General features: G+C 68.5%; 53 protein-coding genes and 1 pseudogene (1 of these 54 only partly in view). 31 read left to right on the top strand and 23 right to left on the bottom strand.

The window, feature by feature from the left end; translation table 11 throughout:
* The 4 genes from ppdK to HLH34_RS04155 form a co-directional block, all read left to right on the top strand.
* A protein-coding gene (gene ppdK / locus HLH34_RS04170) for a pyruvate, phosphate dikinase (protein ID WP_183118359.1) crosses the window boundary here: on the top strand, positions 1 to 700 show its 3' portion. 1,991 nt of this gene lie to the left of the window's left edge; the window shows 700 of its 2,691 coding nt (coding positions 1,992-2,691); its start codon lies off the left edge, out of view; it ends in the stop codon at positions 698 to 700.
* Positions 701 to 782: 82 nt separating this feature from the next.
* Positions 783 to 1,625, top strand: coding sequence for a pyruvate, water dikinase regulatory protein (locus HLH34_RS04165; protein ID WP_183118358.1), 843 nt, complete (start codon positions 783 to 785; stop codon positions 1,623 to 1,625).
* Positions 1,626 to 1,721: 96 nt separating this feature from the next.
* Positions 1,722 to 2,363 (top strand): hypothetical protein, encoded by a 642-nt coding sequence (locus HLH34_RS04160; protein ID WP_183118357.1) that lies wholly within the window; start codon positions 1,722 to 1,724, stop codon positions 2,361 to 2,363.
* 140 nt (positions 2,364 to 2,503) lie between these two features.
* Positions 2,504 to 2,857 (top strand): hypothetical protein, encoded by a 354-nt coding sequence (locus HLH34_RS04155; RefSeq protein WP_183118642.1) that lies wholly within the window; start codon positions 2,504 to 2,506, stop codon positions 2,855 to 2,857.
* Between the two features lie 140 nt (positions 2,858 to 2,997).
* Here the strand turns inward: HLH34_RS04155 and hemH are convergent, their stop codons facing one another.
* The 3 genes from hemH to mutY all read right to left on the bottom strand — a co-directional run bounded on the left by hemH (position 2,998) and on the right by mutY (position 5,543).
* On the bottom strand, positions 2,998 to 4,035 hold the full coding sequence (gene hemH, locus HLH34_RS04150) for a ferrochelatase (RefSeq protein WP_183118356.1): 1,038 nt from the start codon (positions 4,033 to 4,035) through the stop codon (positions 2,998 to 3,000).
* A gap of 103 nt (positions 4,036 to 4,138) precedes the next feature.
* The gene (locus HLH34_RS04145) at positions 4,139 to 4,279 is read right to left on the bottom strand and encodes a hypothetical protein (protein ID WP_183118693.1); all 141 of its coding nucleotides are present in this window, start codon (positions 4,277 to 4,279) and stop codon (positions 4,139 to 4,141) included.
* A 178-nt stretch (positions 4,280 to 4,457) separates the two neighbouring features.
* Entirely contained in the window at positions 4,458 to 5,543 is a 1,086-nt protein-coding gene (mutY, locus tag HLH34_RS04140) for an A/G-specific adenine glycosylase (protein ID WP_264784421.1), read from the bottom strand.
* A gap of 9 nt (positions 5,544 to 5,552) precedes the next feature.
* Between mutY and HLH34_RS19330 the strand changes: the two genes are divergently transcribed.
* Complete coding sequence (locus tag HLH34_RS19330; protein ID WP_244959631.1) at positions 5,553 to 6,050, top strand: DUF721 domain-containing protein; 498 nt, start codon at positions 5,553 to 5,555, stop codon at positions 6,048 to 6,050.
* 192 nt (positions 6,051 to 6,242) lie between these two features.
* Entirely contained in the window at positions 6,243 to 6,617 is a 375-nt protein-coding gene (locus tag HLH34_RS04130; RefSeq protein WP_183118353.1) for a hypothetical protein, read from the top strand.
* Between the two features lie 106 nt (positions 6,618 to 6,723).
* Here HLH34_RS04130 and HLH34_RS04125 read toward each other — a convergent pair whose 3' ends face one another.
* Genes HLH34_RS04125 through HLH34_RS04115 form a run of 3 tightly spaced genes read right to left on the bottom strand, consistent with a single transcriptional unit; the run spans position 6,724 to position 8,430 of the window.
* Positions 6,724 to 7,359, bottom strand: coding sequence for a phosphoribosylanthranilate isomerase (locus HLH34_RS04125; protein WP_183118352.1), 636 nt, complete (start codon positions 7,357 to 7,359; stop codon positions 6,724 to 6,726).
* Between the two features lie 7 nt (positions 7,360 to 7,366).
* Entirely contained in the window at positions 7,367 to 8,089 is a 723-nt protein-coding gene (gene pyrF / locus HLH34_RS04120) for an orotidine-5'-phosphate decarboxylase (RefSeq protein WP_183118351.1), read from the bottom strand.
* A complete protein-coding gene (locus HLH34_RS04115; protein ID WP_183118350.1) occupies positions 8,086 to 8,430 on the bottom strand; it encodes a lipopolysaccharide assembly protein LapA domain-containing protein in 345 nt (114 codons plus the stop codon). Before HLH34_RS04115 ends, pyrF begins: the two co-directional genes overlap by 4 nt.
* Positions 8,431 to 8,580: 150 nt before the next feature.
* Here HLH34_RS04115 and HLH34_RS04110 point away from each other — a divergent pair, with 150 nt between their 5' ends.
* Positions 8,581 to 8,871, top strand: coding sequence for a hypothetical protein (locus tag HLH34_RS04110; RefSeq protein ID WP_182940544.1), 291 nt, complete (start codon positions 8,581 to 8,583; stop codon positions 8,869 to 8,871).
* 48 nt (positions 8,872 to 8,919) lie between these two features.
* On the opposite strand, the gene HLH34_RS04105 is transcribed toward HLH34_RS04110, so the two are convergent.
* From HLH34_RS04105 to folD, 3 genes are all read right to left on the bottom strand, one after another.
* Positions 8,920 to 10,962 carry a M1 family metallopeptidase gene (locus HLH34_RS04105; RefSeq protein WP_183118349.1) on the bottom strand — a complete coding sequence of 681 codons (2,043 nt, stop codon included), beginning with the start codon at positions 10,960 to 10,962 and terminating at the stop codon, positions 8,920 to 8,922.
* A 158-nt stretch (positions 10,963 to 11,120) separates the two neighbouring features.
* Positions 11,121 to 11,864 carry a methylenetetrahydrofolate reductase gene (locus HLH34_RS04100; RefSeq protein WP_183118348.1) on the bottom strand — a complete coding sequence of 248 codons (744 nt, stop codon included), beginning with the start codon at positions 11,862 to 11,864 and terminating at the stop codon, positions 11,121 to 11,123.
* Positions 11,861 to 12,775, bottom strand: a complete 915-nt coding sequence (folD, locus tag HLH34_RS04095; RefSeq protein ID WP_183118347.1) for a bifunctional methylenetetrahydrofolate dehydrogenase/methenyltetrahydrofolate cyclohydrolase FolD — start codon at positions 12,773 to 12,775, stop codon at positions 11,861 to 11,863. Before folD ends, HLH34_RS04100 begins: the two co-directional genes overlap by 4 nt.
* Before the next feature lie 19 nt (positions 12,776 to 12,794).
* On the opposite strand from folD, the gene HLH34_RS04090 reads away from it, so the two are divergent.
* Positions 12,795 to 13,868, top strand: a complete 1,074-nt coding sequence (locus tag HLH34_RS04090) for a threonine aldolase family protein (RefSeq protein WP_244959629.1) — start codon at positions 12,795 to 12,797, stop codon at positions 13,866 to 13,868.
* A 144-nt stretch (positions 13,869 to 14,012) separates the two neighbouring features.
* Here the strand turns inward: HLH34_RS04090 and HLH34_RS04085 are convergent, their stop codons facing one another.
* From HLH34_RS04085 to acnA, 4 genes are all read right to left on the bottom strand, one after another.
* A complete protein-coding gene (locus HLH34_RS04085; RefSeq protein ID WP_183118345.1) occupies positions 14,013 to 14,906 on the bottom strand; it encodes a LysR family transcriptional regulator in 894 nt (297 codons plus the stop codon).
* 124 nt (positions 14,907 to 15,030) lie between these two features.
* On the bottom strand, positions 15,031 to 16,524 hold the full coding sequence (locus tag HLH34_RS04080; protein ID WP_183118344.1) for an ABC transporter substrate-binding protein/permease: 1,494 nt from the start codon (positions 16,522 to 16,524) through the stop codon (positions 15,031 to 15,033).
* Positions 16,525 to 16,706: 182 nt separating this feature from the next.
* A complete protein-coding gene (locus tag HLH34_RS04075; protein WP_183118343.1) occupies positions 16,707 to 17,450 on the bottom strand; it encodes an amino acid ABC transporter ATP-binding protein in 744 nt (247 codons plus the stop codon).
* A gap of 76 nt (positions 17,451 to 17,526) precedes the next feature.
* The gene (acnA, locus tag HLH34_RS04070) at positions 17,527 to 20,220 is read right to left on the bottom strand and encodes an aconitate hydratase AcnA (protein ID WP_183118342.1); all 2,694 of its coding nucleotides are present in this window, start codon (positions 20,218 to 20,220) and stop codon (positions 17,527 to 17,529) included.
* A 219-nt stretch (positions 20,221 to 20,439) separates the two neighbouring features.
* Between acnA and ccmA the strand changes: the two genes are divergently transcribed.
* Entirely contained in the window at positions 20,440 to 21,123 is a 684-nt protein-coding gene (ccmA, locus tag HLH34_RS04065) for a heme ABC exporter ATP-binding protein CcmA (protein ID WP_456305549.1), read from the top strand.
* On the top strand, positions 21,120 to 21,800 hold the full coding sequence (ccmB, locus tag HLH34_RS04060; RefSeq protein WP_183118340.1) for a heme exporter protein CcmB: 681 nt from the start codon (positions 21,120 to 21,122) through the stop codon (positions 21,798 to 21,800). Before ccmA ends, ccmB begins: the two co-directional genes overlap by 4 nt.
* Before the next feature lie 107 nt (positions 21,801 to 21,907).
* Here the strand turns inward: ccmB and HLH34_RS04055 are convergent, their stop codons facing one another.
* Positions 21,908 to 22,258, bottom strand: coding sequence for a copper resistance CopC family protein (locus HLH34_RS04055; RefSeq protein WP_183118339.1), 351 nt, complete (start codon positions 22,256 to 22,258; stop codon positions 21,908 to 21,910).
* A gap of 37 nt (positions 22,259 to 22,295) precedes the next feature.
* Complete coding sequence (locus HLH34_RS04050) at positions 22,296 to 23,426, bottom strand: type III PLP-dependent enzyme (protein WP_183118338.1); 1,131 nt, start codon at positions 23,424 to 23,426, stop codon at positions 22,296 to 22,298.
* Between the two features lie 333 nt (positions 23,427 to 23,759).
* Between HLH34_RS04050 and HLH34_RS04045 the strand changes: the two genes are divergently transcribed.
* Positions 23,760 to 24,752 carry a YihY/virulence factor BrkB family protein gene (locus HLH34_RS04045; RefSeq protein ID WP_244959627.1) on the top strand — a complete coding sequence of 331 codons (993 nt, stop codon included), beginning with the start codon at positions 23,760 to 23,762 and terminating at the stop codon, positions 24,750 to 24,752.
* Between the two features lie 14 nt (positions 24,753 to 24,766).
* Here HLH34_RS04045 and HLH34_RS04040 read toward each other — a convergent pair whose 3' ends face one another.
* Positions 24,767 to 25,435 carry a septal ring lytic transglycosylase RlpA family protein gene (locus HLH34_RS04040; RefSeq protein WP_264784148.1) on the bottom strand — a complete coding sequence of 223 codons (669 nt, stop codon included), beginning with the start codon at positions 25,433 to 25,435 and terminating at the stop codon, positions 24,767 to 24,769.
* A gap of 328 nt (positions 25,436 to 25,763) precedes the next feature.
* Between HLH34_RS04040 and aroQ the strand changes: the two genes are divergently transcribed.
* From aroQ to accC, 3 genes are read left to right on the top strand one after another with little or no spacing between them, the layout of a single operon-like run.
* A complete protein-coding gene (aroQ, locus tag HLH34_RS04035; protein ID WP_183118336.1) occupies positions 25,764 to 26,219 on the top strand; it encodes a type II 3-dehydroquinate dehydratase in 456 nt (151 codons plus the stop codon).
* Complete coding sequence (locus HLH34_RS04030) at positions 26,216 to 26,665, top strand: acetyl-CoA carboxylase biotin carboxyl carrier protein (RefSeq protein WP_183118335.1); 450 nt, start codon at positions 26,216 to 26,218, stop codon at positions 26,663 to 26,665. The genes aroQ and HLH34_RS04030 overlap by 4 nt, the downstream gene beginning before the upstream one ends.
* Positions 26,665 to 28,008: an acetyl-CoA carboxylase biotin carboxylase subunit gene (accC, locus tag HLH34_RS04025; RefSeq protein ID WP_183118334.1), complete on the top strand. Its 1,344-nt coding sequence runs from the start codon at positions 26,665 to 26,667 to the stop codon at positions 28,006 to 28,008. The genes HLH34_RS04030 and accC overlap by 1 nt, the downstream gene beginning before the upstream one ends.
* A 149-nt stretch (positions 28,009 to 28,157) precedes the next feature.
* Here accC and HLH34_RS04020 read toward each other — a convergent pair whose 3' ends face one another.
* From HLH34_RS04020 to HLH34_RS04010, 3 genes are read right to left on the bottom strand one after another with little or no spacing between them, the layout of a single operon-like run.
* Positions 28,158 to 29,168, bottom strand: a complete 1,011-nt coding sequence (locus HLH34_RS04020) for a hypothetical protein (RefSeq protein WP_183118333.1) — start codon at positions 29,166 to 29,168, stop codon at positions 28,158 to 28,160.
* Positions 29,169 to 29,203: 35 nt separating this feature from the next.
* A complete protein-coding gene (locus HLH34_RS04015) occupies positions 29,204 to 30,472 on the bottom strand; it encodes an AAA family ATPase (protein WP_183118332.1) in 1,269 nt (422 codons plus the stop codon).
* Positions 30,469 to 31,062 (bottom strand): hypothetical protein, encoded by a 594-nt coding sequence (locus HLH34_RS04010; RefSeq protein WP_183118331.1) that lies wholly within the window; start codon positions 31,060 to 31,062, stop codon positions 30,469 to 30,471. Before HLH34_RS04010 ends, HLH34_RS04015 begins: the two co-directional genes overlap by 4 nt.
* Before the next feature lie 200 nt (positions 31,063 to 31,262).
* Between HLH34_RS04010 and rimP the strand changes: the two genes are divergently transcribed.
* From rimP to HLH34_RS19790, 6 genes are all read left to right on the top strand, one after another.
* On the top strand, positions 31,263 to 31,871 hold the full coding sequence (rimP, locus tag HLH34_RS04005) for a ribosome maturation factor RimP (RefSeq protein WP_240162140.1): 609 nt from the start codon (positions 31,263 to 31,265) through the stop codon (positions 31,869 to 31,871).
* Positions 31,872 to 31,889: 18 nt separating this feature from the next.
* Complete coding sequence (nusA, locus tag HLH34_RS04000) at positions 31,890 to 33,437, top strand: transcription termination factor NusA (RefSeq protein WP_183118330.1); 1,548 nt, start codon at positions 31,890 to 31,892, stop codon at positions 33,435 to 33,437.
* 37 nt (positions 33,438 to 33,474) lie between these two features.
* The gene (locus tag HLH34_RS03995; RefSeq protein ID WP_244959625.1) at positions 33,475 to 34,137 is read left to right on the top strand and encodes an RNA-binding protein; all 663 of its coding nucleotides are present in this window, start codon (positions 33,475 to 33,477) and stop codon (positions 34,135 to 34,137) included.
* A gap of 12 nt (positions 34,138 to 34,149) precedes the next feature.
* On the top strand, positions 34,150 to 36,861 hold the full coding sequence (gene infB, locus HLH34_RS03990) for a translation initiation factor IF-2 (protein ID WP_183118329.1): 2,712 nt from the start codon (positions 34,150 to 34,152) through the stop codon (positions 36,859 to 36,861).
* Positions 36,858 to 37,295: a 30S ribosome-binding factor RbfA gene (gene rbfA / locus HLH34_RS03985; RefSeq protein ID WP_182940619.1), complete on the top strand. Its 438-nt coding sequence runs from the start codon at positions 36,858 to 36,860 to the stop codon at positions 37,293 to 37,295. The genes infB and rbfA overlap by 4 nt, the downstream gene beginning before the upstream one ends.
* A 323-nt stretch (positions 37,296 to 37,618) precedes the next feature.
* Positions 37,619 to 38,122: an SDR family NAD(P)-dependent oxidoreductase gene (locus tag HLH34_RS19790; protein ID WP_183118328.1), complete on the top strand. Its 504-nt coding sequence runs from the start codon at positions 37,619 to 37,621 to the stop codon at positions 38,120 to 38,122.
* Between the two features lie 393 nt (positions 38,123 to 38,515).
* On the opposite strand, the gene HLH34_RS03975 is transcribed toward HLH34_RS19790, so the two are convergent.
* Positions 38,516 to 39,532, bottom strand: a complete 1,017-nt coding sequence (locus HLH34_RS03975; protein ID WP_183118327.1) for an MlaD family protein — start codon at positions 39,530 to 39,532, stop codon at positions 38,516 to 38,518.
* A gap of 156 nt (positions 39,533 to 39,688) precedes the next feature.
* Between HLH34_RS03975 and truB the strand changes: the two genes are divergently transcribed.
* From truB to HLH34_RS03955, 4 genes are all read left to right on the top strand, one after another.
* On the top strand, positions 39,689 to 40,609 hold the full coding sequence (gene truB, locus HLH34_RS03970) for a tRNA pseudouridine(55) synthase TruB (protein ID WP_183118326.1): 921 nt from the start codon (positions 39,689 to 39,691) through the stop codon (positions 40,607 to 40,609).
* 23 nt (positions 40,610 to 40,632) lie between these two features.
* Positions 40,633 to 40,902 carry a 30S ribosomal protein S15 gene (gene rpsO / locus HLH34_RS03965; RefSeq protein WP_182959165.1) on the top strand — a complete coding sequence of 90 codons (270 nt, stop codon included), beginning with the start codon at positions 40,633 to 40,635 and terminating at the stop codon, positions 40,900 to 40,902.
* Between the two features lie 320 nt (positions 40,903 to 41,222).
* Entirely contained in the window at positions 41,223 to 43,364 is a 2,142-nt protein-coding gene (pnp, locus tag HLH34_RS03960) for a polyribonucleotide nucleotidyltransferase (RefSeq protein WP_183118325.1), read from the top strand.
* A 126-nt stretch (positions 43,365 to 43,490) separates the two neighbouring features.
* On the top strand, positions 43,491 to 44,909 hold the full coding sequence (locus HLH34_RS03955; RefSeq protein WP_183118324.1) for an NAD(P)H-dependent flavin oxidoreductase: 1,419 nt from the start codon (positions 43,491 to 43,493) through the stop codon (positions 44,907 to 44,909).
* A gap of 91 nt (positions 44,910 to 45,000) precedes the next feature.
* On the opposite strand, the gene HLH34_RS03950 is transcribed toward HLH34_RS03955, so the two are convergent.
* A complete protein-coding gene (locus HLH34_RS03950) occupies positions 45,001 to 45,930 on the bottom strand; it encodes a cupin domain-containing protein (RefSeq protein WP_183118323.1) in 930 nt (309 codons plus the stop codon).
* Positions 45,931 to 46,038: 108 nt separating this feature from the next.
* Between HLH34_RS03950 and HLH34_RS03945 the strand changes: the two genes are divergently transcribed.
* Positions 46,039 to 47,022: a LysR family transcriptional regulator gene (locus tag HLH34_RS03945; RefSeq protein WP_244959623.1), complete on the top strand. Its 984-nt coding sequence runs from the start codon at positions 46,039 to 46,041 to the stop codon at positions 47,020 to 47,022.
* 10 nt (positions 47,023 to 47,032) lie between these two features.
* On the opposite strand, the gene rdgB is transcribed toward HLH34_RS03945, so the two are convergent.
* Together rdgB and rph are read right to left on the bottom strand one after the other, a co-directional pair.
* Positions 47,033 to 47,656, bottom strand: coding sequence for an RdgB/HAM1 family non-canonical purine NTP pyrophosphatase (gene rdgB / locus HLH34_RS03940; protein ID WP_183118322.1), 624 nt, complete (start codon positions 47,654 to 47,656; stop codon positions 47,033 to 47,035).
* Complete coding sequence (gene rph / locus HLH34_RS03935; protein WP_183118321.1) at positions 47,653 to 48,402, bottom strand: ribonuclease PH; 750 nt, start codon at positions 48,400 to 48,402, stop codon at positions 47,653 to 47,655. Before rph ends, rdgB begins: the two co-directional genes overlap by 4 nt.
* 179 nt (positions 48,403 to 48,581) lie before the next feature.
* Between rph and hrcA the strand changes: the two genes are divergently transcribed.
* The 6 genes and pseudogenes from hrcA to HLH34_RS19130 form a co-directional block, all read left to right on the top strand.
* A complete protein-coding gene (gene hrcA / locus HLH34_RS03930; protein WP_183118638.1) occupies positions 48,582 to 49,649 on the top strand; it encodes a heat-inducible transcriptional repressor HrcA in 1,068 nt (355 codons plus the stop codon).
* Positions 49,650 to 49,736: 87 nt separating this feature from the next.
* Complete coding sequence (locus HLH34_RS03925) at positions 49,737 to 50,627, top strand: aldo/keto reductase (RefSeq protein WP_183118320.1); 891 nt, start codon at positions 49,737 to 49,739, stop codon at positions 50,625 to 50,627.
* Between the two features lie 207 nt (positions 50,628 to 50,834).
* A complete protein-coding gene (locus HLH34_RS03920) occupies positions 50,835 to 53,492 on the top strand; it encodes a penicillin-binding protein 1A (protein WP_408871310.1) in 2,658 nt (885 codons plus the stop codon).
* 43 nt (positions 53,493 to 53,535) lie between these two features.
* Positions 53,536 to 54,667 (top strand): peptide chain release factor 2 gene (gene prfB / locus HLH34_RS03915; protein ID WP_183118318.1). Its coding sequence is split into 2 segments (ribosomal slippage): positions 53,536 to 53,604 and positions 53,606 to 54,667, totalling 1,131 coding nucleotides; the frame shifts between segments, so codons are not numbered across the junction.
* 587 nt (positions 54,668 to 55,254) lie between these two features.
* Positions 55,255 to 55,914: an energy transducer TonB gene (locus HLH34_RS03910; protein ID WP_183118317.1), complete on the top strand. Its 660-nt coding sequence runs from the start codon at positions 55,255 to 55,257 to the stop codon at positions 55,912 to 55,914.
* A 90-nt stretch (positions 55,915 to 56,004) separates the two neighbouring features.
* Positions 56,005 to 56,220, top strand: a pseudogene (locus tag HLH34_RS19130) (MotA/TolQ/ExbB proton channel family protein); the annotation flags it as partial.

The raw sequence follows: 56,220 nt of genomic DNA, 5'->3' as shown, positions 1-56,220 counted from the left end.
GCTGTCGGAATCCAACCCGATGCTGGGCCATCGCGGCTGCCGCCTGGGCCTGACCTATCCGCAACTGTACGCCATGCAGGCCCGCGCGATCATCGAGGCCGCGATTGCGGTTTCGGGCGAGAGCGGACAGCAGGTGGTGCCGGAGATCATGATCCCGCTGGTGGGCATGGAGACCGAACTGCGCCGTGCCCGCGCGAATGTCGAGGCCGTGGCGGCGGAAGTCGTGGCGGCGGCCGGCGTCGCGCTGGAGTACAGCATCGGCACCATGATCGAACTGCCGCGCGCGGCGCTGACGGCCGACCGGATCGCGCAGGACGCGGATTTCTTCTCGTTCGGCACCAACGACCTGACGCAGACCACGTTCGGTCTGTCGCGCGACGACGCGGGCACGTTCATGCCGTTCTATCTGGAACATGACCTGATCCCGCGCGACCCGTTCATCTCCATCGACCAGGAAGGCGTGGGCCAGCTTGTCGCGATGGGGGTCGAGAAGGGACGCCGCACGAAGCCGGGCCTGAAGCTGGGCGTGTGCGGCGAGCACGGGGGCGATCCGGCCTCGATCGGGTTCTTCGAATCGGTCGGGCTGGATTACGTGTCCTGTTCGCCGTTCCGGGTGCCGATCGCGCGCCTGGCGGCGGCACAGGCCGCCCTGGCCCGCCGGGACGAGCAGAAGCGTCCGCTGCCCGCCGACAGCCGCTGACGACTGGCCGGCCGGGTGTGTGCGCGCACACCCGGCCATGCCGATCATGTCCGCCCCCATGGGGCGCCGGGGCCATATACGCATGCCATCGCACCATATCGTGCTGCATCTGGCGTCGGACGCGACGGGGCAGACGCTGGATTCCCTCGTCCGTGCCTCGGTCGCGCAGTTCAGCCATGCCGACGTCACCTACCATCGCTGGAACCTGCTGCGGACGCGCTCGCAATTGCGGCGCGCGCTCGAAGGCATCGCACAGGATCCGGGGCCGGTCCTGTCGTCGGTGGTCGATCCCCGGCTGCGGCACGAACTGACGGTCGGGTGCGGACATATCGGCGTCCGGCTGATCAACGTGCTGGACCCTGTCACCAACGTCCTGCAGGACGAACTGGGCGAAGCCGCCATCGCCCGGCCGGGCGGCCAGTACGTGATGGACGATGCCTATTTCCGCCGCATCGACGCCATGCATTTCGTGCTGGCCCATGATGACGGGCAGGAAATGGGCGGCCTGTCGCACGCCGACGTGGTGCTGGTGGGGGTGTCGCGCGCGTCCAAGACCCCGACCTCGTTCTACCTGGCCAATTGCGGCGTCAAGGCGGCCAACGTGCCGCTGATCCCCAACCTGCCGCTGCCAGGCGAGCTGGAGCATCTGTCCCGGCCGGTGGTCGGGTTGACCATAGATCCCGACGTGCTGATCGGTATCCGGCGGCACAGGCTGGATGTGATGGCCGACCGGCGGATGGATCTGGTGATGCGCAACAACCCGTATGTCGACCCCGAGCAGGTCGAGGAGGAAGTCCGCTGGGCGCGGCGCGTGTGCGCCCGGCATGGCTGGCCCCTGGTGGATGTCAGCCAGCGTTCGATCGAGGAAACGTCGGCTGCCGTCATGGAAGTGATAGCCCAGTGGGAAGAACGCCACCGGCCCTGACGCCCGATATCGCCGCGTTACATATCGATACCGGCGCAACCTGAATCGGGCCACATGACCACCTATATAAAAGGACATGGAAAGGGAGGCGCGGTCATGCGGCGATTTCTGGTTCTGGGGGCGGCAGCCCTGATGCTCGGGACGACGGCCGGAGGTCAGATCGCCTGGGCGCAACATGGCGGCGGCGGCGGTCATGGTGGCGGTGGTGGTGGTGGCTGGCACGGTGGTGGCGGCGGCGGCTGGCACGGTGGCGGCGGTGGCTGGCACGGCGGTGGTGGCGGCGGTTGGCACGGCGGTGGTGGCGGCTGGCACGGTGGCGGTGGCTGGGGCTGGCGTGGCGGTGGGTGGCGCGGCGGCGGCTGGGGCTACCGGCCCTATTATGGCGGCTGGGGATGGGGCGGCTATCCGTATTACGGCGGCTATTATGGCGGCTGGGGCTGGCCGCTGGCCTTCGGCGCGGTCCTGGGCGTGGCGGCCGGCGCGGCGGCATCCTCTTACGGGTCGTACTATGACGGATATGACGATGGATATGACGGCAGCGCGGGCTACCCGCCCGGCTATTATCCCTATTACCCCGGCACGGCGGCCTCCGCCGCCTACCCGCAGCAGCCGTATCAGCCATATCAGCAGCCCTATGCCGCCCCGCCGCCGCAGGGGGCGCCGATGCAGTCGCCCGTCGTCACCTGCAGCAAGGGGCTGGTCTTCAATCGCCTGACCGAGAGTTGCGACCGGCCGTGACGCGATGCGCATCCCTTGACCCGAGGCCGGGCTTGGGGATGCCACAGCCGTGACATATTATGTTACATGATGCATGTCCGGGGCATGGAACGGGCGGTTCCGTTCCGATGTCCGGCAATCGAAATTGGATACGAGAGATGATGAGTTTGCGGAAATGCGTCGCGCCCGCTCTGATGGCCGCCGGCCTGCTGGCGGCGGGCATGGCCACCGACGCGCGGGCCGAACCCGGCGGTTGCCTGAAATACGGTGCGGTCGGCGCGGTCGGTGGGCATCTGGCCCATCATGGCGTTATGGGGGCCGCCGGGGGGTGCGTCGCGGGCATGTATACCCGCCACGAATACCGCAAGGGCCTCCGCGCGAAGGCCGCGCTGTATGACAAGGAACATCCCGCCGACCCGCATATGAGCCTGGCGGAACGGTACCGGAACCGCAAGACGGACGAGCAGAAGGCCACGCTGTATGACGCCGAGCATCCGCCCGCCCCGGGACATTGAGGACGCCTCATCGGCAAGCATCAGGGCGCTGCCCTGAAACCCGCCAAAGGGCCTCGCCCTTTGGAAACCCGGTCGTTGATCCATGATCGGGGTCCAGGGCCTCAGGCCCTGGTGGGTTCGGGCGACGCCCGATTTTTCCTTCAGGCGGGGTCCAGCCACCCCGCCAGTTCCCGCCGCGCCAGGGCTTCCAGCAGGTCGATCGCGGCCGGGGCCCCGTTCAGGCAGGGGATCAGCGCGAAATCGGTTCCGCCGGCGGCGATGAATTCGGCGCGCACCTCGTTGCCGATCTCGTCCAGCGTTTCGATGCAGTCGGCCATGAAGCCCGGCATGATGACCGCGACACGGGTGACGCCCTGCGCGGGCAACGCCCGCACCAGCGGCGCGGTATAGGGTTCCAGCCAGCGCGCGGGGCCGAAGCGCGACTGATAGGTCAGCGGCATGGTCGCCTCGTCCATGTCCAGCGCCCGGCGCAGGGCGGCGATCGTGCGCTCGCAATCCTGGGGATAATGATCGCCACGGGCGACGTAATCGCGGGGCAGCCCGTGGAACGAGGCCACGATCCGCTGCGGCGCGAAGGGCAGGTCCGCCAGCGTCTCGCGCACCGAACGGGCCAGGGCGTCGATATAAAGCGGATGGTCGGGGAAGGGCGGCACGGTCCGGATGGCCGGCTGGTTGCGCAGCCGCATCAGTGCGCGAAACGCCTGGTCGTTGGCGGTGGCCGTGGTGGTGGCGCTGTATTGGGGATAGAGCGGCAGCAGCAGGATCCGGTCACAGCCACGGCGCAGCAGCCGGTCGATTCCCGACAGGATGGCCGGGTTGCCGTATCGCATGGCCCATTCCACCGCCACGCCGTCGGCGGCCAGCCGTTCGGCCAGCCCTTCGGCCTGCGCGCGGGTGTGGGTGCGCAACGGGCTTTCGTCGCGCTGGGCATGCCAGATGCGGCGGTAGGCGGCCCCCGTCCTGCGTGGACGCAGGGTCAGGATGGGGCCTTGCAGGATGGGCTGCCAGATGGCGGGGCTGGCTTCGATGATACGGCGGTCGGACAGGAACTCCGACAGGTACCGCCGGATGGCCTGATAGCCGGTTCCGTCCGGGGTGCCGAGATTGGTCAGCAATACGCCGATGCGTGACGGGCCGGGCGTGGCGGGCGCGTCGGGACGGATGGTCAGGAAGCTCATCGGGTCATTCTGCTACAGGATGACACGGTTCCTGGCAAAATGCCCTCATCGCGACTGATGTCCGCCGGCGGTGAAAGAGGTGGGAACCTGTACCGGCGCCGCGTCAGCGACGATTGCGTACCCGCACGGGTACCGGGCGGGGCGTGGGCTGGGCGCGCCACGCCTGGATCGCCGCACAGCCCATCAGCACGGACACGCACACCAGCGGCAGGGATGACGACAGAAAGGCGGAAATGGCGGTCATCGTGCTCTCCATCCCGATCGGGGCGGTCCTCGAAGGCTTGCGCGGCGGCGGAACAGCGCCGCGAAATCGGTGGTCCGGACCGCACATTCCAGTGAACCGTGCGGGTTTATGCCCCGTCAACGAAAAAATGACGGGAACCAGCGACGCATCCCCGACATGGGAACGGCGCTGCGATTCGTCAAGTTTCGCCGGCTTCCCCGCTGCGTGCAATCTGCAGGCATTTGCGCATCAGCGACGGCAGGGCCAGCCCGTCCAGTTCGTGTTCGCCGCAGACCAGTCCGCCCCGGGCGGCGATGCTGTTGGGAAAGCGGTCGATGCGCGCCGCGTACACATCCACATGCAAGGTGAAATGGGTGAAGACATGCGTCACCCGCCCCATGGACTTCCACGCCGACAGCCCGCGCGTGGGGGCCAGCGGAACATGAGAGAAAGCGTCGGCCATGGTCCATGCCTCGGCCCGCCAGGCGGTGCCGGGCAGTTCCAGCATGCCGCCCAGCAGCCCGCGTTCCGGCCGGCGGCGCAGCAGGACGTTTCCCGCGGCGTCGACCAGATGGAAATGTGCCCCGTGGCGAACCGGCTTCGCGGCCTTCGGCGCCTTGGCCGGCAGGCTGGCGGCGATGCCCAGCCGCGCCCCGGCGCAGGCCGCCTGCCAGGGGCACAGCACGCAGGCCGGGGATTTCGGGGTGCAGATCCCCGCCCCCAGATCGAACAGCGCCTGCGCGAAGTCGGACGGCCTGGCCCGGGCCTCGGCCGCGTCGCCCAATGTCGCGGCCTGCAGGGCGATGGCCTTGCGCGCGGCGGGCAGCGGGTCGGTCAGGGCGAACAGGCGGGTGGTCACGCGTTCGACATTGCCATCGACCGGCACGACCGGATGGCCGAAGGCGATGGCGGCGATGGCGGCCGCGGTATAGGGCCCGATCCCGGGCAGGGCCAGCAGCCCCGCCATGTCGCGGGGGAAGCCGCCGGCGCGGTCCACTGCCTGGGCGCAGGTATGCAGGTTGCGCGCCCGCGCGTAATAGCCCAGGCCCGCCCACGCGGCCATCACATCGTCCTGCCTGGCGCGCGCCAGGTCGGCCACGGTGGGAAACCGGTCGAGAAAACGATGGAAATATGGGATGACGGCCGCCACGGTCGTCTGCTGCAGCATGATCTCGCTGAGCCAGACGTGATAGGGATCGGCGGTTCGGCCGGGCAGGGCCCGCCAGGGCAGCGTCCGCCGGTGGCGGTCGTACCAGCGCAGCAGGTCGACGGGTAAAGGAGGCACGGTCCGCTTATGACGAAGGAACCGACGAACGGCAAGCGGGCACGCCCCGCCGCCCCGCCGCCCGAGCCCGCGCGCGCCTGGTCGATGCGCAGCCTGGGCGCGCTGATCCCCAACGTCGCCCGCCCCGCCTTCCGCAAGCAATCGCCGGCGGCGGCGCAGATCATCGCGGACTGGGCCGACATCGTGGGGCCCGAGCTTGCGCGCGCCACCGTGCCGCGCCGCCTGTCGGCGGGGGTGCTGACCCTGGGCTGTGCCGGGCCGGTGGCGATGGAATTGCAGCATCTGGCGCCCGCCCTGATCGGACGGATCAACCGGGCCTGCGGCCATGACGCCGTGCGGTCGCTGAAGCTGGTCCAGGATCTGGTACCCCGCCCCGCTCCGGCGGCCCCGCCCCCACGGCAGGCCCCGCCGCCGCCGGTCGCCATTCCCGACATGCCCGAGGGACCGCTGAAGGACGCGCTGGCGGCGCTGGGTGCGCGCGTGCGCGAACGCTCCGGACGGCGGTGACGACAGGATTGGCAGAGAAACATGACGATCGGGCCCTGCCATAAAAAGGCCGGGATCGCGGCGCTTCCTGCCTCCGGTATTGACGGGGCGTGGATGGCATAATCCCGCGAATGTGCGCGGCACGCCGGTTTCCCGGACCGCCCGTCCCGCCGAAGAAGAGAGAACGGTTTCTTGCTGAAAGGGAGCATTCCGATGCGCAAGATGGCTTTCCTGCTGGCCCTGTCGCTGGGCGTCGCCGGCACGCTGTCATCGACATCCGCCATGGCATGGGGCGGACGTGGCGGTTGGGGCGGTGGCGGCGGATGGCGCGGCGGCGGTGGCTGGGGCTGGCACGGTGGTGGCTGGCGTGGCGGCTGGCGCGGTCCCGGATGGGGCTGGGGCGGCTTCGGCGTCGGCATGCTGGCCGGGGCGGCGGCCGGCGCGGTGGTGGCAGCGCCGTACTATGGCGGATATCGCTATCGCTATCCGGTTTACGGTTATCCGGCTTATCCCGCTTATCCGGCGTATCCGGCCTATTCGTACCCGGCGTATGGCGCCCCTTATCCGGGCTATTATCCGGGCTGGTAAAAAGGAAAGGCCGGGCTCTGCCCGCACCCGGCAAGGGCCGCGGCCCTTGCATCCCATTCGTTTATAAAGTCCTGGGTTTTCAAAGGGCAAAGCCCTTGCCTTCGCATCACCCGTCCTGTCGGGCGGCGCGAATGAACCGTGCGATCAGCGCCGGGTCCTTGCGGCCCGGCGCGCTTTCAACGCCCGACGACACGTCGACTGCGGGCGCACCGCTCCGAGCGATGGCATCGGCCACATTGTCGGGGGTCAGCCCCCCGGCCAGGATCCATGGCGCGGGCGCGACCCAGCCGCGCGTCATCGTCCAGTCGATGGCATGGGCATTGCCGCCCGGCCGGTCCGAACCCGCGGGCGGGCGGGATTCGATCACCAGCCCGTCCAGGGATGTTTCGACCGGCAGGTCCTCTGGCGTCGCCACACCGTGGGCGTGCCAGACCGGCAGGCCGAACCGGTCGCGGACGGCGCGCGCGCGGGCCTGCGGGGCGTAGATCTGCAATCCGTCCAGTTCGGTCGCATCCAGCACGGCGGCGATGGCGTCGTCATCCGGCGCCACGAACAGGCCGATGCGCCGGGGACCGCCGGCAGGCAGGCGCGCGATCAGCGCCGCTGCCTGCGCGGGCGTGACATGGCGGGGCGAACGCGCGAAGAACACGAATCCGACCCAATCGGCACCATGCGCCACGGCGGCCTCCAGCCCGGCCGGTTCGGTCAGGCCGCAGATCTTGACGCCGATGGGCCGCTCCATCGGGCGGTCAGCCGGCAAGTTCCGCCGCGATGGCGGCGGCGGCGGCGGCCGGGTCGGCGGCGGTGGTGATGGGACGGCCGACCACGATCCAGTCGGCACCGGCGCGGCTGGCCTGGGCGGGGGTCATGATCCGCTTCTGGTCGCCGGCGGCGGCCCCGGCGGGCCGGATGCCCGGCACCACCAGCACCGGCCGGTCGCCCAGCCGGTCGCGCAGCGGCGCGATTTCATGCGACGAGCACACCAGCCCGTCGGCCCCGGCCGCCATTGCCAGCGCCCCCAACCGCACAACCTGCCCGCGCGGGGTGTCGGACACCCCGGTTTCGTGCAATGCCTCGGCGTCCATGCTGGTCAGCACCGTGACCGCCAGCAGGATGGGCCGCGCGTCCACGGGAAAGGCGTCATCCACCGCCGCGCGCGCCGCCGCGATCATCGCGTGCCCGCCGGAGGCGTGGATCGTCAGCATCGCCGGCCGCGTCGCCGCCAGGCTGCCGATCGCCGAGGCGACGGTGTTGGGAATGTCGTGCAGCTTCAGGTCCAGGAACAGCGGCCGGTCGCCCGCGACCTCCCGCACCGCGTCCAGCCCACGGGCATAGGTGAATTCCAGCCCCAGCTTCACGGCATCGGCCCCGGGCCTGCCATCACTGGCCGCCGTCCGGGTGCGCCAGGCGCGGGCCTGCGCCGCGTCCTTGGTGTCCAGCGCCACGATCAGGCGCGTGCGCCGCGCGGTCATCGCGGCAGCACCTCGGGATAGGACCCCGCCGGAGGGACGGGCGCCGGGGTGGCGGGGGGATTGAAGGTTTCGGCCTGCTGGCGGCGCAGTTCGGCGATCTGCTCCTCCAGCGTGCGGATCTGCTGTTCGGCGCGGCGGGCGCGGCCGCGCTGGCGCAATTCGGCGAACCACAGCGACAGCGCGCCCAGTGCGAAGAAGAACGCCGCGACGATCAGGGTCAGCACGCCGACCGACGATTTCCAGCCCCAGTCCAGGAACCACATCTGGATCGGATCCTGGTTGCAGGCGCTGAAGACGATCAGCGCCAGCAGGAAGGGGATGGTGATGAGAAGACGCAACATGCCTTGCCTCCTACAGTTCCGCACGGCCGGCGGCAAGAAAATCGGCCCCGCGCCTGGCGCCGGGCCGCCCGCCCCGTCCGGCGCAGATGGGTCTTGATTCCCGATGGACCGGCGTGGTCTCGTGACGTCAGCCCGAGGCGGAGTTTGCCCTTGAGTGAAATCATCGCGTTTCGCGGTACCGCGCGCAAGGACGACACGCTGTGGGCGGTCATCGCCTCGGCCGGTCGGACCATGCGGATCGCCGATGTCTATCCCGCCCGCGCCGCCGCGATGGCCGACCGGGACTGGCGCGAGCAGCAGGTCCGGGCCTACGCGCAGTTCCTGCGCCAGACCCGCCAGCCGGCGCCACGCTACAGTGTCGCCCCCATCCGCCGCGCCGACCTGCCCCGGGCCTGGCGGCCGTTGCCGGCGCTGGGGTTCCTGCGCGGGCAGTTCATCTAGCGTCCACCCGGTCCGAGGGCTTTGCCCTCCGGACCGGTGCGCGGTGCCTCAATGTCCCGTCGCGGGCGGCGGTGGCGGGGCCGTCAGGGTCAGCACATTGTCCGTCCGGTTCAGGTCGGGGATCTCGTGGTCCGGGTCCAGCGTCACCGTCTGCGGCGTGCGGGTGGTGGGGATGGTCAGTTCGATCTCGTTGCGCAGCTGCCAGGTCTCGGTCGGGATGACCAGGCGCGAGGTCGTGCCGTCGGTGTAGGTCAGCATCAGCGTCACCGGCAGCGGCAGCCAGCCCTTGTTGTCGACGGTGACCAGAACGCCGCGCGCCGCGCCGTCGCCCGTCGTCGTCGCGGATTTCACCGCATAGTCCGGGCCCCAGTTGTTGAAATACCAGCCGCGCCAGAACCAGGACAGATCCTCGCCGCCCTCGCTGTCCATCAGGCGGAAGAAGTCGGACGGCGTGGGGTGGCGATAGGCCCACAGCGCGATATAGCGGCGGAAGGCGCGGTCGAAGCGTTCCGGCCCCAGGATCTGCTCGCGCAGCAGCATCAGGCCGTAGGCGCCCTTGAAGTAGGTCACGGGGTGGCGATAGCGTTCCGGCACCAGGTCGGACGGCGTCATCAGCCGGGGCGCGGTCGGGTCGCGCAGGACCGACAGGATGTCTTCCGCCGGCTTGCCGGTGGCGGGGGCGAATTCCGCATCGCGCTTGGGCGCGAATTCGCCATTGTTGAAATGCTGGGACGCATAGGCGTCGATGAAGGTGTTGAAGCCTTCGTCCATGAAGGCGTTGCGGCGTTCGTTGGAGCCCACGATCATCGGGAACCAGTCGTGCCCCAGTTCGTGCGTCGTGATCCAGAACAGCTCGGGGTCCTTGTCATGCATCCCGTCGAAGACGATGCCGGGATATTCCATGCCCGCGCCATGGCCGCCCAGGTTGATCGCGTTGGGCCACGGGTACGGGTACCATTGGTGCGAGAAATACTCGATCGCGTGCTTCACGTAGGCGGTGGAACGGTCCCACTGATGCGGGCCCGCGCCCTCGACCAGATAGGCCGACATCGCCAGGCGCGGCGTCGCGGCGCGGCCCCCTTCCGCCGGCAGCGGCGGCAGGTCCAGCCGCGCCGCGTCCCACAGGAATGCGGGCGACGCGGCGAAGGCGACGTCGCGCGTGTTGTTCATGCGGAAATGCCAGGTCTTGGTCCCGCTCTGCGCCAGATGGCTCTTGGGGTCGGCGATATCGGCCTCGGTGCGGATCATCACCCGTTCGTCGCTCTTCGCCGCCTGGGCCAGGCGGTCGCGCTCGGTCTGGGTCAGGACCTCGGCCGGGTTCACCAGCGCGCCCGACCCCACCACGGTGAAATTCCACGGCACGGTGATGCTGTAATCGATGTCGCCATAATCCAGGAAGAATTCCTGGCCCAGATACGGCGCGGTATCCCAGCCGCGCAGGTCGTCATAGACGGCCATGCGCGGATACCATTGCGCGACCTCGTAGACATCGCCGTTGCGGCTGGCGGTGACGGCGGTGCGGCCGCCCCATTCGCCGGGGATCGTGTAATGCCAGACGATCTTGACCCGAATCTTGCCGCCCTTGCCGTCCAGCGGGCTCGGCAGGGGCAGTTGCATCCGCGTGTCCGAGATCACAGGCGTCACCGCGACGCTCTTGCCGTCCTGCTCGACCGATACGCTCTCGATCGCCTCGCCATCGGTGTGCTTGGCGTGGCGCTGGGGGTTGGCGAAGCCGCCGCGCGAGCCGTCGCGATAGATGTTCTGGTCAAGCTGGACCCACAACACGTCCAGCGCATCGGGGCTGTTGTTGACATAGGTAATGGTCTCGGACCCCGACAGCAGGCGGTTGGTGGGGTCGATGGCCGCCTTGATCTCGTAATCCGCGCTGTTCTGCCAATAGGCCGGGCCGGGCACGCCCGAACCCGACCGGTAGGATCCGGATGCATGCGGATAGGCCAGCGGGGCGAAGATCCGCGCCGGGTCGGGCGGCGGCGACGCGGGCAGCGCCGGGGCCGATGCCGTGTCGGCGCCCGCATCGGCGGCGCCGGCAGGCACGGCCCCCGCGCCGCAGGCCAGTATCGCGGCCAGCATCGCCCCGCCGGTCCGAAGGAAACGGCCAGCGGCGGGACGGCACGGATGCAGGCGAGAGTTCGGCAAGATCATGACCTTTCCGGAGGAGTCAGAGGACCGACGCTAACGGAATTGCCGGACGGACGTAACCCACCCAAAGGGGGGCGGGGCTCTTGCCTTCAGGCGATTCCGTCCTGGATCGGGGCCAGATAGCGCGACAGCTTCACGCGCAGGGGCATCAGATAGACATGCCCGCTCTGGGCGCGGACGGTGCGGATCGCATCGCAGGCGAAGGCGACATTGGCCTCGATCGTCGGGGCGAAATCGCGGGGGAAGACCACGTGATTGGTCGTTTCCCAATACGAGCGCGATTTCGGGCCGATGACCGGCGACAGGCCCCAGAAGACGGTCTCGCCCGCCAGCCAGCCCATGCAGACATCCAGCGTCCGGCGGTCGAACACCGGCTGGGTGAAGAAGCCCATGGCCCCGGCGTCCTTCTTGCGCGCCACGGCCTCCAGTTCGCGGTACGGGGCGCGGCGATAGGGGTCGAAGGCCGCATAGACCGCCAGATGCGGGGCCTCGCGCCGATAGCGGCGGATGACGCTCTCGCTGGAATTGGGGAAGGTGCGGCGGCTGATGTCGGCGGGCGGGTCGCCGCGCACCACCAGAATCTCGCGCAGATCGTCCTGATCCAGGCCGGGCAGCGGGCCGTCGGGGTCGATGTCGATAGCGCGGACATGTGGCACCACACGCGGCATCAGGGGATGCAGCAGCGGCACAGTGTCCCAGCTGCGCAGCGGAAAGCGCATCAGGTCCGGGACGTTGAGGGTGTCGGCGGCGGGGAAGCAGTCCCGGACCTCGGCCGCGTCGCGCAGCAGCGTGTCCGCGTCGCGGGGGATCAGTTCGACCGAGATCCGCGTCATGCGCCGCCCACGATCCGCCGCGCGGCGGCCAGCGTGTTGTTCAGCAGGCAGGCGATCGTCATCGGGCCGACACCGCCGGGCACCGGGGTGATGCGGCCGGCGCGGGTCACGGCCTCGTCGAACGCCACGTCGCCGACCAGGCGCGTCTTGCCGTTGGGCAGGGACACGCGGGTGATACCGACGTCGATGACCGTGGCCCCCGGCTTGATCCAGTCGCCGCGCACCAGGCCCCGGCACCCCGTCGCCACCACCAGGATATCCGCTTGCCGCGCCAGGGCTGCGGGGTCGCGGGTGTCGATATGCGCGATGGTGACGGTGCAGCCTTCACCCAGCAGCAATTGCGCCATCGGCCGGCCGACCAGATTCGACGCGCCGATGACCATCGCATGCAGCCCGCGCAGGTCGCCCAGTTCGGATTTCAGCAGCATCAGGCAGCCCAGCGGCGTGCACGGCACGATTCCCGGCTGCCCCAGCGCCAGCCTCCCGGCATTGACCTGGCCCAGCCCGTCGACGTCCTTGTCCGGGTGAATGGCATTCGTCACCGCCACCGGGTCCAGCCCTTCGGGCAACGGCAGTTGCACCAGGATGCCGTGGATTTCGGGATCGGCGTTCAGCCGCACGATCAACGCCTGCAATTCGGCCTGCGATGTGGTGTCCGGCAGCATGTGCATGAACGAGCGCATGCCCGCGCGATGGGTCTGCAGCGCCTTGTTGCGGACATAGACCTCGCTGGCCGGGTCGTTGCCCACCAGCACCACCGCCAGGCCCGGCGTCACGCCATGGAGGTCATGGAACGAACGGACGTCCTGTGCGATCGTCCGGGTCAGGTTCGCCGCGAACGCCTTGCCGTCGATCAGGCGCGCGGACGGATTGCGGACGGGCGCGGTTTCGGCGGAAGCTGGGTCGGTCATGAACGCTCCGGACACTGGCTTGACGAGGGACGACATCGTGAAAGAGCAGATACGCAAGAATTTCAGCAGCGACAATGTCGTTCCCGCCTGCCCCGCCGTCATGGCCGCACTGATGGAGGCGAACGCGGACGCCGCCCCCGCCTATGGCGCCGATGCGTGGACCGCGCGCCTGCAGGACGCGGCGTCGGACCTGTTCGAACGCCGGGTGCGGATCTTCCCCGTCGCGACCGGCACCGCGGCGAACGCACTGGCGCTGGCGGCCACGACCCCGGCCTTCGGCGCCGTCCTGTGCGACGAGAGCGCCCATATCATGCAGTCGGAATGCGGCGCGCCGGATTTCTATACCGGCGGCGCGCGCCTGGTGCCCATCCCGTCCGAGGACGGGCGGATGACGGCCGAGGCCCTGGCCTACACGCTGGACCGCCTGCCGGTGGACGACACGCAGCAGAACCTGCCCGCGACCCTGAGCCTGACGCAGGCCAGCGAATGGGGCACGGTCTACCGCCCCGCCACCATCGCCGATCTGGCCGCGCGGGCCCGCGGCCGGGGGATGGCGGTGCATATGGACGGCGCGCGGCTGGCCAACGCCATCGCGCATCTGGGCTGCACCCCGGCCGAGGCGACATGGAAGGCCGGGGTGGACGTGCTGGCGCTGGGCGCCACCAAGAACGGCGCGATGGCGGCCGAGGCCGTGGTGTTCTTCGATCCGGCGCGGGCCGAGCATTTCGCCCGTCGCCGCAAGCGCGGGGGCCATGACTGGTCGAAGCAGCGGTTCCTGAGCGCGCAGTTGCTGGCCTATCTGCACGACGATCTGTGGCTGCACAACGCGCGGCAGGCCAACGCGATGGCGCAGCGCCTGGCGGGCGGGCTGTTCCGCCATCCGGGCGCGCGGCTGCTGTACGAAACGCAGGCCAACGAGATCTTCGTGCTGCTGCCCGGCCCGGCGGTCACGCACCTGCGGGCGGCGGGGTTCGCATTCCGGGACTGGCGCGCGCCGCTGGGGCTGAACGGTACGGTGGTGCGGCTGGTTACCAGCTATTATACGCGCATCGAGGACGTCGATGCGCTTCTGGCGGCGCTGGCGGCCGCCTGATGAATCGGAGGGGCGGCGTGATGGCCTCGGGGAAACCTTTCAGGCCGAGCATGCCCTTCGTCCCGGATCGCGTCGAAGAACACGAACGGATAGCACCTATCCAGTGGACGCCCTTGCCGGGTTCGGGCGGAGCCCGACCCTCCCTTACCCCTGGCGCAGGACGTCCGAGATATCGATCAGGAAATCCAGCACGGTGCGGGTACGCAACGGCAGGGTGCGCGGGCCGGTATGCACGGCATAGAACGGCAGGTCGGGGACCGACCATTCGGGGAACAGATGCACCAGATGGCCGGCCGCGATTTCCTCGCGCACCTGGAAGGAGGGCAGCAGGCCGATGCCCAGGCCGGCGACGACGGCGTTGAGCACGGCCTCGCTGCTGTTGGCGCGGAAGGGGCCGCTGGCGGCGACCACGCTTTCCTCGTTATTGCCTTCGAAATGCCAATCGTGGCGGGTGCCGCCATAAGTATAGGCGATGCAGGGATGGGCCAGCAGGTCGCGCGGATGTTCCGGCGTGCCGCGCCGCGCCAGGTAATCGCCCGACGCCACTGCGATGCGCTTGACCGTGCCCAGCCGGCGGGCGATCAGCGACCCCTCGGCGATTTCGCCGACGCGCACCGCCAGGTCCAGCCCTTCCTCGACCAGATCGCCGAAGCCGTCGCGCATGATGAGTTCGACCGACAGGTCCGGATGCTTGTCCAGCAGTTCGCCCAGCCGGCCCGTCATGTACAGGCCGAACGCCGTGGTCACGCCCAGCCGCACCAGGCCCGAGACCGAGGCCCGCCGACGGCCCAGCGCGGTTTCGGCGGTTTCCAGGATTTCCAGGACTTCGTAGGCATGAGGCAGCAGGCTGCGCCCGTCCTCGGTCATCATCAGGCTGCGGGTGGTCCGGGCGAACAGGGTCGCGCCGTAATGGGCCTCGAGCAACGCGATATGCCGCGAAATCGTCGGCTGGCTGGCCCCGGTTTCACGGGAGACCGCCGAAAACGAGCCCGTCGCCGCGACGCGGACGAAACTGTGAAGGGCAGAAAGCAGGTCCATGGCCACCGATTTTCAGTATTTCGCTGAACGCCGTTCTAAACTTCGGTTCATTTATGCACAATGTAGCATAAAACAGCACCGACATGTGCCAGACGCATTGGCCAAATGCCGTCAGGTCAGGCGATCAGGGGTGTCCCGTACGTCCCTGCCGGCGCTGTCCGGTCGCGAACCGGGCCTCGGCCATGCGCGCCAGGCGCACGAAGGGCAGGCCCAGCAGCAGGTACGCCGCGCCGATCAGCAGGCCGGTGCCGAAATAATCGTAATAGGTCGACGACAGCCGGACGTAGGTCTGGCTGAGTTCGGTCAGGGTGATGACGCTGACCAGCGACGAATCCTTGAGCAGCGAGATGAAATCGTTGGTCATGATCGGGATGACCATCCGCACCGCCTGCGGCACCACGACGAAGCGCAGGGCCTGCATGTGCGTCATGTTCAGGGCCAGCGCGGCCTCGATCTGTCCGCGCGCGACGGATTGCAGGCCGGCGCGGTAATTCTCGGCCTCGTACGCCGCATAGTTCATGCCCAGCGCCAGCACGCCGGCGACGAAGGGCGACAGGCGCAGGCCGATGCCCGGCAGGGCGTAGAAGATGAACAGGATCTGGATCAGCAGCGGCGTGCCGCGCACGATTTCGACATACAGGGTGGCGAGCATGGCCAGCCAGCGGGGCCCGTAGCGCCGGGCCAGCGCCAGCGCCAGCCCCAGCGCCACCGCCACCACCATCGCGCAGGCCGACACCACCAGGGTCAGGACCGCCCCATGCAGCAACAGCGGCAGGAAGCCGACATAGCGCGCCAGCCGCGCCTGCCAGCCGGCACGGGGCGCCGTGGCCTCCATGTAATGCCGCCAGGCGTCAGGGGCGATGTCGGGCGTGCCGCGATCGCCGGTCAGCTCCGCCATTTCCGGCGTCCATAATTTCCACCGCGCCAGGATCCGGTGCAGCTCGCCGTCGCGCATCATCGCGTCCAGCGCGCCGTTCACCTGGTCGCGCAGGGCGGTGTTGCCGGTGGCGACGGCGATACCGTAGGAAATGCGCCCGATCGGCCCACCCACCAGCTTCAGCTCCGGATCCGGCGCGCCGTAATAAAGCGAGATGGTGCCGTCCAGCAGCACCGCATCCAGCCGCCCGTTCTTCAGGTCGGTATAGGCGTTGGTCTCTTCTTCGTACGACCGGATGTGGATGCTGGGATCGGCCTGCAGCATCCGTTCGGCCGTCGTGTCCTTCAGCGTGCCGACGACATGGCCGTGCAGCGCCGCCAGGGTGTCGAGCCCCTGCTGGTCGCGGCGGACGGTAATGCGTTCCGACGTCACGTAATAGGGATGGCTGAACGCGACGCCCTGTTCGTGTTCCGGCGTGATCTCGATCCCGTCGATCACCATGTCGTACAGCCCGCGTTGCAGGCCGGGGATCAGCCCGTCCCAGTCGTTCTGCACGAACTGGGTCGGCCGGCCCAGGCGGCGGGCGATGGCCTGGGCAATTTCATATTCATACCCGATGAGGCGCGACTGATCGGCCGGATCGTGGAAGACGAACGGTACGTTCGCTTCGGCATCCGACGCCCAGCGCAGCGGCGCCGCAAGGGCGGTACCCGCAAGTCCTGTCACCAGCAGGACGGCCATCAGGCACGCGAAAAGTATAAATTTCGGCCTGAAGACGGGGCTTGCCGAGCGAGAGTGCCGCGCAGCGGCACGCCCGTCGTGCGTTTCCGAGCACCGGAGCGGAGCGGCCTTACCGGCCGTGAGCACCGAAGCGCAGGAAACGCGCGTCGGATCGCCGGCAAGCCCCGTCTTCAGGCCGAAATTCACAGGACGGATCTCAGGAAGCGCCGGGTCCGCATGTCCTGCGGCGACACATAGAGAATGTCGGGGTCGTCGATCTCCACGATCTCGCCGCCTTCCATGAACACCACGCGGTCCGACGCCGCGCGGGCGAAGCGCATGTCGTGCGTCACCACGATCTGGGTCATGCCGTCCTCGTCCAGGGCACGCATGACGGACAGGACTTCCTCGGCCAGTTCGGGATCGAGGGCCGAGGTCGGTTCGTCGTACAGCATCACGTCCGGCCGCATCGCCAGCGCCCGGGCGATGGCGGCGCGCTGCTGCTGGCCGCCCGACAGGGTGTCGGGATAGCGCGCGGCGATGGCCGACAGGCCCACCTTGTCCAGCAGGGCCAGGGCCTCGGCCCGGGCCGTCTCGGCGGGCAGGCGCTTCACCCGCATGGGCGCCAGCATCACATTGTCCAGCACGGTGCGGTGGGGAAACAGGTTGAAGGACTGGAACACCATGCCGACATGCGCGCGCAGGCGATGGGCCGCGTCCTCGTCCGCGCGGGTCCAGCGCCCGCCCGAACGGATGATGGCGACATCCGCGATCGTGACCGCGCCGTCGTCGGGGATTTCCAGGAAATTGAGGCAGCGCAGGAAGGTCGATTTCCCGCAGCCCGAAGGCCCGATGATCGACACCAGTTCCCCGCGCGTCACCGACAGCGAAATGCCGCGCAGTACCTCGTGCCCGTCGAAGGTCTTGCGCACCTGCTCGGCGCGCACGACGGGGTCGGCAAAAAACGCCGGCCCGGAATGATCCGGGCCGGCGCGGTACTCGTCAGACAGAGAAAAAAGCGGCTCAGGCAGCTTTGGTCATCCCACGCAAGACGTACTGGAGGATGCCACCATGCCGATAATACTCGACCTCGTCCAGAGTATCGACGCGGCAGAGCAGCGGCACCTCTTCCTTCGTGCCGTCGGCGCGGGTGATCGACATCGTCAGCGTCATGCGGGGCGTGATGGTGTCCAGGCCCTTGATGTCGATGACTTCGTCACCCTTCAGGTTCAGCGTCTTGCGCGTCATGCCGTCTTTGAACAGCAGGGGCAGGACGCCCATGCCGACCAGGTTGGAGCGATGGATGCGCTCGAAGCTTTCGGCGATTACCGCGCGAACGCCCAGCAGCAGGGTGCCCTTCGCCGCCCAGTCGCGCGACGAACCCATGCCGTATTCCTTGCCGCCGAAGACGATCAGCGGCACGCCTTCCTGCTTGTACTCCATCGCCACATCGTAGATCGAGCCTTCCTTCCCATCGGGGAAGTGCTTGGACAGGCCCCCTTCGGTGCCGGGCAGCATCTCGTTTTTGATGCGGATGTTGGCGAACGTGCCGCGCACCATGATGCGGTCGTTGCCGCGGCGCGACCCGTAGGAGTTGAAGTCCGCCTTCGAAACCTGATGTTCCTTCAGGTAGACGCCCGCAGGTGCGCTTTCCTTGATCGCGCCGGCCGGCGAGATGTGGTCGGTGGTGATGTTGTCACCCAGCAGCGCCAGGACGCGCGCGCCCACGATGTCGCCCTTCGGCTTGGGCTCCGGCGTGATGTCCTGGAAGTACGGCGGGTCCTGCACGTAGGTCGAGGTCGGATCCCACTTGTAGGTCTCGGACCCGGTCGCGACCTTCAGGGCCTGCCATTCCTTGGTGCCCTTGCTGATCTGGCTGTAGCGGTTGATGAATTCCTCACGGGTGATGGAGGAACCGATCAGGTCCGCGATCTCCTTGTTCGTGGGCCAGATGTCCTTCAGGTACACCGGCTTGCCGTCCTTGGAGGTGCCCAGCGACACGGTGGTGATGTCCTCGCGCATCGTGCCCAGCAGCGAGTACGCGACCACCAGCGGCGGGCTGGCCAGGTAGTTGGCGCGCACGTTCGGCGAGATGCGGCCTTCGAAGTTGCGGTTGCCGGACAGGACCGACACCGCCACCAGCTTGTTGCCCTCGATCGCATCGACGATGTGGTCTTCCAGCGGGCCGGAATTGCCGATGCAGGTCGTGCAGCCATAGCCGACGGTGTTGAAGCCCATCGCGTCGAGCTCTTCCGTCAGGCCGGCGCGGTTCAGGTAGTCGGTCACGACCTGCGAACCCGGCGCCAGCGAGGTCTTCACCCACGGCTTCGGCTTCAGGCCCAGGGCGCGGGCCTTCTTCGCGACCAGGCCGGCCGCGATCAGCACCGCCGGGTTGGAGGTGTTGGTGCACGAGGTGATGGCCGCGATCACCACGTCGCCGTGGCCGATCTCGTAATTCGTACCGGCCACCTTGGCCTTCTTGTGCGCGTCGGCGGCGGGGACGCCCAGGCTGCCGGTCAGTTCGGTCTCGAAGGCGCTGGTGGCGTTGTTCAACGGCACGCGGTCCTGCGGACGCTTCGGGCCGGCCAGCGACGGGACCACGGTCGACAGGTCCAGTTCCAGTGTGTCGGTGAACACCGGCTCGGCCGTCTCGGCCGTGCGGAACATGCCCTGGGCCTTCAGGTAGTCGGCCGTCAGCTTGATGCGATGTTCGTCACGGCCGGTCTGGCGCAGATACTCCAGCGTCAGGTCGTCGACGGGGAAGAAGCCGCAGGTCGCGCCGTATTCGGGGGCCATGTTGGCGATCGTCGCGCGGTCGGCGACCGGCAGGTGATCGAGCGCCGGGCCGAAAAATTCGACGAACTTGCCGACCACGCCCTTCTTGCGCAGCATCTGCGTGACCGTCAGCACCAGGTCGGTCGCCGTGGCGCCCTCGGGCAGCTTGCCGATCAGCTTGAAGCCGATGACGTCGGGGATCAGCATTGCGATCGGCTGGCCCAGCATCGCGGCCTCGGCCTCGATGCCGCCCACGCCCCAGCCCAGCACGCCCATGCCGTTCACCATCGTGGTGTGGCTGTCGGTGCCGTACAGGGTGTCGGGGTAGGCATAATCCTTGCCGTCGACCTGCGCGGTCCACACCGCCTGGGCGATGTATTCCAGGTTCACCTGGTGGCAGATGCCCGTTCCCGGCGGCACGACCGAGAAATTCTCGAACGCTTCCTGGCCCCAGCGCAGGAAGGCGTAACGCTCGCCATTGCGCTCGAACTCGATGGTGACGTTCTTCTGCAGCGCTTCAGGCGTGCCGGCGACGTCCACCATCACCGAATGGTCGATGACCAGGTTGACGGGAACCAGCGGGTTCACCTTCTGCGGGTCGCCCTTCAGCTTCAGGATGCCGTCGCGCATCGCCGCCAGATCGACGACGGCGGGGACGCCGGTGAAATCCTGCATCAGGATGCGCGCGGGCTTGAACGGCACTTCCTGCGTGCTGCAGCCCTTCGGCAGCCAGGCGGCGATCGCTTTGGCATCGTCGACGCTGTACGAGCGCCCGTCCTCGAAACGCAGCACGTTTTCCAGCAGCACCTTCAGGCTGACCGGAAGACGGCTGACATCGCCGATCGTCTTCTCCGCTTCAGGAATCGAGAAATAATGGTACGTCTTGCCGTCTACTTCGAGCGAGCGGCCCGTCTTAAGTGAATCGTGCCCAACCGACTTCATTGGTTTTTCCTCCGAGGCGTCAGCAACGGATTATCCAAATTGAAGCACGACATCCGCATTCGGATGGCGGTGTGATCCACCTGGACAACCGGCTTGATCTCCCAACGGGGGTAGAACATACCCGGACCCGGTTTCGACACAAGCTGGCCCCGGTAACAAGAACGCGGGAACACCCCGTTCCGCCGCCGGACCGGTTCCGCCGCGAACGATCCGAGGAGCATCGTCATCCCTGCCTTTCCCCCCCAGGCCCGCCCGTTGCTGGACGTTGAAAATATCTCCGTTTTCCGCGGAGAGCGGCTGGTGCTCGACGGCGTCGGGCTGGCGCTGGACGCCGGTGACGCGCTGCTGCTGACCGGGCCGAACGGCGCCGGAAAATCGACCTTGCTGCGCGTCCTGGCAGGACTGCGCAAACCGGAAGGCGGCCATGTGCTGTGGGCAGGGATCGACGCCCTGGCCGACCGCACGGCCCATGCCGCCCGCGTCGCCTACCTGGGCCATCAGGACGCACTGAAGGCCGGGCTGACCCTGCGGGAAAACCTGTTGCTTGCGGCGCGCGCGGCGGGGTCCGATCCGGATGAGGCCATGGCGGCTCTGGACCTTTCGGGACTGTCTGACCTGCCGGCCCGCATGCTGTCGGCGGGGCAGAAACGCCGCGCGGCGCTGGCGCGGGTGATGCTGGCGCGGGCGCCGCTGTGGCTGCTGGACGAACCCAGCCTGGGGCTGGACAGTCGCGCGATCGGGCTGCTGGAGGGGCTGTTTCGCACCCATCGCGACACTGGCGGAATCGTGATCGCAACCACCCACGTTCCCCTGCCGCTGGCCCACCCGAAATCGCTGATTCTGCCCGATCTGAACGATGCGGCCCGTGACGGCGCGCGCGCAAGCCTGGACGATGTGACATGAGCCTGCAGATCCCCGCCCTGGTCCTGGCGGTCGTGGGCCGCGACCTGCGGCTGGCCGTCCGGCATGGGGCCGACACGCTGGGCGCCGTCCTGTTTTTCGTCCTGGCGGGCGCGCTGTTTCCGCTGGCGCTTGGCCCGTCGCCCGACCTGCTGCGCCGGATGGCGCCGGGCATCGTCTGGGTCTGCGCCCTGCTGGCCGCACTGCTGCCGCTGGACCGCCTGTTCGGCTCGGAGCTGGAGGACGGGTCGCTGGATCAGCTGATGCTGACCGGCCTGCCGCCCTCGCTGGTGGCGCTGGCCAAGATGGCGGCGCACTGGCTGACCACGGGCTTGCCGCTGCTGTTCGCGGCGGGGCCGCTGGCGATCATGCTGGGGTTGCCCGCGCCCGTGCTGCCGGTGCTGCTGACCGGGCTGCTGCTGGGCACGCTGGTGCTGTCGCTGATCGGGGGCATGGCGGCGTCGGTGGTGCTGGGGGCGCGGCGGGGCGGGGTGCTGCTGCCGCTGCTGGTCCTGCCGCTGGCCACCCCGGCCCTGATCTTCGGCGCGGCGGCGCTGGACGCGGCGCAGACCGGTCTGTCCTGGCAGCCGGACCTGGAATTGCTGGGCGCGTTCCTGGCCGCCGCACTGCCGCTGTGCCCGCTGGCGGCGGGCGCGGGGTTGCGCGCGGCGGTGGAATGATCCCTGGCGAAGACAAGGGCTTCGCCCCTTGAAAACCCCGGAGTTTTAAAACGACTGGGATGCAGGGGCCGAGGCCCTTGCCGGGTTCGGGCAGAGCCCGACCTTGATCAGGGCGCCACCGAAAAAGGCAGGTCGCCCTCCGCCATCCGCCCGTCCCGGTCCCAGACCTGCCAGTGCAGATGGTAGGCTCCGGGGGTGACCGGGGCGGTGGTCGAAATGGCGTGGTCGTCGGTGGGCGGGGGCACCATCATCAGCGTCGGCGCGCCGGACGGCCCCGTCAGCATCATGCGTGACCGCACGGGATCGAGCGCCGAGTCGAAATGCAGCGACACGGCCAGGGGCCCGGCGGCGACGATGGAGCCCGCGGCCGGCGTCGCGGACAGCAGATGCACCCGCGCCGACGCGGCGGCGGGCGTCAGCAGGACAGGCAGCAATGCCAGCAGGGCGAGAAGCCGCACGGACCGTACCCTTCCGGACCGGGCGACCCCCGCCATGTCAGATATAATGCTCGCTCAACGGCGCGAAGCCGTTGAAGCGGGTCGAGCAGTAGGTCGAGACATACGCCCCGGTGGACAGCAGTTCGATCCGGTCGCCGCTGGCGAGGTCCAGCGGCAGGGCGTAGGGCGCCTTTTCATACATGATATCCGCGCCGTCACAGGTCGGGCCCGCGATCGCCACCCGTCCGGTCGGCGATCCGTCGTGGGGCGTGCGGATGCCGTAGCGAATCGACTCGCCCTCGGTCTCGGCCAGGCCGCCGAACCGGCCGATATCCAGATAGACCCAGCGCGTGTCGCCCGGCAGGCCGCGCTGGGTGACCAGAACGACCTCGGCCGACACCACGCCGGCGTCGCCGACGATGAAGCGTCCGGGTTCCACGATCATTTCCGGCAGGTCATTGCCGAAATGTTCGGTCATCGCGTGGCTGATGGCCAGCGCGAAGCGGTCGATCTCGGGCACGTCCTCGCGGTAGCGGATCGGGAAGCCGCCGCCCAGATTGACCATGCGCAGGTTCAGCCCGGCCGTTGCCAGGTCGGTGAACAGCATGCCGACGCGCGCGATCGCGGCCTCGTAGGCGTCGGTCGTGGTCTGCTGGCTGCCGACGTGGAACGACAGGCCGTAGGGGTCCAGCCCCATGTCCCGCGCGCGCAGCATCAGGTCGCGCGCGCTGTCCAGCGTGGTGCCGAACTTGCGCGACAGCGGCCATTCCGCGCCCTCGTTCTCGACGATCAGGCGGCAATAGACGCGCGCGCCCGGGGCGTGGCGGGCCAGCTTCTCCAGCTCCTCGACGCTGTCGAAGGCGAACATGGTGACGCCGGCCTGATGGGCTTCGGCAATGGCCGAGGCCTTCTTGACGGTATTGCCGAAGGAAATGGTCCCGGCATCCGCTCCGGCCGCCAGGCACAGGCGAATTTCCTCGGCCGACGCGGCGTCGAACGACGAACCGAGCGACACCAGCCGGCGCAGGATTTCCATCGCCGGGTTGGCCTTCACGGCGTAATAGACGCGCGCCAGCGGCAGGGCCGTGCGCAGTGCACGGTACCGGGCCTCGACACGATCAACGTCGACGACCAGGCATGGCGTCGCGGGGGCCTGTTCGGCCAGAAAACGGGCGATTTTGGGGGTCATCGCACCCAAATCCCTTCTGTAGCGTCGTCCGGATCAAAGCCGGGCGGGAGTTGCGAAACGGTCTAACGGACCAGCGACCAAGACTGGGCCCCACGCGGGGATCCCGATTGCCAGAACGCTTGACGTCGTTGCGTAACCTCAGAGGGCCAGTGGCACGTGCGTTGTTGCGTGGGGAGCGCATATGAGGGCAATACGCCCCGGACGCAACAGAAAAATCGACCTGACCGCATGTTTTTCGCTAGGTAGGTCATCATGCTAGCGCAGGCGGCGCCTCCGGCGGGATTTCCCGCGGCCCGTCCGCCCCGAACCCCACGCCCGATCCATGGAGCGCGCTTGACCACTTCCCGGCCGGACGACCCCCGCCTTGCCCCGAACCCGGCCGCCGAACCCGGCACCGAGGCCTGCATCCCCTCGGTCCACGCGCTGCGCCGGATCTGGAAGCCCGTCCTGCAACGGATGCTGCGCAATTTGTCGTCCGACCAGATCACGCTGGCGGCGGCCGGATGCGCGTTCTATGCCACGCTGTCGCTGTTTCCCGCCATCAGCACGCTGATTTCGATCTACGGGCTGGCGTTCGATCTGCAGACCGTGGAACCGCAGCTGGAAATGCTGCGGCTGATGCTGCCGCCCGCGGCCTTCGAACTGATCGGCGAACGGATCCATACGCTGGTCGCGCAGTCCCATTCGTCGCTGACGCTGAACCTGATCATATCGACCACCGTGGCGCTGTGGTCGGCGTCGGCGGCCACGCGGTCGATCATCTCTGCCGTCAATATCGCCTACGACACGCAGGAAACCCGCAGCTTCGTGCGCTTTCAGCTGATGGCGCTGGGCATGACGCTATGCGCCATCTGCGGCGCGGTCATGGCGCTGGCGGTGCTGGTGGCCCTGCCGGTCCTGATCGATTTCGTGCCGGCCCGGCTGGGCATGGCGCCGCCGTCCTGGTCGATCGAACTGCTGGTGCAGATGGGCGGCCCGCTGCTGCTGCTGCTGTTCGTGCTGGCGGCCTGCGCGCTGCTGTATCGGTTCAGCCCCGACCGTTCCATTACGCACTGGGTGTGCATCCTGCCCGGATCGGTCGCCGCCACGCTGATCTGGATCGCATCGTCGATCGGGTTTTCGTACTATGTCAGCGCGATCGCCAGCTACAACGCCACCTACGGGCCGCTGGGTGCGGTGGTGGCCACGATGATGTGGTTCTTCGTTACCGCCTACGTGATCCTGCTGGGCGCGGAACTGAATGCCGGGCTGGAAGCCGAGATGCACCTGCGCCCCAGGAACGGGGGCCACGACGCGGGCCATCGCCGGGAATATCCGGCCGGATAAGATGCCGGGCGGCGTCAGCGGCGGCGGGGCGCGCCGGGCGCGGCAGCGGCGATCGCATCCTCGCTGGTGTCGTCGGGTTCGGCCTGCGCGACTTCGGTCAGGGGTTCGATGACGACATGGGCGGTGCCGGCATCCAGCATCCCGATCCGCGCCGCGGCGGCGGGGGACAGGTCGATGATGCGGTGGTGCAGGAACGGCCCCCGGTCGTTGACCGTCACCACCACCGAACGGCCGGTATCCTGCGAGCGTACCAGCACCCGCGTGCCCATCGGCAGGGTCGGGTGGGCCGCCGTCAGCGCGTGCGGGTCGAATGGATGGCCTGAGGACGTCCGCCGCACCGGCCGCAGATGACCATACCAGCTTGCCACCCCATGTTCGGACCAGGACAGGGCCGTACGGCTGGCGGTCACCAGCCGGTGGGACCGCTTGGCCAGGGCCGCGCGGACGGATGCCGCCCAGGCGGTCACCGGATGGCCGGTCGTCGCCTGGGGGGGCGGCGCGTCGGAGGGCGAGGCGTCGGTATCGGCCCCGGCCGCACCGGCGACGAGGGGCGCCTTATTTTCCGTCAGGGCTGTCGCTTCCCGGCCACAGGCGGTGGATGCGAAGGCGAACAGGCACGCCACCGTCGCCAGCAGCCGGCCGCCCGATCGTATCCGCCCCGTCTCCCGGTCCTGTTCCAGCACGTTCCCCAATCCTGTTCGGCCAATTCGGCAATAACGAAAGCCATACAATAAACCCGGGACAGGAAATTCAAGGATTTTCTGCCTCGTGCCGGCGGACACCATCGGACGGCGCCTTGGCCTTTCCTTGAATTAGTGTCGCCGATTCAGTGTTCTCGGGGTGGATTGTGGCAAATTTCGGTCATCATTATTGTGCACCGCACCGGGCGGTCCGCCCCCTTGTCCGGCGTTCGCGGCGACGGTCCGCGCGGGGTTGCCGGGGGCGAGGGCCGTAGGGGCGGCGATCATTCTCTTGGAACGGAATGACGGTCGTGCTACGGCGCCTGTCATAATGGTGCGCCCTCTTATCGCGGTCCTCAACGGACCCAACCTCAACATGCTCGGACTGCGCCAGCCGGACGTCTACGGTCGGACGACCCTGGACGACGTGGAGCAGATCTGCATCCAGGCCGCCGAACGGCTGGATGTCGCCATCGACTTCCGCCAGACCAACGGTGAAGGCGAGCTGGTGTCGTGGGTCCAGGAATGCCGGAACCGCGCGCGGGGCATCGTCATCAACCCGGCCGCCTATGGCCATACCTCGATCGCCCTGCTCGACGCGCTGCTGGCCGTCGACCTGCCGGTGATCGAGGTGCATATCTCCAACATTCATCGGCGTGAGGACTTCCGCCACCATACCTACTGCTCCCGGGCGGCCGCAGGCGTTATCTGCGGGCTGGGGGTGCGCGGGTATGCGCTGGCGCTTCAGGCGATGACAGACATGATTCTGGACGAGGACGATCGATGAGCCGACTGCTCGTGGACGCGGATGCCATTCGGGCATTGGCTGAAATCCTGACCGAAACCGGCCTGACCGAGATCGAGATCGCGGAGAAGGACAACCGCATCCGCGTCGTCCGCGCCGCCGCCGGCCAGGTCCATGCCCTGCCCGCCGCCGCCCCGGTCGCGATCCCCGCCGCCGCGGCCGCGCCGGTCGCCCCCGTCGACCCGGCCAAGCATCCGGGCGCGGTCACCAGCCCGATGGTCGGCATCGCCTACCTGACGCCGGACCCCAGCGCGCCACCCTTCGTCACCGAAGGCCAGACGGTCGCCGCCGGCCAGACCCTGATGCTGATCGAGGCGATGAAGACCTTCAACCAGATCAAGGCCCCGCGCGGCGGCACGCTGAAGGCGCTGCTGGTGGCGTCGGGCGATCCGGTCGAGTTCGGCGAAGCCCTGGCCATCATCGAGTAATGTTCGCCAAGATCCTCATCGCCAATCGTGGCGAAATCGCCCTTCGGGTCCTGCGCGCATGCCGCGAGCTGGGCATTCGCACGGTCGCCGTCCATTCCACCGCCGACGCGGATGCCATGCATGTCCGCCTGGCCGACGAGGCCGTGTGCATCGGGCCGCCGGCCACGCGGGATTCGTACCTGAACGTCGCCGCCATCCTGTCGGCCGCGACCATCACCGGCGCCGACGCGATCCATCCGGGCTACGGCTTCCTGTCGGAAAACGCCGATTTCGCCGAGACGGTCGAGGCCCACGGCCTGGCCTTCATCGGGCCGACCGGCGCCCATATCCGCATGATGGGCGACAAGATCACCGCCAAGACCACCATGAAGGCCCTGGGCGTGCCCCTGGTCCCCGGGTCGGACGGCGCGCTGGCCAGCCTGGAGGACGCCCGCGCGGTGGCCGAACAGGTCGGCTATCCGGTGCTGATCAAGGCGACGGCGGGCGGCGGCGGGCGCGGCATGAAGGTCGCGCACACCGCCGACGAGCTGGAAGAGGCCTGGAGCGTCGCGCGCACCGAGGCCCGCACGGCTTTCGGCAATGACGAGGTCTATCTCGAAAAATACATGGACCGCCCCCGGCATATCGAGCTGCAGATCCTGGCCGATTCCCACGGCAACGTGGTGCATTTCGGCGAGCGCGACTGCTCGTTGCAGCGGCGGCACCAGAAACTGCTGGAAGAGGCCGGGTCGCCGGCCCTGACGGCCGAGCAGCGCGACGCCATCGGCGCCACCGCCACGGCGGCCCTGCGCAAGCTGGGCTACCGCAACGCTGGCACGCTGGAATTCCTGTACCAGGACGGGCAGTTCTGCTTCATCGAGATGAACACCCGCCTGCAGGTGGAACATCCGGTGACCGAAATGGTCTGCGACGTCGATCTGGTGCGCGAGCAGATCCGCATCGCGGCCGGGCAGGCCCTGGGCTACGACCAGTCGGACATCCGTTTTTCCGGCCATGCGATCGAATGCCGGATTAATGCCGAGGACCCGGCGACCTTCCTGCCGACCCCCGGCACCATCACCATGTTCCACCCGCCGGGCGGCCTGGGCGTGCGCATCGACAGCGCGCTGTACACCGGCTACCGCGTGCCGCCCTATTACGACAGCATGATCGGCAAGCTGATCGTGCACGCCCCGACCCGCGCCGAAGCCATCGCGCGCATGCGCCGCGCGCTGGACGAGTTCGTGATCGAAGGCGTCAAGACGGTGATCCCGCTGCATCGGCAGATCCTGGACGACCCCGAGTTCCAGAAGGGCGAGTACACCATCCACTGGCTGGAACGCTTCGTCTCCTCGCGCACGTAACGGCCCGGGCAAGGGCCTCGGCCCTTGCATTCCATTCGTTCCATAAAGTCCTGGTCAGCCAATTTGGGCGGCCGACCACGCCGATGAGGGGCGCAACAACCCCGTTGCGCCCTTAAGTGGGCGCGTACGGGCAACGCTCTTGCCTGTCGTCAGTCCGCATTCATGACCGATGCCGGATCACGCGCGGCCCGGGCCAGTTCCGGTGCGTCGGCCGACAGGGTGCCGTGGAAGCCGCGGCGCAGCATCGCCGTCCAGCCTTCCATCCAGTCATTGGCCTGGTGCACGAAGCGTTCGGCGCCCGGGTTCTGCGGCAGAAGCTGCTTCATCCATTTGTCGGGCGGGGCCGGCAGGGTCATCGTGCCCTTGCGGGCGGGGCTCAGCAGGATGGTCACGTTTTCGATATTCGCGCCGTGGTCGGCGGCGATTTCGGCATAATCCCAGGTCGCCACCAGCATGACGTAGGGAATGGGGAAGCCCAGCACGTGCAGGCGGTTGAAGGCGGTCTGGATATCGATGCTGTCGCTCAACGGCTGCCCTTCGATCTGGACGTGGCCGGTGAACCAGCATTCCATCACCTTGGGGTCGGTCGTAATGACGCGTGACAGATAATTCCGGTCGTCGTGGCAGCCATTGTTCATGGCATCGACGGTCGAGAGCGGCAGGGATTGCGTGCTGCCGCGGGCGATAATGACGCCGGTGACGACCCCGCCCTCGGCCCGTACCAGGACGTTGCTCAGCAATTCGCCGTGCGGGCCGCTTTGCGTCGTCAGCACAGGGTGCCAGGTACCGGCCGGCAGCGGCAGGATGCGCCCGGCAAAGGGAATCGCCCCCGACAGGTCGGACGTGATCGGCGGCGCCGCGACCTGTGTGCCCCCCGGCCCGCCAGCCCCCGGCGCGCCGCTCCCGTCGGCCTGCTGGCCGGGTGGTGGTGCGTCGGGCGGCGCATCGGGCGAGGGGGCGGCGTCGGGCGCCGGCGCGGGCGGGGGTGTGCTGCGGCCCAGCGTGCGGTTGATCCGGTCGATGACGGGCTGCAGCGCCGGAATCGCCCGCGTCAGGTACGCCGGCGGATACAGCAGCGTCAGCGCCGTGAAGATCAGGATGGAAAACACACACGTGCGCCACAGCGGCGCACGATGCCAGAGACGGGAGGCAGCGGACATTCAGACGAACCGGGGCAAGGGAATGGAGGGGTGGATCAGCGGGCGATCCGTGCCCGCTGTGCCTCGGCATCGTTCGCGATTTCGGCGGTGACGCCGTTCTCGCCCGACACGACGCGCACCAGCTTGGCGCCCTGCTGGCGGGCGGAAATCAGCGAATCGCTCATCATGTCCTCGATGGAACGGACCAGGTCGCGGGCGCTGGCGGCCGCCCCCATCCGATTCTGCCGCCGCATGACCTCGAACAGCAGGGACGGGTCGATGCCGCCGGTCTCGACCTTCAGGCCGTAGCTGTCGATCATCGCCTCGATCTCCAGCGCCGCGACGCGGGCGACATCCAGGCCGGTCAGCGACCGGAAGACGAAGATGCGGTCCAGGCGGTTCAGCACCTCGGGGGCAAAGCCGGCCTGGCGCAGGGCCTCGACCGACTCGGCGCGCATGCGGTCGGGCTCATCCGCCAGGCGGTCGGCAATTTCCGACAGGGCCTCGGTCGCGATGTTGGACGTCAGCACGAAGATGGACCGCACGGTCGAGACCTGCTGCCCGGTCGAGGCCTCGGTCACATGGCCGTCGTTCCACGCGGTCAGGAATTTCTTGAAGACGTCGGGATGCGCCTTCTCGATTTCGTCCAGCAGCACGACGGCATCGGGCTTTTCCTTCAGGCCGCCGGTCAGCTTGCCGAACGTGTCGGACCCGACATAGCCCTTGGGCGAGCCGAACAGCTGCGTCGCCGCGTGCGGCGAGCTCATCTGCGTCATGTCGAAATGCAGCAGCGGCCGGTCCAGCAGCCGGGCCATCTGCTTGGCCAGGTAGGTCTTGCCGGTGCCCGGCGGGCCGGCCAGCAGGAAGATCCCCACCGGCTTGCCGCGCACCTGCAACGCCATCCGGCGGCGCAGCTGGGCGGCGATGTCCTCGCACACCTGGTCCTGGCCGATGACGCGCGCGCGCATCCCGGCCGCCAGTTCCTCGGCGTCGATGACCGTTTCCCTGCGTTCCTGCGCCATCATTTCTTCCAGCGCGGTGCGGTTGGTCAGTCTGGCTAATACATCCATCATCCATCCCCGTCGGCGTCGGAGCCCCTTGCGTGCCAGCCGTTCGGCGCGGGTCTCGAACATCAGTCCCGCCAGGGCCAGAAGGCTGCTCCCGGCCGTCAGCACGGGAAAGGCCGGCCCACACCATTCCATGAAATGGGAAAGGCTGGCGAGTGAAAGATGCAGCGACGCCGCGGCCTGCAGGCTCGCCAGAATCAGGAAGATCACCATCATCACCGGCATCAGCCGGTTCAGGGCGGGCAGAAGCGCCTTCATTGGACGATCACATTCAGCACAAGCATCTCATCGCGATGGATCACGGGCAGCGGCGTCGGGCCCAGCACGGTGATGGCCCCCGGCGCCACCCCCGCCGGTCCCGGATCGACCACCGGCGCGATATCGACCTCGCCGGATATGCGGATCGGCAGCAGCACGACACGCGGCTGCGCGCCCAGCGGTACGGTCTGGGCGATGCCGCCCGAGCGTACGGTGACGACCCCGCCGGTCCCGGCCTCGTCATAGATCGGCATGCGTACCAGCCGGTATTCGCGGCGCTTGATGCCCGCCAGGATCGTCGCCTGCTGGTCCGGCGATAGGCCCGATTGCTGCAACGCCTGCGGGGCGTTGTCGGGTGACACCATGGCGAACTGCTCGACGGCGGTCAGGCTGTGGGCGGCCGCGGGCATGGCGCCGCCGGCCGCGTCGCTGACGGCGGCCGCGGGCCGGGGGGCCTCGTTCGCCATCCGGGCGCTGAAGCCCGCGGCGACGATCACGCCTGCCGCAAGCCCGTACCACAGCGCCCGGCGGCTGCCGGGGCCGGAGTCGTCCGGTGCGGGTCGTGTCGCGGGGTCTGGCACCTGCGTCATGGCCCGCATCATGCGGGTGGCGGCGGCCGGCGTGCAAGTATCGAAAGGATGATCTGATTGTAATGTAATGTGCCGTACACGGCCTTGTGCGACGGCCCGGCACCGGGACCTTGCAGTGGGGCGCATTGTGGCCTATATCCGCACCATTCCTTCATCTTCCGCTTTTTTGGGGGGTGGCCTGACCGGCCGCCTTTTTTGTCTTGGACGCAGATCTGCCTTTCCTGACCGGCCTTGACGCCAAGCTGGCCGCCATCGTGGCGCCCGTGCTGGCGGACATGGGATTCGAACTGGTGCGGGTCGCGGTCCTGGGCCGCGAAAGCCCCACGGTCCAGATCATGGCCGACCGCGCCGACGGCACGCTGATCCGTATCGAGGATTGCGAGCAGATCAGTCACGCGGTGGGCGCGGTTCTGGATGTCGAGGACCCGCTGCCCGGCGTATGGACGCTGGAAGTATCCTCGGCGGGAATCGACCGCCCCCTGACGCGGGTGAAGGACTGGAACCGCTTCGCCGGCCATCTGGCCAAGGCCGAGGTGAATATCCCCATCAACGGCCGCAAGCGCTTTGCCGGTATCCTGCTGGGCGCCGACGATAATGTCGGACGGTTGCGCCTGGAAGACGGGACCGAGGCGGCCCTGCCGCTGTCGGACCTGCGCAAGGCACGGCTGGTCCTGACCGATGAACTGATCGCGGCCAGCGCCCACATGATGGGTGTGCCCGACGCCGCGGAGGCCGAGCCCTCCGCCGGGGCCGAAGCCCCGGAATCGACCCCGAAGCCCGGCCCCGCGCCGGTGCGCAAGACCCACTGAGACGCCTTGGAGGCTCTGATGGATACGTCCGTTTCCCGTCCTGAACTGCTGCTGGTGGCCGACGCCGTCGCGCGAGAGAAGGCGATCGACCGGGAAGAGGTGCTGGAGGCGATGGAGCAGGCCATCCAGAAGGCTGGCCGCGCCAAGTACGGGCACGAAAAGGATATCCGCGCGACCATCGACCGCCGGACCGGCGACGTTCGCCTGTCCCGCTGGACCGAGGCCGTCGAGGTCGTGGAGAACGAGGAAACGCAGATCCCGCTCCATATCGCGCGCAAGTTCAAGCCCGAGATCCAGCTGGGCGAGCATCTGATCGACCCGCTGCCGCCGATCGATTTCGGCCGCATCGCCGCCCAGACCGCCAAGCAGGTGATCGTCCAGCGCGTGCGCGAATACGAGCGCAAGCGCCAGTACGACGAATTCAAGGACCGCGTGGGCGAGATCGTGAACGGCACCGTCAAGCGGACCGAGTACGGCAACCTGATGGTCGAGATCGGCAGTTCCGAGGCGCTGCTGCGCCGTGACGAGCTGATCGCGCGCGAAAGCTTCCGCAATTCCGACCGCGTGCGGGCCTATATCTACGACGTGCGCGACGAGCCGCGCGGCCCGCAGATCTTCCTGTCGCGCACCCATCCGGCCTTCCTGGCCAAGCTGTTCGCGCAGGAAGTGCCCGAGATCTATGACGGCATCATCGAGATCAAGGCCGTGGCCCGCGATCCCGGATCGCGCGCCAAGATGGCGGTGATTTCGCGCGACGCCTCGATCGACCCGGTCGGCGCCTGCGTCGGCATGCGCGGATCGCGCGTGCAGGCGGTGGTGCAGGAACTGCAGGGCGAGAAGATCGACATCATTCCCTGGAGCCCGCAGGCCGCGACCTTCGTGGTCAACGCGCTGGCGCCCGCCGAAGTCACCAAGGTGGTGATGGACGAGGAAGCCGGCCGGGTCGAGGTCGTGGTCCCTGACGAGCAGCTCAGCCTTGCGATCGGCCGGCGCGGCCAGAACGTCCGCCTGGCCAGCCAGCTGACCCGCTGGGACATCGACATCCTGACCGAGGCCGAGGAATCCGAGCGTCGGCAGGAAGAATTCCGCCGCCGCAGCAACCTGTTCGTCGAGGCGCTGGACGTCGATGACGTCATCGCCGGCCTGCTGGTGACCGAAGGCTTCCATTCGATCGAGGAGCTGGCCTACGCCGACGCCGACGAACTGGCCGAGATCGAAGGCTTCGACGAGGACGTGGCCGGCGAGCTGGTCCGCCGCGCCGAGGGCTTCCTGGCCCGACGCGAGGACGAACTGGATGAGAAGCGCCGCGGCCTGGGCGTGTCGGACGACATCGCCGTGCTGGGCGTGTTCTCGAACCAGATGCTGGTCACGCTGGGCGAGAAGGGTGTCAAGACGCTCGACGACCTGGCCGATCTGGCAGGCGACGAACTGGTCGAGATGCTGGGTGGCGACGTGATCGACGAGGAAGCGGCAAACGAGATCATCATGGCCGCCCGCGCCCACTGGTTCGAGGGCGAGCCGGCCGCGCCGGCCGCGGCCACGGAAGGGGAGGCGTCCGACGCCTGATCGGCGGGCGATCGCACGACACGGCATGGATCGGGACATGGACATGGGCGGGGACCTGGGCGAGAACCAGGAGATCGACCGGGAAGAGGAGGACGAACGCGGGCCGCTGCGGCGCTGCATCGTCACCCGCGACCGCGCGTCGCCCGAGACCATGGTGCGCTTTGTCCTGTCTCCGGACCGGATTTTGACGCCTGATCTTTCTGCGCGTCTGCCCGGACGGGGAATCTGGTTGAGCGCGCGGCGGGATGTGCTAGAAACGGCCCGGACTCGGGGGGCGTTTGCACGTGCCGCCCGTGGACAGGTTGTCGTTCCACCCGATTTGGCCGATATCCTGGAAAGCGGACTTCTGCGCCGGATGATGGATACAGTGGGACTTGCGCGGCGTGCCGGGCAGGTTGTCTGCGGCTTCGCCAAGGTGCGGGAATGGATTGCGGGCGGTCGCGCCGGTCTGGTCATCCAGGCCGAGGACGGCAGCCCGGACGAGAGGGCGAGGCTGTTGTCCGGCGCACGGGACCTTCCGGTTATGGAAATTCCTACGGCGGCGGGTCTGGGGGCGGCATTCGGCCGCGACCATGTCGTGCATGCGGCGATGTCGCATGGCGAGCTGGCGCGGCGTTTCCGCGTCGATAATGAACGTTTTACGGGGCTGTCCGGCAGGACGGTCCCCGGTTCGGCGGACCGATCCGCCGGACGGGTGTGAACAGGCGGGTACATGAGCGAAGGCAACGATCAGGATCAGGGTAAGGGACGCTTGTCCCTGCGGCCGGCGGGCCGGAGGGAGGTCGGACGGACGGTCGATGGTGGCTCCGTGCGACAGAGTTTCAGCCATGGTCGTTCGAAGGTGGTTCAGGTCGAGGTGCGCAAGAAGCGCGGCCCCGGTCCGGCCCCCGCGGGCAGCGGCTCCGGTCCGTCCGGCGGCGGCAGGGCCGGCGGACGGGGCGGCAGCGGCGGCGGTCGTGCGCTGACCGCGGCCGAACTCGCCACCCGCCAGCGCGTCCTCGATGAGCAGCGGGCCGAGTCCCTCCGCCGCGAGCAGGAACGGCGCGAGCAGGAAAAGATCATGATCCTGTCCGCCGCCGAAGAGGCGCGCCGACGGGAAGAAGACGCGCGCCGTGCCGCCGAGGACGAGGCGCGCGCGCAGGAGGAAGCCCAGGCCGAGGCCCGCGCGCAGGAAGCCGAGCGCCGTGCGGCGCAGGCTGCCGGCCGGCCCGAGCCCGAGCCCGAACCCGCCGTGGGCGGTCCGGTCGTATCGGCCGTGCCCATTCCCGGCGCGGTCACCCTGGCCCCGCCGATGGAGCGCCTGCGCCCGCTGGCCGAACGCGCCATCATGCCGGCCCGTCCGGTCACGCCCAGCAGCCGTCCGGCCGCAGCCCCGGCCCCGGCGGCAGCGCCCGGCGAGACGCTGCGCCTGCGCACCGGCCGCGCCGCGGAAGGCGATGACGACCGTCGGCCCGCGCGCCGTCCCGGCGGCAGCGTGGTTCCGCCCCGCAAGCCGTCCGCCTCGCCCAAGAAGGGTGGCGACAGCCGCCGTTCGGGCCGCATCGACGTCCAGGCGGCGATCGAGGGCGACGACGACAAGACCCGTTCGCTGGCGTCGGTTCGCCGCCAGCGCGAGCGTGAGCGCCGCCAGGCGGAACTGGAGCGTCTGCGTGCCGACCAGGTGCGCGTGGTGCGCGACGTCGTGCTGCCGGAAACCATCACGGTCCAGGAACTGGCCAACCGTATGGCGGCCCGTCAGGGCGAGGTCATCAAGGCCCTGATGAAGATGGGCGTGATGGCGACCGTCACCCAGTCGCTGGATGCCGACACCGCCGAGCTGGTGGTGCAGGAATTCGGCCACCGCGTCCGCCGCGTCGCCGACAGCGATGTCGAGATCGGCATCGAAGGCATCGAGGACCTGCCCGAGGACCTGCGGCCCCGTCCGCCGGTCGTTACCGTCATGGGCCATGTCGACCACGGCAAGACGTCGCTGCTGGATGCCCTGCGCACCACCGACATTGCCGCGGCCGAGGCCGGCGGCATCACGCAGCATATCGGCGCCTATCAGGTCACGCTGGAATCCGGGGCGAAGATCACCTTCATCGACACCCCGGGCCACGAGGCGTTCACCGCCATGCGCGCCCGCGGCGCGTCGGTGACGGACGTGGTCGTGCTGGTGGTCGCGGCGGATGACGGCGTGATGCCGCAGACGATCGAGGCGATCAAGCACGCCAAGGCCGCCAACGCCCCGATCATCGTGGCGATCAACAAGTGCGACAAGCCCGGCGCCAACCCCGACCGCGTGCGCCAGGAACTGCTGTCGCACGAGATCGTGGTCGAGGAGATGGGCGGCGAGACCCAGGATGTCGAAGTCTCGGCGCTGAAGCGCACCGGGCTGGACAAGCTGGAAGAAGCCATCCTGCTGCAGTCGGAAATCCTGGACCTGCGGGTCAATCCCGACCGCGTGGCCGAAGGCTCGGTGATCGAAAGCCGTCTGGACCGTGGACGCGGCCCGGTGGCGACGATCCTGGTCCAGAAGGGCACGCTGCGGCGCGGCGACATCGTGGTGGCGGGGGCCGAATGGGGCCGCGTCCGCGCGATGCTGGACGACCGCAACCGCCAGATCCAGGAAGCCGGCCCCTCGACCCCGGTCGAGGTGCTGGGCATCACCGGCGTCCCCGGCGCAGGCGAACCCTTCGTGGTGGTGGAAAACGAGAATCGCGCCCGCGAAATCTCGGAATTCCGCCAGCGCGTGATCAAGGAGCGCACGGCTGCCGGCCAGACCGCCGCGCGCGGCACGCTGGACCAGATGCTGGCCCGCATCCAGGCAGGCGCGCAGAAGGAAGTCGCCGTCCTGATCAAGGCCGACGTCCAGGGCTCGGCCGAGGCGCTGCAGACCACGGTGCTGAAGCTGGAGCATGAGGAGGTCAAGGTTCGCGTGCTGACGGCCGGCGTGGGCCAGATCACCGAAAGCGACGTGCAACTGGCCAAGGCGTCGGATGCGATCATCATCGCCTTCAACGTCCGCGCCACGACCCAGGCCCGCGAGCTCGCCCAGCGCGAGGGCGTGGACATCCGCTACTACTCGATCATCTACCAGGTGGCGGACGACGTCGAACAGCTGGTCAAGGGCAAGGTGGCGCCGAAACACCGCGAGAAGTTCCTCGGCTATGCCGAGATCCGCAAGGTGTTCGACATCACCAAGGTCGGCAAGGTCGCCGGTTGCTACGTCACCGAAGGCGTGGTCAAGCGCGGCTGCGGTGTGCGCCTGCTGCGCGACAACGTCGTGGTTCACCAGGGCGACCTCAGCCAGCTCAAGCGCTTCAAGGACGACGTCAAGGAAGTGGCGCGCGGCTACGAGTGCGGTCTCTCCTTCGCCGGCTACAACGACCTGCGCGAAGGCGATATGGTCGAGTGCTACGAAATGGAGCTCGTCCCTGCATGAGCCGCAATCCCACACGAGGGAAGGTGACTACGGCGGGGCCGGCGGGGAAACTCGCCGGCCATGCTGCTTCCGGACCCTCGCAGCGCCAGCTTCGCGTGGCGGAAGAGGTGCGGCGCGTGCTGGCGGATCTGTTCGCCCGCACCGAATTCCGCGACCCCGACCTGTCCGACGCCCGCATCACGGTGACCGAGGTCCGGATTTCCCCCGACCTCAAACATGCCACCGCGTTCGTCGCCCGGCTGGGCCGCAGCGACGTCGAATCGCTGCTGCCGGCGCTGAAGCGCGCAGCACCCTTCCTGCGGTCGCGCCTGTCCTCGGGCGTGCGCCTGCGCCAGGTGCCGGAAATCCATTTCCAGCCCGACACTGCGCTGGATTACGCCATGGAAGTCGACGCGCTGCTGAAGCAGCCGGACGTCGCCCGCGACCTCGACTGAAAATCCGTCCGTAGACGCGATTTGCCGGCGGTCCGACGCGCGTTTTCTGTGCTTCGGTGCCACGGCCATCAAGGCCGCTCCGCTCCGATGCCCGGAAACACACGACGGGCGTGCCGCTTTGCGGCACTCTCACTCAGCAAATCGCGTCTACGAAATCGCGCGTTTCAGGCACGCTGACGGTTGAGACCATTGCCCGCTCGGGCCCTGCCGGCTATCAAAGATAGTGTGTCGGGAGTTTTCGAAATGATCCAGCGTCACCGCTAAAGCGGCAAGGCATTTGCACGCGGCGCAACCCGCCGTCTGGTCTCTATTTCGAGAATATCATGCAAAGACTGAATGCAAAAACGTGCGTCGTTACCGGCGCTGCGCGCGGCATCGGCCGTGCGATTGCTGCCCGCTTCCACCGTGAAGGCGGCATCGTCATCGTTACCGACCTGAATGAGACCGCCGGTGCTGCGACAGCAGCGGAAATCGGGTGCCATTTCGCAAAGCTCGACGTGCGGGAAGAGGCCGATTGGTTTCAGATGGACGAGCAGCCGGCATGGCTGACACGAGATCTCGTGAGTGCGAAGGCCTGGCTGCGCCATCGCCGCCGCGGGGGCCGCTCGGTGGGCATGCTGACCAGTTCAGGCGCAGTACGGCTTGTTGCTGATGGCGTGCCACTGGCACCGCGATCCAACGAACTAGAATCAATCGGCCACTGGTTCCTGAAGCCCTATTCCGACTTCCGAAGCGCAGGCGCGCTGGAGACACCGATGAGCGAGTTCGGTTGTCAGGGCCTTGAACTTGACTACGTCTGTCTATGCTGGGGTGGTGATCTCATCTGATCTGGCGAGACTTGGAGCCCGCGGATGATGCGCGCCCCGAATTGGCAGATGGTCCGAGATGCGGATAAGCGACGGTTTCGTCTCAACGGTTACCGCGTGCTGCTTACGCGCGCGCGGGCTGGGTCAATCATCTTTGTGCCGAGAGGCGACGACGAGGATCGCACCCGATCGCCAGCAGAGTTCGACGCCATTGCCCGCGCCCTTGCAATGTCGGGCTGCCGACCTCTCACCGCTTCTGACGAGCCGCCGCCTGAGGGCAGGGAATATCCGGTTTCGATGTCGCCTGGCTGAGGGTTAGAGACTGAAATGCGGGTCGAAAGTTGACCTATTTGCGAATGATATATTCGTCTTACGCTTAACGACTGGATTTCAAAGGCAAGCCTTTGATGGGGTTCAAGGGGCAAAGCCCCTTGGCGCACCAACCAGCATGGCCGGGTTCCGTTCCACCGCGCGGGCGGCGCGGTGCAGGGCGGGGCCGGCGGCGGCGATGTCGCGTTGGGCGGCGGCCAGGTCCGCGCGTGCGGGTGAGTGTGCGTTTGTCAGTGTAAGTAGGTCGTCGCGTGTCTGTTGCGCCTCGGTCATGGCCGCGCGGGACGATGCGGCCAGGGCCCGGATGTCCGCCCCGCGCGCACCGGCCTGCTGCCGGGCGGTGGCGGCCGTGTGGGCCAGGTCCGTCCGGGTTGTTGCCAGCTCGCGGCCCAGCCTGTGTTCCGTGCGGCGCAGGGTGTTTCCCAGCGTGGCGGCGTCGGCGCGCAGGGCGTCCAGCCTGTCGTGCAGGGGCGGCAGGGCGGTGGACAGGTTCGTCGCGATATGCCGGCCATGGGCAGCGGCCTGCCGGGCTTCGGCCGCCATGGCGTGGACCGGCAGGGTGGTCAGCGTGTGGCGCAGCACCTGCCAGGCGGACAGATGGGCCGGAATTTCCATCAGGGACGACAGGCCGGAATGGCGGGGAGGGCGGCCCCGCGACGGGTCGGGCGCGCGGAAATCCAGGTCGATCCCGACGCGCCCGGTCACCACGCTCTGGCGATGCAGTTCGGCCTCCAGCCCCTGTCCCACCAGATAGGCCACCGTCATGCGCCGGGGGGCGTGCGGCGCCATGCGGATGCGGTCGGGCTCGATACGGATGGTCACCGGCACGGCGACGGTGCGCCGCGCGGGGTCGGCCAGGGCCGCGACCTGTTCGACGCGTCCCAGGGCCACTCCCCGGAACGTGACGGGCGCGCCGGGGCGCAGGCCCGCGACCGGCGTGTCGAAGACGATGACGGCCCGTTCGGTCCGGGCGGCAATGCCGAACTGCCCGATCGAACCCAGGATAGCCAGCCCGATCGCCAGCCCGCCCGCCAAGAACAGGGCGGTCGTCACCCATCCCGCCCGGCCGGGCTGGCCCGGCGCGTGCAGGCATGTCGTCATGGGCGTGGTTTCCGGCCAAAGGTGAGAGGACAGGTTCGTTTTCGCCGCTGGATGGATCGGGGGGAACGGGGCATCGCACAATCCGGCATTGCTCCGCGCTCGGGGCTCGTCTACACGCACGCCTCTTCCCCGAAATTCTGAAAAAGGTTCTGCCCCATGCGACGCAAGCGCGGACGTCCGATTGATGGCTGGCTGGTCATCGACAAGCCGTCCGGCATGACATCGACCGATGTCGTCAACCGGGTGAAGCGCCTGTTCGATGCGCGCAAGGCAGGGCATGGCGGCACGCTGGACCCGCTGGCGACCGGGCTGCTGCCCATCGCCTTCGGCGCGGCCACCAAGACGGTGCCCTATATCATGGATGGCACCAAGCGGTACCAGTTCACCCTGCGCCTGGGCGAGGCCCGCGACACCGACGACGCCGACGGCGCGGTGACGGAGACGTCGGACGTGCGCCCGACCGACGACGCTTTCCGCGCGGCGCTGCCGGCCTTTCGCGGCGACATCATGCAGGTTCCGCCGGTCTATTCCGCGATCAAGGTGGCGGGCGAGCGCGCGTACGACATGGCGCGCGACGGCCGCCCCCCCGATCTGCCGCCGCGTCCGGCGCGGATCGACCGGTTCGAACTGGTGGCCCGCCCCGACGCCGACACCGCGATCTTCGAGGTGGAATCCGGCAAGGGCGTCTACATGCGGTCGTTGGCGCGCGACATCGCCCGAGCCTGCGGCACGGTCGGGCATGTGGCTGCCCTGCGCCGGCTGCGCGTGGGCCCGTTTTCCGAGGATAACGCAATTCTTCTGGACAAAATTGTCCTGAACGACGACAACGCGCCTGCCTCACCGGATCTGCTGCTTCCGGTTGCGACCGCGCTGGCCGACATCCCGGCGCTGGCCCTGACCGAGGAAGAAGCGGGGGCCCTGTCACACGGGCGGGCGATCAGCCTGCTCGACCTGATGGGGCGGATTCCGGACGCCGTCGACCCCGTGCAAGGGGTCGTGCGGGGAATGGACGGGGGGCGCGTGATCGGGTTGTGCCGGCTGGAAGATGGCTGGCTGCGCCCGGACCGCATGCTTTAACCTTCGTATTTATGGAGAACACGATGTCGATTACCGCAGAGCGTCGCACGACGCTGATCGGCGAATACCAGACCGCCGCCACCGATACCGGCTCGCCCGAGGTCCAGGTCGCCCTGTTGACCGAACGGATCACCAACCTGACCGAGCATCTGAAGACCCACGCGAAGGATTTCCATTCGCGTCGCGGCCTGCTGGTGATGGTCGGCAAGCGCCGTGGCCTGCTGGACTATCTGAAGCGCAAGGACAGCGCCCGGTACCAGACCCTGATCGGCCGTCTGGGCCTGCGTCGCTGACCCGTTGCGCGATCGGGCGCGCGTGACCATGTGTTTCATGGTCATGGTCCGTGCCTGATCGCACCGGTCCGCCCGGCGGGCGGGGGGCACGGGCCACCCTGCCTGGCCAGACAGGCCACCCCCGTCGCCCAATCGTGGGCCGGGCAACATGCTGCCGCCACGACGGTGGAGACATCCGGACCGGGTCGCAGCGTTTCAGGCCACATGGTGTTTTGACGGGTGACCGTCATCGCTCCATGCCGTCCGAGGCGCTGTCTCTCATCCCTTTGTCCGGGATGCTTCGCTCCGTCCGGGCCGGCCGCCCGACAGGACATGTCTGAATGTTCAATTACTACCGCAAGGAAATCGAGTGGGGCGGCCGCCCCCTGGTGCTGGAGACCGGCAAGATCGCCCGCCAGGCCGACGGCGCCGTCGTCGTGACCTATGGCGACACGGTCGTGCTGTGCACCGCCGTCGGCGCCCGCAGCGTCAAGCCGGGCCAGGATTTCTTCCCGCTGACGGTCAACTACCAGGAAAAGGCCTTCGCGGCCGGCAAGATCCCCGGCGGCTTCTTCAAGCGTGAAGGCCGTCCGTCCGAGATCGAAGTCCTGAATTCCCGCCTGATCGATCGTCCGATCCGTCCCCTGTTCCCGGACAATTTCCGCAACGAGGTCCAGGTCGTCGCGACGGTCCTGAGCCACGATCTGGAAAACGACCCGGCGATCGCCGCCCTGATCGGCTGCTCGGCGGCGCTGACGCTGTCGGGTATTCCCTTCTTCGGCCCGGTGGCGGCCTGCCGCGTGGGCTACGCGGATGGCGCCTACATCCTGAACCCGACCATCGCCGAAATGAAGGACAGCGCGCTCGACCTCGTCCTCGCCGGGACGTCGGAAGGCGTGCTGATGGTCGAGTCCGAGGCCAGCGAACTGTCCGAGGACGTGATGCTGGGCGCCGTGACGTTCGGCCATGAGGCCTTCCAGGTCGTGATCGACGCCATCATCGCGCTGGCCGAGCACGCGGCCAAGGCGCCGTGGGACCTGGTCGAGCCGTCGGCCGAGGCCATTGCCCTGCAAAAGCGCATCGACGCGCTGGGCCGTGCGCCCATCGCCGAGGCGTATCAGGAGCGCGTGAAACAGGAACGCTACAAGAAGGTCGGCGCCGCGAAGGATGCCGTCCTGGCCGCCCTGACCGCCGAGGGCCTGGACGCAGCCGCCGCCAAGCCGATGCTGAAGGAGCTGGAGGCCGACGTGGTGCGCAGCGCCGTGCTCGACACCGGCTACCGCATCGACGGCCGCGACCTGAAGACGGTCCGCCCGATCGTCTCCGAGGTCGGCATCCTGCCGCGTGCCCATGGCTCAGCCCTGTTCACCCGTGGCGAGACGCAGGCCCTGGTCGTGGCGACGCTGGGCACCGCGCAGGACGAGCAGGTGATCGACGCGCTGGAAGGCGAGTACCGCACCAACTTCATGCTGCACTACAACTTCCCCCCCTATTCGGTGGGCGAGTGCGGCCGCATGGGCTCGCCCGGCCGGCGCGAGATCGGGCATGGCAAGCTGGCCTGGCGCGCCATCCATCCGCTGCTGCCCGGCAAGGACACCTTCCCGTACACGATGCGCGTGGTGTCCGAGATCACCGAGAGCAACGGCTCGTCCTCGATGGCCACGGTCTGCGGCACCTCGCTGGCGCTGATGGATGCCGGCGTGCCGCTGAAGCGGCCGGTGGCGGGCATTGCCATGGGGCTGATCAAGGAAGATCGCGGCTTCGCCGTGCTGTCCGACATCCTGGGTGACGAAGACCACCTGGGCGACATGGACTTCAAGGTCGCCGGCACCGAGCAGGGCGTGACCTCGCTGCAGATGGACATCAAGATCACGTCCATCACGCCCGAGATCATGAAGATCGCCTTGGGCCAGGCCCGCGAAGGCCGCCTGCACATCCTGGGCGAGATGTCCAAGGCGCTGACCGAAGGCCGCGCCGACGTGTCCTCGTCCGCGCCGAAGATCACCACGATCTCGGTGCCGAAGGAGAAGATCCGCGACGTGATCGGCCAGGGCGGCAAGGTCATCCGCGAGATCGTCGAATATTCGGGCGCCAAGATCGACATCAACGACGACGGCACGATCATGATCGCCGCCACGTCCGAAGAGCAGGCCGAAAAGGCCATCGAGCGGATCCGCGGCATCGTGGCCGAGCCCGAGATCGGCAAGATCTACAACGGCAAGGTGGTCAAGACCGCCGATTTCGGTGCGTTCGTGAACTTCATGGGCGCGCGCGACGGGCTGGTCCACATCTCGGAACTGTCGACGGCACGCGTCGCCAAGACCACCGACGTGGTCAACCAGGGCGATACCGTGAAGGTCAAGGTCCTGGGCTTCGACGATCGCGGCAAGGTCAAGCTGTCGATGCGCGTCGTGGACCAGGAAACCGGTGCCGACATCACCGATACCGTCGGCGCCAAGCCGGGCCGTCCGCCCGCGCGCTGAGGGCCGACCACGGCCGGGCAGGGCGTTGCGCCCTGCCCGGCCGTGGCGGCGCCCCCGTCCGCCAGGGCGGGGACAGAACCGATAAACGCCGGCCCCCATGCGGGTGTCGTGGACGATAGGGTAGAGATGAAGGCGATCAATGCGATCCGCATGGGCGGGGTGGACGTCCTGCCGGTAGTCGAAGGCGGAAAGGGCGTATCGGTCTCGACCGGAGTATCGTCCGGGCATTGGGCGGCGGCCGGCGGCGTCGGCACGGTCTCGGTCGTCAATGCCGATTCATACGACGCGGACGGTCGGCCGGTTCCGCAGGTCTATCATGGCCGCACCCGGCGCGAACGGCAGGACGAGCTGGTGGACTACGCCATTCGCGGCGGCATCGCCCAGGCCCGCATTGCCCACGAGCTTTCGGGTGGCCGGGGCCGGATCCATGCCAACATCCTGTGGGAAATGGGCGGCGCCGAACAGGTCATCACGGGTGTGCTGGAAGGCGCGCCGGGCCTGATCCACGGCGTGACCTGCGGTGCGGGCATGCCCTATCGCCTGTCGGACATCGCGGCGCGCTTCGGCATCTATTACTACCCCATCGTCTCCTCCGCCCGGGCATTCAGCGCCCTGTGGAAGCGGTCGTTCAGCAAGACCGCCGAACTGCTGGGCGGCGTGGTGTATGAAGATCCGTGGCGGGCCGGCGGCCATAACGGCCTGTCCAACACCGAGGACCCGCAGACCCCCGAGGACCCGTTGCCGCGCGTGCTGGCGCTGCGCCGCGTGATGCGCACGTTCGGGCTGCATGACACGCCCATCATCATGGCCGGCGGCGTCTGGTGGCTGGAGGAATGGGAGGACTGGATCGACAATCCCGAACTCGGCCCCATCGCCTTCCAGTTCGGTACCCGCCCGCTGCTGACGCAGGAAAGCCCCATCCCCGATGCGTGGAAGCGCCGCCTGCGCACCCTGCACAAGGGGGACGTGTTCCTCAACCGCTTCTCGCCGACCGGTTTCTATTCCTCGGCCGTGAACAACCCGTTCCTGCTCGAGCTGCAGGGCCGTTCGGAACGCCAGGTCGCCTATTCCAGCGAACCGGTGGGCGAACACACCGCCCCCTACGGCGTCGGCGCCCGGGCCCGCCAGGTCTTCATGACCGAAGCCGACCGCGAGCATGTGCGCCTGTGGGAGGCCGAGGGCTATACCGAGGCGATGCGCACCCCGGATTCGACGCTGATCTTCGTGACGAAGGACAAGGCGCAGGAAATCCTGGCCGATCAGGTCGCCTGCATGGGCTGCCTGTCGGAATGCCGCTTCTCGAACTGGAGCCAGCGCGGGCCGGGCTATACCAACGGGCACAAGGCCGATCCGCGCTCGTTCTGCATCCAGAAGACATTGCAGGCCATCGCCCACGCCTCGGAGGACGAGAGCGATGCGGTGATGGACAATAACCTGATGTTCGGCGGCACCAACGCCTGGCGCTTCGCCACCGACCCGTTCTATGCCAATGGCTTCGTGCCCACGGTGGGGCAACTGGTCGACCGGATTTTGACGGGGCGCTGAAAGGACGGGCGGCAAGGGCCAAGACCCTTGCCGCCCATTCGTTTATAAAACCCTGGGTCTCCAAAGGGCAAAGCCCTTGCCTTGGGCCCCGTCAGCCGAACCGGATGTCCAGCGACCGCAGATAGGTCTGCAATCCGGCATCCTGGATGGGCATCAGGAAGGCTTCCTCGTCGCTTTCGTTGTAATGGGCATGCCACAGGCCCGGCGGCGTGATGAAGGCCATGCCCGACTGCCAGTCCTGGCGGATCGGATTGGCGATCTGGCCCTGGGCGTCGAGCGTCTCGCCGATCAGCGTGTAGCACCCCTCGGGGCAGGACACGATGTAATCCAGCGCCACCGACTGGTGCCGGTGCGGCTTCTGCACCGATTGCGCCGGCAACAGGCCGAACATCGTCCAGATGACATGGGTAATGGTGCGCGTGCCGGGAAAATTCGTGTTTCCCAGCAGCACGGACACGCGGCTGCGCGACCGGGCCTCGGGGCTGGCGGCGACGGCGCGCAGTTCGTCCATCGTCCGTTCGGCGGGGTACAGCGTAGGTTCGAAGCGGGGCTGCTCGACCCGCACCCCCAGATAGGTCAGCAGCGGCGCGTCGTGCACCAGGTACAGCGTCGCGTCGTCGCTGGCGGTGTGGGTGTAGCCGGTGCCGCCGGGCAGGGCGACGATATCGCCGCGCTGCCAGTCCACCGACGGCAGGTAGGCGGCCGTGGGTTCGGTGCGGCCCGCGCCCCGGATCACGTAGAAGACCTGCGACGTCGCCGCGATGTCGGGGCGCACCGTGTCGCCGGCGTCGATCCGCACGAAGGCGGCGCACAGGCCCGGCGACGTCGCCGGACCGGGGCAACGCAATTGTTCCGAGACATCCAGCGGGATGATCCGGCTTGGCCCCTCGGCCCAGGTTTCCGGCCCCCAGGACATGAAGGGCAGGCGGGGCGTCAGTCCGGGGCGGATCGGGTTCGCGGCGCGGCTGTATTCGAACCATTCGGCATCGCGGGTGACGGGGATGCTGGTACGATCGAGCATGATCTGGTTCTCCTGTATTTCCTGTCCGGTTCTGTGTCTTGCCGGACTGCCCGAGCAGAGTAGGGTGGGTTCCTGTCGCGGCGGAACGCCGGAATATGGAAAAGAGTTTTGCGCGGCGCGCGCGCATGCGGCGTGGGGGGGATGGGCGTGGATTACGTGACCTGCCTGCGGGTGCTGCTGGCCACCGCCGACGCGGGCAGCCTGTCGCGCGCGGCGACCGTGCTGGATCTGAACGTGTCCTCGGCCTCGCGCGCGATTGCCGAGTTGGAGCACGATCTGGGCGCCGCGCTGTTCAACCGGTCGACGCGCGGGCTGCATCTGACGGAAATCGGCGAACGGTTCCTGGGCCGCGCGCGGCGGATCCTGGCCGACCTGGACGATGCGCGGGCCGAGGCCACGTCATTGAACGCCGCCCCCCGGGGCTGCCTGCGCGTGCTGGCCTCGCCGTCGGTGGGGCGCGCGGTGATCGCGCCGATGCTGCCGGCCTTCCTGCGGGCCTATCCCGACGTCGACGTGGAAATCCGCAGCGGCCCGGCCTTCGGCGACCTGTCGCACATCCTGATCGAAAGCGGCGCGGACGTCGCGGTGCTGTCCGGCCGGCCGCCGGACTCCGGCCTGCTGTTCCGCCCGGTGCTGACCGGGACCTGGTGGGCGGTCGCGGCCCCCGACCTGGTCGCGCACATGGGCCTGAGGGACGACCGCGACCCGATGGGTGGGCTGTCCGGCGTGGCATGCCTGTCGCGGACCGGCACCCCGCCGGCCTGGCGCTGCGACCGCGCGGGACAGGCGCACGTCCTGTCCTTTCCCACCCGGGTGGCAGCGGATTCGCTGGACATGCTGCGGACGCTGGCCGGCGCGGGCGCGGGCCTGGCCCTGCTGCCGGACTGGATGTTCATGGATCGGCCGCCCGCCGCGTTCGGGCTGGTGCGCATCCTGCCCGGCTGGCGGGTGACGCCCGACCCCGACGAATCGTGCGATCTGTCCGTGCTTTACCCCCGCAAGAAGGTGGTCCCGCCCAAGACCCGCGCCTTCGTGACCGCGCTGGGCGCCGCCGGCCGGGCCTTCGACGCCCGGACGACCCCGACGGCCTGACCGATTGGTATCAGTCGCGCGGCAGGCAGGCGGCGCGGAACAGGTCGAAAGCGCGGGCGCGGTGGCTGATGGCGTTCTTCTCGACGTCGGTCATGTCGGCGAAGGTCCGGTTGCCGCCGTCGGGGGCGAACACCGGGTCGTAGCCATGGCCGTTGGTGCCATGCGGCGGCCAGGTGAACTGCCCGTCGATCCGTCCCTCGAACGTCTGCACGGTCCCGTCCGGCCACGCCAGGCACAGGACCGAGATGAACCAGGCCGACCGGTCCGTATTGTCGCCCATCTCGGCATGGACGCGGGCCATGGCGGCAGGGAAATCCTTGGACGGCCCGGCCCAGCGCGCGGAATAGATTCCCGGCGCCCCGCCGAGCGCGGCGACGCAGAATCCGGAATCGTCGGCCAGCGCCGGCAGTCCGGCCGCCGTCGCGGCCGCGACCGCCTTCAGCACCGCGTTGCCGGTGAAGCTGTCGGCGGTTTCCTCGGGTTCCGGCAGAGCCAGGTCCCCGGCCGACAGCACAGTGATGCCGTATCCGGCCAGAAGGGCGGAAAATTCCGCCAGCTTGCCCTTGTTGTGGCTGGCCAGCACCAGGCGCGCGCCGCGCGCCAGGCGGTGGTCGGCTGTCGGGGCCGGGCTCATCGTGCGCCCCCGCTCGCGGCCAAGGCCGTGTCCACGGCCTCCCGCTGGGCGGCGAACAACTGCCCGGTGCCGATCCGCGCCAGCCGCATCAGGTCTTGGAACTGTTCCTCGCTGAAGGGCGCCTGCTCGGCGGTACCCTGGATCTCGACGATGCCGCCGGCCTCGGTCAGCACGAAATTGGCGTCGGCGGCGGCGGCGCTGTCTTCGTCGTAATCCAGGTCCAGCACCGCTCCGGCGCCGGTCAGGCCGCAGGACACGGCGGCCAGCTGCGCCGTCAGCGGCACGCTGGCCAGCACGCGGTTGCGGACCAGGGTTTCCAGCGCCAGGCGCAGCGCTACCCATGCACCCGTGATCGACGCGCAGCGGGTGCCGCCATCGGCGTTCAGCACATCGCAATCGACCGTGATCGACATCTCGCCCAACGCCTTCAGATTCACGACCGCCCGCAGCGACCGGCCGATCAGGCGCTGGATTTCCTGGGTGCGGCCCGACTGCCTGCCCTTCGCGGCCTCGCGCCCGCCACGGGTGTGGGTGGCGCGGGGCAGCATGCCGTATTCGGCCGTCACCCAGCCCTTGCCCTGCCCGCGCAGGAACGGCGGCACCCGGCTTTCGACGCTGGCGGCGCACAGCACCTCGGTGCCGCCCATGCGGATCAGCACCGACCCTTCGGCGTGGCGGGCGAATCCGGGTTCGATGGAAACGGGGCGCAGGGCATCGGGCGCGCGGCCCGAAGGACGGGTGGCCATGGCGGCGGGAACTCCAGATCGGTGGCGGGACCAGGCCGGGGCATAGCCCGTGCCGGGGGGCGATTGCCACCCCTGCTTGTGATGCCCCTGCTTGTCATGGCGGCGGCCAGGTTCCAGATTTAGGGTGGCGGCATGTTTTCGCCGGCCGGCGGTCGAACTGAGGAGGGGGGTAGATGGTCATGGATCTCAGCGCGCTGGCGTCGCGTTCCGCCCTTCCACCGGGCCTGGATGCGCGATCCGCCGCGATCCTGCGCGAAATCGTGGAACAATATGTGGAAACCGGCGAGCCGGTGGGCTCGCGCACCCTGTCGCGGCGCCTGCCGCTGCCGCTGTCGCCGGCGACGATCCGCAACGTGATGGCGGACCTGACCGAGGCCGGGCTGCTGTTCTCGCCCCACGCCTCGGCGGGGCGGCTCCCGACGGAACGGGGCGTGCGGCTGTTCGTCGACGGCCTGCTGCAGTTCGGCAGCCTGACCGAGGACGAGCGCGAGACGATCACCCGTTCGCTGGAGGTTCGGGGCCGGTCCCTGCAGGATACCCTGTCCGAGGCCTCGTCGATGCTGTCCGGCCTGTCCTCGGCGGCCGGCCTGGTGCTGGCGCCCAAGGGCGACGGGGCGGTGAAGCATATCGAATTCGTGGCCCTGGGCCCGCGCCGCGCGCTGGTCATTCTGGTGGGCGCGGACGGGCAGGTGGAAAACCGGGTGATCGAAACCCCGGCCGGCCTGCCGCCCTCGGCGCTGGTCGAGGCCGGGAACTACCTGAACGCCCATCTGACCGGCCGCACGCTGGAAAACCTGCGCGAACACGTCAACGCCGAAATGACAGCCAACCGCAGCGAACTGGATCATCTGACCGCCGAAGTGGTGGCCAGCGGCCTGGCGACGTGGAGCGACGTCGATCGCGGCGGCACCCTGTTCGTGCGCGGCCAGGGCCGCCTGCTGGCCGACGTGACCGAGATCGAGCGCCTGTCGACCATCCAGATGCTGTTCGAACGGCTGGAAACCCAGGAGACGATGTTGCGTCTTCTGGACCTGGCGCAGGAATCCGAAGGAGTACGGATCTTCATCGGGGCGGAAAGCGGGCTGTTCGGCCTGTCGGGCATGTCGGTGGTGGTCGCCCCGGCGCGGACCGACAGCAACCGCATCGTCGGCGCGATCGGCGTCATCGGCCCCACGCGGATCAATTACGGCCGGATCATCCCGGTGGTGGACTACACCGCGCGGGTCATCGGCCGGATGCTGGGGTGACTCCCGGCGGGCTGCCGCCTTGCTCCTGCCATCTTCTGTTCCTAGCCCGGTCCTGACGCCGGAAACCCCGAGACCACGAGGCCGCTCATGTCCCACCCCGACGCGCACCAGGCCGGACTGTTCCGCATCGGCGGCGACCTGCCGGTGGCCCGCCTGGGTTTCGGTGCCATGCGGATCACCGGCCCGGGCATCTGGGGCGATCCGCCCGACCGCGACCGCGCGCTGGCGACCCTGCGCCGCGCGGTCGAATGCGGCGTGACCCTGATCGACACCGCCGACAGCTACGGCCCCTATGTCAGCGAGGATCTGATCCGCGCGGCGCTGCATCCCTATCCGGCCGGGCTGGTCGTCGCCACCAAGGGCGGGCACACGCGCCACGGCCCCGACATCTGGCGGCCGGTCGGCAATCCGAACTATCTGCGCCAATGCGTGCTCATGAGCCTGCGCCGCCTGGGGCTGGCGCGCATCGACCTGTGGCAGCTGCATCGTGTCGGCCCCGACTGCCCGCCCGAGGCGCAGTTCGAGGTGATCGCCGCGATGCGCGAGGAAGGGCTGATCCGCCATGTGGGCCTGTCCGAGGTCTCAGTCGAGATGATCGAACGCGCCGCGCGCTTCTTCCCCGTCGCCACGGTGCAGAACCGCTTCAACCTGGTGAATCGCGCGTCCGAGGACGTGCTGGATTATTGCGCCGCCCGGGGCATCGGCTTCATCCCCTGGGCGCCGCTGGCCGCCGGCGGGCTGGCGGCGGGGAACAATGTGCTGGCCCGCGTGGCGCGGGACATGGGCGCCACACCCGGGCAGGTGGCGCTGGCCTGGCTACTGCGCCGGTCGCCGGTCATGCTGCCGATTCCCGGCACCGGCAGCCCGGCGCATGTGGACGACAATGTGGCGGCCGCCGGCCTGGTGCTGGATGCCGCCGTCTTCGACCTGCTGGACCAGCATGGGCGCGCGGAATGGCGGCGCCTCGCGCCGTCATGAAGGCCGCCTGCCGCCACCGTGGTACCCGCAAGGGGCGACGCGCACCCCGGACAGTGCTAGGAGATCCCCCCGACTACTCCGCCAGGACCCTGTCCCGGCGGATTTCTGCCCCTTGGATTTCGCCCCGTTGGACCCCGGATGACGCTTTCTAATGGATCAGGCCAGGATGGCCGGATGCTCGTGACCTCCCGCATCGGCGGCAACGGCATGGCCGAGGGCCGGCGCGGCGGCGGCGCGGGCGGGGCGCCGGGTTTCGGTGGCCCCGGGGGGCCGCACCGGCCGCGCTATCGCCTGATCCGCCGCCTCGCCGGCGGCGGGATGGCGCTGCTGCTGCTGGGTGCGGCGACGGGCGGGCTGGTGGTCTGGACGAAATACGAACAGCTGGTGGCCGACCTGCCCACGGTTGACGGCCTGCGCACGTACCAGCCCCCGGTCATGAGCCGGCTTTATTCCGGCGACGACCGGGTGATGGCCGAACTGGCCGCGGAGCGGCGCATCTTCGTGCCCTACAGCGCCATTCCCGACCGGGTGAAGAACGCCTTCATCGCGACCGAGGACCAGAAATTCTACACCCATGGCGGCGTCGACCCGTTCGCCATCCTGCGCGCCGGCCTGACCGACCTGACGATGCACAAGGGGCACCGGCCGCTGGGGGCCTCGACCATCACGCAGCAGGTAGCCCGCGTCATGCTGCTGGGCACAAACGCGGTGTCGTTGCAGCGCAAGGCCAAGGAAGCCCTGCTGGCGATCCGCATCGAGCAGACGCTGTCCAAGGAAAAGATCCTCGAGATCTATCTGAACGAAATCTATCTGGGGGCCGGCGCGTACGGCATCGGGGCGGCGGCGCAGACCTATTTCAACAAGCCGCTGGACCAGCTGGACGACGCCGAGGCCGCGTTCCTCGGCGGGTTGCCCCGGTCGCCGACCAACTACAACCCCTACCGTTATCCCGACGCGGCGCGGGCGCGCCGCAACTGGGTGCTGCAGCGCATGGCCGAGGTGCACGACATCACGCCCGAGGCCGCGCGCATCGCCCAGCAGGAACCCCTGATGCCGCAGGCCTTCACCCGGCCTGGCCCGGTCCCCGGATCGGAATGGTTCGCCGAGGAGGTCCGGCGCCAGCTGATCGACCGCTACGGCGTCGACACCACCATGCAGGGCGGCCTGTCCGTCCACACCAGTTTCGACCCCCACCTGCAGCAGATCGCCACCGCGGCGGTGCGCGACGGGCTGGCGGCCTATGACCGCGACCATGGCGGCTGGCGCGGGCCGCTGGGCCAGCTGTCCGGCATCGGCGCCGGCCGGACGGCGCCCGAGGCGAGCCAGTGGATGCCCGGTCTGGCGGCGGCGGCCCATCCCGCCGGCATGCTGGACAGCTGGCGCCTGGGGGTGATCCTGTCGCCCGCCACCGGCGAGGTCGGCTGGGCCGAGGGGCGGGGCGGCGCCGCCAGCCCGCGCACCGGCCGCCTGCTGGCGCGCGACATGGCGTGGATGCGGCGCTGGCGCCTGCCGCATGCCGGCGACCTGGTCCTGATCGAACCGCAGGCCGAGGGCGGCACCGTCGCCCTGCGCCAGATTCCCAAGGTCGAGGGCGCGCTGGTCACCCTGGACGTGCGCACCGGCCGGGTGCTGGCGATGGTCGGCGGCTGGTCGTTCAACGTGTCGCAGTTCAATCGCGCGACGCAGGCGCTGCGCCAGCCCGGTTCGTCCTTCAAGCCGTTCGTCTATCTGACGGCCATGGAACAGGGGATTTCGCCGTCGCAGAAATTCGACGATTCCCCGGTCTCGTATGGCGCATGGCACCCCAACAATTTCGAAAAGGATTTCTGGGGCCCGACCACCCTGCATGACGCGCTGCGGGAATCCCGCAACCTGGTGACCATCCGGCTGGCCGCCCATATCGGCATGAAGTCGGTGGCCGCGATGGCCGCAAACCTGCATCTGGTCGACACCATGCCCCACGTCCTGCCGGCGGCGCTGGGGGCGGTGGAAACCACCGTCCTGCGCGAAGCGGGGGCCTACGCCACCATCGCGGCCGGCGGCCGGCTGGTGACGCCCACCCTGATCGACGACGTGCAGGACCGCGACGGGCGCATCCTGTGGCGGCCGGAGGGGATCGGCCTGCAGCCTGCCGCCCCGGCCCCTGTTCCGGCGACCGTCACCGCCGGTGCGCCCGCTGCCTCCGCCGCGGTCCCCGCGGTCCTGCTCCCGGGGCTGCCCGCCGCCCCGGCCGACGGCCCGGTGGTGACCGACACACGCCCGCAGGTGGCCTCGCCGGCCAGCGCGTTCCAGATCACGACGATGATGCGCGATGTGATCAAGCGTGGCACCGGCGTGCAGGCCGGCGCGGGCATCGACCGCCCGATCGCCGGCAAGACCGGCACCAGCCAGGATTTCAACGATGCGTGGTTCGCCGGCTTTTCGCCCGACATCGTGACCATCGTCTGGGTGGGCTTTGATGCGCCGCAGACCCTGGGCAAGAACGAAACCGGCGCCGCCATCGCCGGGCCGATCTGGAACCGGGTGATGAAGGCGGTGCTGGCCGACCGTCCCCGGCTGGACTTCCCGGTGCCCGAAGGCGTCACGCTGGCGCGCTACGATACCGGCATGGGGGTGACGGTCGATGCGTTCAAGCCCGACCAGGTGCCGGGCATCAGCTCCGACCTGTACGCCAACGTGACCGGCGCGCTGACCGCCGCCGATACCGGGGCCGAGAACATGCCCGATTCCGAAAGCGACATGGCGGCCTCGCCGGCGGTGACCGGGGCGCCGGGCGTCGCCCCCGCCGGGCCGCCCGGCCAGCCCGCGGCCCCCGCCGCTCCCGCCCCCGCCGGGGGTGACATCGGCATGGGCGGCCTGTATTGACGCGCGTTCAGCCCTTTCCGTCCTGACCGGGAGACCGATTTTCATGTCCGCCGAGACCGAGGCCCTCAACGAACAGATCAAGCAGTCGGTGGCGCTGCTGAGGAGGCATCTTTGACTGGGATGTCGCTCTTGGCCGCCTCGCGGAACTGAACAACCGGGCCGAAGACCCGGATCTGTGGAACGACTCTGACGTCGCGCAGAAGCTGATGCGCGAGCGCACGCTGCTGGCCGGCCAGGTCGAGGGCGTGCAGCGGCTGGAGGCCGACGTGCGCGATGCGCTCGACCTCAGCGAACTGGCCGAGATGGAAGGCGACGAGGGCGTCCAGAAGGACGCGCTGCTGATGCTGCGCGCCCTGGCCGACGAGGCCAAGCGGCGCGAGACCGAAAGCCTGCTGTCCGGCGAGGCCGACAGCAACGACTGCTATCTGGAGGTCAATGCCGGCGCCGGCGGCACCGAGGCCCAGGACTGGGCCGAGATGCTGCTGCGCATGTACACCCGCTGGGCCGAGCAGCACGGCTACAAGGTCGCGCTGATGGAAAGCTCGGAAGGCGAGCAGGCGGGCCTGAAATCGGCGACCATCCAGGTGTCCGGTCCCAATGCCTACGGCTGGCTGAAGACCGAGGCCGGGGTGCACCGCCTGGTCCGCATCTCGCCTTTCGATGCGGCGGCGCGGCGCCAGACCTCGTTCGCGTCGGTGTGGGTCTATCCCGTGGTCGATGATTCGATCGAGATCGAGGTGAACGAGGCCGACCTGCGGGTCGATACGTTCCGCGCCTCGGGCGCGGGCGGCCAGCACGTCAACAAGACCGAATCGGCCATCCGCATCACCCACGTGCCTTCGGGCATCGTCGTCGCCTGCCAGACCGACCGCTCGCAGCACCGCAACCGCGCGACCGCGATGACCATGCTGAAGGCGCGGCTGTACGAGCAGGAGCTGCAACGCCGCGAGGCCGCGGCCGCGCAGACCGAGGCCGCCAAGACGGACATCGGCTGGGGCCACCAGATCCGCTCGTACGTCCTGGCCCCCTACCAGCTGGTCAAGGACCTGCGCACCAGCGTCGAACGCGGCAATCCGTCCGCCGTGCTGGATGGCGACCTGGACGATTTCATGGCCGCCGCCCTGGCCGCCCGCGTGGGCGCCACCCGGTCCGAAGCCAGCGCCTCGGCCCAGTAGCACGCCCAGGCCTCACGGGCCCGAAAAGGGGCGGGAACGGCAGGACCGTTCCCGCCCTTTTTTGTCGCGCGGACGGTCGGAAGAAGACGGAATCGAACCCGACGATGCTTCGCGCGTTACCCAAGATTGCGTGATCCTCGGCCGCCCGACATGTCGGCCAGGATCGGATACCATGTACGCAACGAAAAGCGGCACGGCGCGAAAAACGGCAAAATCTGGGCGCTTCCTCTAAAAATCGCCGGTTTTTAGCCATTTATGACATGTTGTTAATATGAGCATTTTTTAAGCCTCTGATGACAAAATGCTCGTTTCAATTTCGATAAATATCTTTCTTGACATGAGGGGGGGGCAATAGCCCAATTCAAGGGCTTGGCAGCATTTCGATGCCCGCCGGGCCAGGTCGGAACGCAGGGGATCGACGATCTCCGATGCGGTTTTCACGTGCCTTTATCGTGCCGACGGTCCGCGCCGTGGTACGGGTTCCGGGTGATCCGGGGCCGGGGCCGGAAGCTGTCTCAGTGGTCCTGATTTGCTGTGGTTTTGAGTGCCGAAACCGGCGCGGACGATGAGGTTAAGGAGGTTTCGACATGAACTACGCGGAACAACAACGCAGTCCGATGAAACATATCATCGGGATCACTGTCGTTGTTCTCCTGCACGTGGTTCTGATCTGGGCATTGATGAACGGTCTCGGGGCAAAGATTGTCCAGGAGCTGCGTCCGCCCATCCAGACCAAGATTATTACGGAACCCAAGCCGCCGCCGCCACCGCCGCCGCCCCCGCCGCCGCCGGTGATGACGCAGCCGCCGCCGCCGTACATCCCGCCGCCGAAAATCCAGATCCAGCCGCCGCCGCAGCAGGTGATCCGGCAGGTGACGCACACGCCGCCGCCCAAGGCGATGCCGCCGGCCGTGCCGACCCCGCCCGCGCCGAACGCGCCTGTGGGTCCGCCGGTTCCGGATCATCTGGCGGGCGCGCGTCCGGTCAACAACATCAAGCTGGAATACCCCGAGGACATGCTCGAGGAAAACCGCGAGGGTCGTGTGACCGTGGTGTGTGACGTCGAGGCGTCGGGCCAGACCGACAACTGCTCGGTGACCAGCGTGCAGGGCGGGCAGGCCTTTGCCCAGGCGGCCTTGGATTACGTCCGCCGCGCCAAGTATCAGCCTGCGGTCAAGAACGGCGTTCCCATCAAGGAATTCCATCATCCGTATACGATCACCTTCAGGCTCAGCAACGACGACTGAAGTTCATCGAGGTTATCGGAACCGTTCGGATATCTCCGGCGGTTCCGGGGTTCCGGTAAACGGGCCATCTACACAGAGGATTTGGAGTACATGACCAGACTGCACCGTGTTCCTGTTGTCGCCGCTTCGGCTCTGGCGGCCGTGCTGAGCCTCTCGTCGCCCGTGATTGCGGTCGCCCAGGATGCACAGTCCGCCGCTCCGGCCGCCGCTCCCGCTCCCGATGCGTCGGCGCCTGCCGCCGCCCCGGCCGCGCCTGCGCCCGACGCTGCCGCTCCGGCGGCGCCCGCTCCCGACGCCGCGGCCCCC

The organism is Gluconacetobacter azotocaptans, assembly GCF_014174355.1.
In the GTDB taxonomy this organism is placed as follows: domain Bacteria; phylum Pseudomonadota; class Alphaproteobacteria; order Acetobacterales; family Acetobacteraceae; genus Gluconacetobacter; species Gluconacetobacter azotocaptans.
This window is presented reverse-complemented; position numbering and strand designations above follow the sequence as displayed.

What these genes read in the sequence shown, in the direction of transcription:
- HLH34_RS04165 (WP_183118358.1), top strand. Translation starts at nt 783, where the DNA reads ATGCCATCGCACCATATCGTGCTGCATCTGGCGTCGGACGCGACGGGG.
- HLH34_RS04160 (WP_183118357.1), top strand. Translation starts at nt 1,722, where the DNA reads ATGCGGCGATTTCTGGTTCTGGGGGCGGCAGCCCTGATGCTCGGGACG.
- HLH34_RS04155 (WP_183118642.1), top strand. Translation starts at nt 2,504, where the DNA reads ATGAGTTTGCGGAAATGCGTCGCGCCCGCTCTGATGGCCGCCGGCCTG.
- hemH (WP_183118356.1), bottom strand. Translation starts at nt 4,035, where the DNA reads ATGAGCTTCCTGACCATCCGTCCCGACGCGCCCGCCACGCCCGGCCCG.
- HLH34_RS04145 (WP_183118693.1), bottom strand. Translation starts at nt 4,279, where the DNA reads ATGACCGCCATTTCCGCCTTTCTGTCGTCATCCCTGCCGCTGGTGTGC.
- HLH34_RS19330 (WP_244959631.1), top strand. Translation starts at nt 5,553, where the DNA reads ATGACGAAGGAACCGACGAACGGCAAGCGGGCACGCCCCGCCGCCCCG.
- HLH34_RS04130 (WP_183118353.1), top strand. Translation starts at nt 6,243, where the DNA reads ATGCGCAAGATGGCTTTCCTGCTGGCCCTGTCGCTGGGCGTCGCCGGC.
- HLH34_RS04125 (WP_183118352.1), bottom strand. Translation starts at nt 7,359, where the DNA reads ATGGAGCGGCCCATCGGCGTCAAGATCTGCGGCCTGACCGAACCGGCC.
- pyrF (WP_183118351.1), bottom strand. Translation starts at nt 8,089, where the DNA reads ATGACCGCGCGGCGCACGCGCCTGATCGTGGCGCTGGACACCAAGGAC.
- HLH34_RS04115 (WP_183118350.1), bottom strand. Translation starts at nt 8,430, where the DNA reads ATGTTGCGTCTTCTCATCACCATCCCCTTCCTGCTGGCGCTGATCGTC.
- HLH34_RS04105 (WP_183118349.1), bottom strand. Translation starts at nt 10,962, where the DNA reads ATGCTGGCCGCGATACTGGCCTGCGGCGCGGGGGCCGTGCCTGCCGGC.
- HLH34_RS04100 (WP_183118348.1), bottom strand. Translation starts at nt 11,864, where the DNA reads ATGACGCGGATCTCGGTCGAACTGATCCCCCGCGACGCGGACACGCTG.
- folD (WP_183118347.1), bottom strand. Translation starts at nt 12,775, where the DNA reads ATGACCGACCCAGCTTCCGCCGAAACCGCGCCCGTCCGCAATCCGTCC.
- HLH34_RS04085 (WP_183118345.1), bottom strand. Translation starts at nt 14,906, where the DNA reads ATGGACCTGCTTTCTGCCCTTCACAGTTTCGTCCGCGTCGCGGCGACG.
- HLH34_RS04080 (WP_183118344.1), bottom strand. Translation starts at nt 16,524, where the DNA reads ATGGCCGTCCTGCTGGTGACAGGACTTGCGGGTACCGCCCTTGCGGCG.
- acnA (WP_183118342.1), bottom strand. Translation starts at nt 20,220, where the DNA reads ATGAAGTCGGTTGGGCACGATTCACTTAAGACGGGCCGCTCGCTCGAA.
- ccmB (WP_183118340.1), top strand. Translation starts at nt 21,120, where the DNA reads ATGAGCCTGCAGATCCCCGCCCTGGTCCTGGCGGTCGTGGGCCGCGAC.
- HLH34_RS04050 (WP_183118338.1), bottom strand. Translation starts at nt 23,426, where the DNA reads ATGACCCCCAAAATCGCCCGTTTTCTGGCCGAACAGGCCCCCGCGACG.
- aroQ (WP_183118336.1), top strand. Translation starts at nt 25,764, where the DNA reads ATGGTGCGCCCTCTTATCGCGGTCCTCAACGGACCCAACCTCAACATG.
- HLH34_RS04030 (WP_183118335.1), top strand. Translation starts at nt 26,216, where the DNA reads ATGAGCCGACTGCTCGTGGACGCGGATGCCATTCGGGCATTGGCTGAA.
- accC (WP_183118334.1), top strand. Translation starts at nt 26,665, where the DNA reads ATGTTCGCCAAGATCCTCATCGCCAATCGTGGCGAAATCGCCCTTCGG.
- HLH34_RS04020 (WP_183118333.1), bottom strand. Translation starts at nt 29,168, where the DNA reads ATGTCCGCTGCCTCCCGTCTCTGGCATCGTGCGCCGCTGTGGCGCACG.
- HLH34_RS04015 (WP_183118332.1), bottom strand. Translation starts at nt 30,472, where the DNA reads ATGAAGGCGCTTCTGCCCGCCCTGAACCGGCTGATGCCGGTGATGATG.
- HLH34_RS04010 (WP_183118331.1), bottom strand. Translation starts at nt 31,062, where the DNA reads ATGACGCAGGTGCCAGACCCCGCGACACGACCCGCACCGGACGACTCC.
- nusA (WP_183118330.1), top strand. Translation starts at nt 31,890, where the DNA reads ATGGATACGTCCGTTTCCCGTCCTGAACTGCTGCTGGTGGCCGACGCC.
- HLH34_RS03995 (WP_244959625.1), top strand. Translation starts at nt 33,475, where the DNA reads ATGGACATGGGCGGGGACCTGGGCGAGAACCAGGAGATCGACCGGGAA.
- infB (WP_183118329.1), top strand. Translation starts at nt 34,150, where the DNA reads ATGAGCGAAGGCAACGATCAGGATCAGGGTAAGGGACGCTTGTCCCTG.
- rbfA (WP_182940619.1), top strand. Translation starts at nt 36,858, where the DNA reads ATGAGCCGCAATCCCACACGAGGGAAGGTGACTACGGCGGGGCCGGCG.
- HLH34_RS19790 (WP_183118328.1), top strand. Translation starts at nt 37,619, where the DNA reads ATGCAAAGACTGAATGCAAAAACGTGCGTCGTTACCGGCGCTGCGCGC.
- HLH34_RS03975 (WP_183118327.1), bottom strand. Translation starts at nt 39,532, where the DNA reads ATGACGACATGCCTGCACGCGCCGGGCCAGCCCGGCCGGGCGGGATGG.
- truB (WP_183118326.1), top strand. Translation starts at nt 39,689, where the DNA reads ATGCGACGCAAGCGCGGACGTCCGATTGATGGCTGGCTGGTCATCGAC.
- rpsO (WP_182959165.1), top strand. Translation starts at nt 40,633, where the DNA reads ATGTCGATTACCGCAGAGCGTCGCACGACGCTGATCGGCGAATACCAG.
- pnp (WP_183118325.1), top strand. Translation starts at nt 41,223, where the DNA reads ATGTTCAATTACTACCGCAAGGAAATCGAGTGGGGCGGCCGCCCCCTG.
- HLH34_RS03955 (WP_183118324.1), top strand. Translation starts at nt 43,491, where the DNA reads ATGAAGGCGATCAATGCGATCCGCATGGGCGGGGTGGACGTCCTGCCG.
- HLH34_RS03950 (WP_183118323.1), bottom strand. Translation starts at nt 45,930, where the DNA reads ATGCTCGATCGTACCAGCATCCCCGTCACCCGCGATGCCGAATGGTTC.
- rdgB (WP_183118322.1), bottom strand. Translation starts at nt 47,656, where the DNA reads ATGAGCCCGGCCCCGACAGCCGACCACCGCCTGGCGCGCGGCGCGCGC.
- rph (WP_183118321.1), bottom strand. Translation starts at nt 48,402, where the DNA reads ATGGCCACCCGTCCTTCGGGCCGCGCGCCCGATGCCCTGCGCCCCGTT.
- hrcA (WP_183118638.1), top strand. Translation starts at nt 48,582, where the DNA reads ATGGATCTCAGCGCGCTGGCGTCGCGTTCCGCCCTTCCACCGGGCCTG.
- HLH34_RS03925 (WP_183118320.1), top strand. Translation starts at nt 49,737, where the DNA reads ATGTCCCACCCCGACGCGCACCAGGCCGGACTGTTCCGCATCGGCGGC.
- HLH34_RS03920 (WP_408871310.1), top strand. Translation starts at nt 50,835, where the DNA reads ATGGCCGAGGGCCGGCGCGGCGGCGGCGCGGGCGGGGCGCCGGGTTTC.
- HLH34_RS03910 (WP_183118317.1), top strand. Translation starts at nt 55,255, where the DNA reads ATGAACTACGCGGAACAACAACGCAGTCCGATGAAACATATCATCGGG.